The organism is Halopiger goleimassiliensis (assembly GCF_000455345.1).
GTDB classification, from domain to species: Archaea; Halobacteriota; Halobacteria; order Halobacteriales; family Natrialbaceae; genus Halopiger_A; species Halopiger_A goleimassiliensis.
Window position 1 is genome coordinate 1437996 of record NZ_HG315690.1, and the last position, 55933, is coordinate 1493928.

Below are 55933 nucleotides of genomic sequence, written 5' to 3' on the forward strand. Positions count from 1 at the left end.
GGCTCGCCGTCCTCGACGACCAGGAGCGGCCGCCGGGCGCGGCCGGCGTCGGCGTTGATGATCACTTCGCGGGTGCGCTCTTTGACCGAGACGTTGACCATCTCGCTCACGTCGCCGATTCGTCGCGCTTCCCGGATCTGTTCGGCCAGTTCGTGCGGGTCGGGGTGGGTCCCGACCAGCGACCCGTTGACGTATACTTTGGCGTCTCGCTGTTGGCTGCTCATGGATTAGTCGTCCGCTGGAGTCGATCGCTCGATGCCCTCGAGGCCCGGAATGCCCTCGACGCCCATCGATGCCAGTTCGCGTTTGAGTGCCTGTTCGTCCTCGATGTTCTGGGAGAGTTCCATCGCCTGCGCGAAGTTCTTCACCAGCCCACAGTTGGGTCCCTCCGGCGTCTCGGAGGGACAGATGCGCCCCCACTGGGTCGCGTGGAGGTCCCGCGCCTCGAAGTGGGGCTGGCTGCGCGAGAGCGGACTGCGGAGACGACGGAGGTGCGAAAGCACGCCCATGAAGTCGGTCCGGTCCACGAGTTGGGAGACGCCCGAGCGGCCGCCCACCCAGTTGCCCGTCGCGATCGGGTGCTCTAAGCGCTCGGTCAGGACGTCCGACCGGACGACCGTCGAGACCGAGAGGTTACGATTCCGCATGTTGGCGCGCTCGAGCTGGTACTTGACGTCCCGCGCGAGCTTGTTCAGCGCGGTCCGGAACAGGTCCTTCATCAGGTCGCCCGACACCTTGAGGCGCTTGTTGGCGTAGTGGTCCTTGTCGTCGGCCTCGCGCCGCCCCAGCGCGAGTTCGAAACAGGCCTCGGCCATCCGACAGAGGTAGTGAGCCTTGTTGATACGGACGTCCTCCTCGGGAACCCCGTCCTCGTGGAGGTGCGGCAGGAGGTACCGGTCGATCACGTAGTTCGCACGCTTGAGCTGGTAGTTCTTGCCCTGGCCGGAGGCGACGCGCTTCCCGAGGGCCTCGATGGCCTCTTCCTCGGTCTGGACCTCTGCCTCCTCTAAGTTCTCGAGCATGTACTTGACGACCTCGGGATCGTTCGAGACCTTGTGGACGATCTCCTCGTCGCTCTCCAAGCCCAGTGCACGCACGAGCGTCACGAAGTTGATCGATCCGGAGACGGAGGGGAACGACACCTCGAGCAGACCGTCGCGGGTCCGTTCACAGAGCACCAAGGCCCGGTAGCCACGGCGCTGCGAGAAGGTCTTGGCGACCTGGATCTCGTCGCCGTACTTGGTGTCGTACTCGGCGAGGATCTTGTTGGGCGCGAGGTCCTCACTGGTCATCAGCACCCGCTCGGAGCCGTTGACGATGAAGTAGCCGCCGGGGTCGGCGGGGTCCTCGCCGATCTCGATGAGTTCCTCGTCGGAGAAGCCCGCGATGTTACACTTCTCCGATCCCACCATGATCGGCATCCGACCGATCTTCGTTTCCGTCGAGTCGACGACCCGCTCGTCGCCCTCCTCGCCCTTGACGATGCTCATCTCCATGAACACCGGCGCTGAGTAGGTAATGTTCCGGAGGCGGGCCTCCTGCGGGTAGAGCAGTTCCTCGGAGCCGTCGGCCTCGCGGACCCGCGGCGTCACGACGCGCACGTCGCCCAGTTCGACGTGTACGGGTTCTTCGCCTTCCTTGTCGCCGATGTCCGTGTCGATCGTCTCCTTCTCGTCGACGACCTCCTGCATCCCCCGGTTGAGGAAGGCGTTAAAGGAGCGGTAGTGGTGTTCGGCGAGCCGTTCCCTCGAGAAGTATTCGCGCGAAATTTCCCGTCGTTCGTCTCGGTCGAGTTCCATTGCCATTTATTCCACCACGAGTCGGTATACGATCGCCTCGTCGGTCGTTCGCGAGTCTCGAACGATCTTCACCACGTCGCCGACCTCCGCCTCGTCCGGCAACGCGGGATCGGTACGTTTGATCTTCGGCAAGTCTGTGCGGTCGATGTCGTACTCCGCGAGCACCTCCTCGAGTTCGTCTTCCTCGAGCAGGGTGTGCTCCGGAACGAGTTCGTGTTTGCTTACGTCTACCATGTGTCGGTTGGGGTGTGCGTGTGGGCTATCGGGAGAGAAGTGGCTGTCACGAGATACTACAGATAGCTATCGCGGGCACGCAGTTAAGCGTTTCTAACTGACCTCGAGAAGCGTGGCTAACCGGCCGGGCGGACCTGACCGGGTGAGCCGATCACGTGTGTGAGTATCCGACTATCGGTTAAATTCCTTGCGGGACCTGTCACTTTCTGTCACTGTTCGCAGGAGCCGCTGGCACGTGAGGCGAGCGAGACGACCACTCGAGAGCTGTATCGACAGTTTCGGGTGAGGAAGGAGGAACCGTTCGAGTCGCCCGTCGTGCCGAGATTCACCGTACCACACGGTAGTCGATTGGAAAGCCTTAATACTCTCACCGGGAAACGATGAGTTGCAAGCCCGGGTGGTGTAGTGGCCCATCATACAACCCTGTCACGGTTGTGACGCGGGTTCAAATCCCGCCTCGGGCGCTTTCTCCGACTCTCAGCCCGCAAGTGAAGGCATCGTTCTCCCACGATCGCTACAACCCACATGACCAGAGACGGCTATTGACAGGATTTAGATTAGTCTCGGTCGATATCGTAGCAGTAATTGGTCCTATTGATGAGGAATACCAAACAATTCCGATGAGTGTGGAACAAAACCCTTAATACTCTCACCGGGAAATGACGAGTTGCGAGCCCGGGTGGTGTAGTGGCCCATCATACAACCCTGTCACGGTTGTGACGCGGGTTCAAATCCCGCCTCGGGCGCTTTCTGTCGACGTCAATTCGTGAGCGAGAAGCGTAGCGACGAGCGAACGACGACGCCGACGAAACGCTAACGAAGGGATTTGAATTACGGAACGAGCGAACGAAGTGAGCGACGTTCAGGTGGTTCAAATCCCGCCTCAGGCGCTTTCCTCGACCCTTACTGGATAAACAGCATCGAAGCCGTATCACGGGACCGAAGACTGGACTACGTTTCGTGTTGAACTACCGGCTTGCTCTCGAGCGAGACTGGCCGGTTGGTCCCGACGTTTTTACATAATTACCGGGGTAACGCGGCCATGCAAAATTCGAAAGCGATCGGTGACGAGACCGAAGCGAAGGCGATCGCAACGCTCGTCGAGGCCGGGTACACCGTGTCGGTCCCCTTTGGTGACAACGACAAGTACGACCTCGTGGTCGACGACGGAACGCTCTATCGCATCCAATGTAAGACGGCATGGCCGAACAAAGCGGAGACAATCCGATTCAATACTCACTCGCAGACGACGCGAAACGGCTCGTACTACGAGCAAACGTATCAAGGAACGATCGATGCGTTTTTCGTTCGTGATCCAGCGACGGAGACCTTCTACTGGATCGATGCTGCGGACGCGACGGAACAAAAGATGGAGCTACGATTCGACGGGGAAATCGATCACCATTCGATAAACTGGGCTCGCGATTACGAATTCACTGGCGAGATTCCATGAGTGAGCCGGTGCCGAAATTCGGTCGACGCCGACCGATCGGCTAACGCGATCAACGCTAATTATTTAGTACTCGTCTCTCATTGCCAAGCAACTGATCCGGGCAGCTAATCCATGTCACAGTCGATTTCAGTTCTCGTGGTCGACAACGAAACCGGATTCGCCGAACTCGTGGCGGAGATGCTCGAGCGCGAACGCGACGACGTCGTCGCCGAGGCGGCGACGAGTGGAGCAGAAGCCCTCGAGGTGCTCGAGCGGCGGCCGATCGAGTGCATCGTCAGCGATTACGAGATGCCCGAGATGTCGGGGCTGGAGCTGCTCGAGCGGGTTCGCGAGCGCGACCCGGAACTCCCGTTCATCCTGTTTACGGGACGGGGGTCCGAGGAGGTTGCGAGCGAGGCGATCGCGGCGGGAGTGACGGGCTACCTCCAGAAGACGCCCGGCAGCGAGCAGTACACGCTGCTGGCGAACCAGATCACGAACGCCGTCGCCCAGTACCGGACGAAGATCGAACTCCGCGAGAGCGAGCGACGCTACGAACGAACCGTCGCGACGTTACACGAGGCGACGCGTGGGCTGATGCGGGCCGAGACCAAAAGCGAGATCTACCGGCGGGCGGTCGAGACGGCCGGCGAGATCCTCGAGGCGTCGTTCGTCGTGGCGTACGCGTTCGATCCGGAGGCGGGCGTCCTGGAACACGTCGCGTCGACGGCTCACGATCCCGTCGATCCGGATGGGACGATCGAGCGCGGCGAGGGACCGATCTGGGACGTCTTCTCCGCGGGTGAGAGCGCCACGATCGACGACGGAACCGGGATCACGGGCGCACGGACGATGGGTCCGAGCGAGGCGCTCGTTCCGCTAGGTGCCCACGGAATCGTCGTCGCCGGTGCCGCCGATGCCGACGGGTTCGACGAGACCATGACGGAGCTGTTTCACGTGCTCGCGGCGAACACGGAGGCCGCGCTCGACCGGGCCGAACGCGAGCAACTGCTCCGGGAACACGACCGGACGTTGACGCGGAAAAACGAGGAACTGACCCGACTCAATCACATCAACGCGGTCGTCCGCGAGATCAACCACGGCATCACGCAGGCCTCGACCCGGGCGGAGATCGAGACGACGGTCTGTGAGCGCCTCGCCGACACCGATCGGTACCGGCTGGCGTGGATCGCCGAGGCGACGACCGAGCCGCTCGAGCCCCGGGTGTGGGCCGGCGTGGACGCGACCTACGTCGATCGGATCCGGGACGACGACCGGCCGCCGGAGGCGGGCGTGATCGAGCGAGCCCGCTCCCAGGGGTCGGTCCAGGTCGTCGAGAACGTCCTCGAGGCCGACGGCTGGGATCGACGACGGACCGAGGCGTTGACCTACGGTTACCAGGCCGTAGTGGGGGTGCCGCTGTCGACCGCCGACCGCCAGTACGGCGTCTTGCTCGTCCACGTCGACACCGTCGACGCGATCGGCGACGGCGAACGCGAAGTGTTCGCCGAACTCGGCGAGACGATCGGTCACGCGATCCGATCGGTCGAACGGACGCGATCGATGCTCAGCGACAGCCGCCTCGAACTGGAACTCGTCTGTCGGGACGAGCGGCTGGTGTTCAACTGGCTCGGCGAACGGATCGACGGGCCGGTAACCGTCGACGGCGTCCTCGACCGGCCGGAGGAGACCGTCGCGTTCGTCAGCGCACCCCTCGAGACGGATCTCGAAGCGGTCGCCGACGACCGTGCGGCGATCCAGTCCGCGACGGTACTCTCGGAAGGCGAGGACGAGCGCCTGTTCGAACTGACGATCACTGCCCTGCCGTTGCTCGACGCGTTGCGGACCCACGACGTCCAGTTACGATCGGCGACCAGCGACGGCGGCGAGACGACCCTCGTCCTCGAGGTGCCACAGGCGACCGACGCCCGCTCGCTCGTCGAATCCATCCGCGAGGAGTACCCGGACACCGACCTGGTAGCCCGGCGGGAGACGACCAGCACGCTATCGGCTGGGCAGTTGGATACCTATCTCGAGGAGGAACTCACCGAACGACAGCTCGAGGCGCTGCAGGCCGCCCACTACAGCGGGTTCTTCGAGTGGCCCCGCGAGAGCACCGGCGAAGACCTCTCGGAGGCGCTCGACGTCTCGCCGCCGACGTATCACTACCACCTCCGGGCCGCCGAACGGAAACTCGTCGATCTGGTGTTCGACGAGTGCTAACTGATTAGTACGTTCTCGAGAAAGACACTAAACACCTAGAGATTATTTTTAACCCCCGTCACGGCATAGGGTACGATGGCGATCCGCGGTAGACTGTCGCCACCCCCCAATCCCCCACCCCCTTTCGCGGACCCAACTCCCCCGAGAGGCTTCGTTCCGCGCCGCTGCCGATCGAGAACCGATAGCGGCGCGTGGTTCAACCCGAGTGGCGGCCGACGGCGTCGTCCCACTCGATCCAGTCCTGCTCCCAGCCCCGTCGGGACTGTGCCCGTCGCCGGGCGAACTCGCGGTCCTCGCGGTTCGTCCGGTTGCGTTCGACCGTCCCCGACTGTTCACCGTCGACGAGCAGGGGGTCGAAGGTCACGGCACCGAACGTCTCGCGCTCGTCGTCCGCCGTCACGGCCTCGAGTTCCTGCACCTGCGTGCCGCGGGGGTAGACCAGTCGACCGTCGTCGGCCAGTTGCTCGCGCAGCGCCCGCGGCGGATCGACCGCGGCGGCCTCGAGCAGAATTCGATCGAAGGGAGCGTACTCCGGGAGGCCGTCCGCGCCGTCCCGGCAGTCGACGAGGACGCCGTCGTAGCCGGCCTCGGCGAGGTTGCCGCGGGCCTCGAAGACCAGCGGGCGAGCGATGTCGATCGCGTGGACGTTGGTCTCGCCGACGAGTTCGGCGACGACGGCGGCCGTGTAGCCGACGCCGACGCCGACGATCAGGACGGTATCGTCGGGGTCCGGCGCGAGGGCCTCGAGCAGTCGGGCGACCGTGGTGGGGGCGAGCGCACGCGTGCCGAGCACCTCGTGTTCGCGGTCGGCGTAGGCCGTCCGGTCGTCGGGGAGGAACGCGTGACGTGGGACGTCGCGCATGGCGACGGCGACGGCCTCGTTCTCGAGGACTTCTTTCGGGGGTGCCTCGAGGCCGTCGACCATGTCCTCTCGCAGTACCGCGGGGTCCATAGTCGGGCTATCCCGCGGGCGAATAAGAACCCCGCGCTTGCTCTGGAGGGGGCAGATCGAAGGGTGAGGTCGGGTTCACGTCCGGTCTCAGCCGCGCATCTGGACGAATCGCACGCCGCCGTGTTCCACCCGCTCGAGGCTGCCGCCCTGGCGTTTCGTCGCCTCGACGAGCGTCTGGTGCCCGCTACCGATCGGTGCCAGGATGCACCCGCCGGGCCGAACCTGTTCGACGACCGGGTCCGGAAGCTCCGTCGCGGCGCAGGTGAAGTAGGCGGCGTCGTAGGGGGCGTGTTCGGGCCACCCCTCCCGGCCGTCCCCGATTCGGACCGAGACGTCGCCGTAACCGAGGTCGGCGAGTGTCTCGCGGGCTCGACGGGCCAGATCCGCGCCGTACTCGACGCTGTAGACGTGTTCTGGCGCGACGATCTCGGCTGTCACCGCGGCGTGGTAGCCACAGCCAGTACCGACCTCGAGCACCTCGTCGCCGGGGGCGAGATCCAGGTGGTCGGCCATGATCGCGACCATGTGCGGCGCGCTGATCGTCTGGCCGTCCCCGATCGGCAGCGGGCGGTCGGCGTAGGCGTCGCCGCGGCGGTTCTCGGGGACGAACGCGTGGCGCGGGACCGCCCGCAGGGCCTCGAGGACGCGCTCGTCGTCGACGTGTCTGGACACGGTGTCGACCATCCGCTCGCGGGCGGCCTCGAGGTCGTCGGGGTCGCCGCCGAACCGGTCGAACATATCCGGGGCTACGACCTCGGGACCAATAGGCTGTGGGGCGCTCGTCGCTACTGATAGGTGTTTTTCGCTCGGTTGCAGCGGCGAGAGCACCACGAAAGCCCCTGAGCCTCTTTCATTCCCACCCGTGTCGCCTGATCGGCCGGGCTACCGTTGGGTGGGAATGAAAGGGGCTGGAACGTTGAGCGAACGCGAAGCGTTCGCGATGCTCGGGAGAGCTTGCTCTCCCGTTGCTCGAGGAAGCACGACGACGCAAGCACCGGAGGGAGCGAGGAACGAGCGACCGAGGAGCACAGCGAGGCGCACGACTCGAGCGGCTCAGGGGCTTTCGTGGTGGTAGTCGCGAAAAAGCGTTCGAGGACAGCACTACCGTTCGAACCGACTACCAGGCGGACCAGGCGCTGGTGGTCTGGTCGTAGGCGTAGACGCGTTTGGCGTCCTTCGCGAGGACGGTGTCGCCCTCCATCTCGTAGCGGTCGCGCTCGTAGCCCGTCGCGTCGTCGCGGACGACGAAGGCGTCGATCTCGATCTCGTCGTCGCCGAACTCCTCGACCGCGCCGACCTCGAACTCGTAGTCGCCGGGGACGTAGACCGTGATCGAGCGGCTGTCGTCGCGCCGGCCGTCCTGTGGGTGGACGGTGACGTTGACCGCGACGTTATCGACCTCGCGGGTCCAGACGGTCTCGATCTCGTCGGCCGGGGCTTCCTCCACGCGGCGGTGGCCCTCGAGTTCGACGCTCGTGACCCGAACCGTCGAGAGCACCTCCTCGGTCTCGAGGATGAACTCGTCGCCGACCTCGACGGTCTCGTCTTCGGGCGTGGTGACGTTCGCAGTAAAGGACTCGCCCTCCTGGGAGACGACGACGTCGAGGGTGACTTCGCGCGTGCGTTCGGGCGTGACCTTGTGGACCTGGCCACAGTCGCTACAGCGGACGGTGAACGTGCCACCGCCCTCGGAGACGGTCAGTACCTCGTGGACCGTCTCGAGCTCGGGCGAGCACGAGGGACAGGGCGTCGGCACCCGATCCGGGGTGTCCTGGGTATCAGTCATACACCCCCGTAGAGGCCACGTACTGAAAAGGCGATTGGACCGCGGATTCGTCGCAACCGGCCGATTCGCGCCGACGGGTTATCGTCGGTCGAGTTCCCGCTCGCGATCCCCGGTCGTCCGGTCCGGCGACTGGCGCTCCTCGTCCGGCGAAGGGTCAGACCGACGGTCGACGTACGTCCGCGCGTCGGTCAGCGATTCGGTCTCGAGCAGGCGCTCGAGGCGGCGTTCGAACTCCGCGTCCGAGAGTTCGCCGCGGGCGTACCGCGCTCGAAGTTCCTCGAGCGCCTCCTCGGCGTCGCTCGGCTCGCGGTTCCGGGTTCGCTCCCCTCCCGTGCGGTCCTGGTAGAGTTCGATCCCGGTGAGCGCTACCGGCAACACGCAGGCGAAGCCGACGATAAAGACGACCCAGAAGTAGGAGTAGCCGGCGGCCATCAGCCCGAACGCGGTTAGCAGCGTCACGCTCGTGATCAGCAGGGCCACGAACTCCTCGAGTGGCGAATCGTCGCCGTCGTCGGTCGATCCCTCTCCATCGATCCCCATACCGACTGTCAACCGACGGACCGGATTAATAGTTGTTCCTCGACGATGGCTGGAAGCAGGAGAACGAACGCGGCACGGTCTCGCGGTCAAAACAGCGCACTGCCGACCCACGCGAGTCCGAGGGCGAAACCGATCGCAGCCAGGGCCTGCCGCGCGAGCATCTGGACGACGAACCGCCAGGAGACCTCGCGAGCGACCGTGATAGCCGTGACGAGACACGGCAGGAGTACGCCCGCGAGGTAGACGGCGACCAGTACTTCGAGCGGCGAGAGCGCGTCGATCCCCGCCGAGTCGGCAGTCAGCAGGGCGATCCCGTCCTTGCGAATCGACGCCAGGACGACCGGGAGGGCGGCCTCGGCCGGCAACGAGAAGACGGCCATCGTCGGCTCGAGGACGCCGCCCAGGCGCTCGAGCGCGCCGACGTACTCGAGCAGTGCGCCGACGACGCAGATGCCCGCGAAGACCGGTAGAGCGGTCGTGAGGAAGCTCTCGAGCGATCCCCGCGCCTCTCGCCAGACCGCGCGGGGACGAGGCCACTCGAGGAACGTGCGGCGATCGACGGCGAGCGTGGCGGTGCGGGCCTCGGGCGGGGCGATCAGGCGGACGTAGACGAGCGTCGAGGCGACCAGGACGGCGATGTAGGGGCCGACGAGCCACGGCATCCCGACGGCGGCGAAAACCGCGAGCGTCGCGGGGAACTGGTACGAGCAGGCCGCTCCGAAGGAGATGGCCGAGATGGTCGTACACCGGGTGCAGTCCGAGCAGCTACGGGTGCTCGTCACTGCGGGGACGTTACAGCCAAAGCCCATCACGACCCGGACGAGGTCCCGACCGGTGAGGCCGACGCGTCGCATCAGGGGGTGGAGTGCGGTCGTTACCCGCGTCACGAGGCCGCTCGCCTTGTACGCGCCCATGAACGCGGCGAAGACGAGCATCGTCGGCAGCGCCCAGACGAACAGGAACGGCCCCATCGCGAGCAGGCCGTAGTCGCCCCCGAGAACGGCCGCCAGCGGCCCCGGCAGGCCCGCGGCCCACGAGACTGCCGGCTCGAGCGCCGCCCCGACGAGCGGATCGAGTTCGCCCGCGACCGCGTTCGCGAACCAGACGGCGACGATGGCGGGCGCGTGCAACACGAGCGCGCTCACGAGCGGGCCGGCGTAGGGGCGTTCGAGGATCGTCTCCGGAGGCTCGATCTCCCAGCCGACCCGCGTCGCCGTTCCGCCCGGGAATTCGCCGCTCTCGCCGATGGCGTCCCGGACGGCACGGGCGTCGACGGGGAGGGACTGGCCGCCGGCGGATGGGTCCGCGGGAGCGGCCGATCCGCCGCCGGACGTGGGCGTCCCGCCGTCGGCCGCGACGGGCGTCAGGGTTCGCGCGTCGACCGGTACCACGGGGACGCCGAGATCCGCCTCGAGGGCGGCCAGCGCCTCGTGAGCGTGGGACGTCTCCTCGACCTTGTCCCAGTAGGTGACGACCACCGCGCCGGTCCGACCCTGGACAAGCGGGAGCAGATCCGCGAGGTCGCGGTCGATATCAGTCGCCGGCACGACCAGCACGACCTCGTCGGTCACCTCGAGTGCAGACAGCGCCTCGCGGGTCGTCTCCGTGTCGACCTCGAGTGTGATACCGGGCGTGTCGACTACCTCGAGGTCGTCGTCCCGGTAGACCTCGCTCGAGACGGTCGAACCGCCGACGTTCTCGTCGGTGGGCGCGGTTCCGGTGAGGCCGGCCGCGAGCGCCGACTTGCCGACGCTCTCCTTCCCGATCAGAACGACGCGGTTGCGATCGGGCATTCAGCGGCCGTCCTCTGCGTCTGGGCCGCGGCGTTCGAACGCGATACGACGATCACCGGACGGTGTTCGGTACCGGGTCGAGGCTCGAACCATCGTCACGGGATATCGAGCCGCGCTGTTAATAACTTCTCCGACTTAGATAATAACCTCTATTACTATGTCCCGTGTGTTGTTAACCGAATGTCCGACGACTCGATCCCCGTGACGGTGCTGTCCGGAACGCTTGGTACCGGCAAGACCACCCTGCTGAACCACGTGTTGCGCACGACCGACCGCGATCTCGCCGTACTCGTCAACGACATGGGTGAGGTCAACGTCGACGCCGACCGCGTCGCGGAGTCCTCCGACATCGCCGACGCTGACGAGGAACTGATCGAGCTCTCGAACGGCTGTATCTGCTGTGAGTTGCGGGGTGACTTGCTCGACGCGATCGGCGAACTCACCGCCTCCGAGCGAGAGTTCGACGCCGTCGTCGTCGAGTCCACCGGCGTCGCCGAACCGCTGCCGGTCGCACAGACCCTGACGCTTGGCTTCGATCAGTCCGACCTCGATCCCACGGAGTTCTACGAGGAGACCGGTATCGAACCGCTCGAGGGCTGTCACCTCGATACGACCGTCACCGTCGTCGACGCCCACCAGTTCGACGCGGCGATGGAATCCGACGAAATTCTCGACGACGACGGCACGAAAAAGCACCTCGGCGACCTGCTGGTCGAACAGGTCGAGTTCTGTGACGTCCTCGTCCTGAACAAGTGCGACCTGGTCGACGAGGACACGCTCGAGGAGATCGAGGCGACCCTCGAGGTGCTCCAGCCTCGGGCGGACATCGTTCGAACCGAACACGGCCGGGTCGACCCCGACGAGGTCGTCGAGACCGACCGGTTCGACTTCGACGAAGCGAGCCAGTCGGCCGGCTGGATCCAGGAGCTCGAAGAGCCCCACCAGTCCGCCGAGGAGGAACACGGCGTCACCTCGTTCGTCTTCGAGGCCCGGCGGCCGTTCCACCCCGAGCGCCTCGCGGACCGCTTCGACGAGTTCCCCGACGAGGTCGTCCGCTCGAAGGGCCACTTCTGGATCGCGAGCCGCGAGGGCGAGGCACTCACGTTCAACGTCGCAGGGCAGTCCGTCCGGGTCGGTCCGGGCGGGACGTGGCTCGACGCCGCCCCGCCCGAGGAGCGCGAACGGGCGCTCGCGGAGAACCCGGAACTCGAGGACGTCTGGCACGATCGCTGGGGCGACCGCAGTATCCGACTCGTGCTGATCGGCGTCGAGATGGACCACGAGTCGCTGCGGGCCGACCTCGCCGACTGTCTGGTGACCGACGACGAACTCGAGGACGACTGGTCGACCTACGAGGACCGATTCCCGACGTTCGACCCACCCGGAAGCGACGAACCGACGGCCGGCGAGCAGGACGAGACGGGCGCTGACGGACCGGTCGACGCACCCGACGACCAGGAGGAAATCGGGCTCGCCGACTGAGGTGACCGACGACGTGAGCGACACCCACGGCGAACCGCGGGAACGCGATGCCGACGGTGAGCCACCGCTGCCGGACGTCTCGCCCTGTTACGAGGCGTACCTCGAGCGCCACGACCATCGGCCCGACGCCTGTACGATCTACTGTTCGATTTCGAACGCCACGGCGCGCGACCAGTGGATCAAGGCGTGGGGCGACGGGTTCGTGTCGCGCGAGGAGCTGCGCTAGGGGTGGCCCCCTCCACGCACTTCCGAACCGCAGTCAGGACGAACGTCACCGACGGCCAGCGACGCGATCGACCGACTGATCGACGGGGACGAGCGCACGAACCTCGCCGTCATCGTCCGTACGAACGCCTCCGCGGGGAGTTCCTCGACGGTCCCACCACCTCGACGAACGGTGACGAGATCGCCGCTCGTTCCGCGAACGAGTGATGCGCTCCCGGGAACGAACCCGACCGATGCTGCGACATCAGCAGTCGCAGTAGTCCGGTTCGCAGCAGTCGAGGTCCTCGAGGACCATCTCCTTCTCCCGGTACTCCTCGAGCGGGTCGGTATCGACCCCGAGTCGGTCGCCGATGGTCTCGGCGACGACGGCGAAGCGCTGGCGGAACTTGTAGATGAAGCAGAACTGCTGTCCGTCGTGAGTCACGGCCGGGCCGGCCAGGAAGAGGCCGGGCGTCGTCGCCGATTCGTCGCGATCGGTGAGCGAGGGGCCGTCGTCGTCGACGTCGAACAGGTCGTCGACCGCCGTCAGACTCCCCTCGAAGCCCGTCGCGAGGACCGGCGGCGTTCGCGATCGAATCTCGTCGCCGTCGTTCGTCACGACGACGTACTCGGCGTCGACTGCTTCGCCCGCACCGCTCTCGTCGTCCGAGTCCCGGGCGACGGCCGCTCGAGATTGAAGCCGTTCGATACGATCGACGCGGATCCCGGCGACGAGGTCGATCGGATACTCGGCCGCGAGGGCGGCCTCGAGCCGTTCGGTCGTCCGCGGCGAGAGCACCTCGCTGGGGTCGGGGCTGCGGTACTGCCAGGTGCCTTCCTCGTCGAGTACCGTCACGGAGAGTCCGGCTTCGGCCAGTCCGAGCGCGGCGTCGATTCCGCTCTCGGCACCCCCGACGACGATCACGTCGTCGCCCACCGGCTCGTCCGCCGACTGCTCGACGTTCGCCGCCGGTTCTTCCCGGTTGAGCCCGTGGAACGCCGACGCTTCGTCCGTCGCCGAAAAGGCGTCCCCGCCGTCGGCCGCCGTCTCGGGAGCCGGGTCGAGGACGGCGTCCGCCCCAGCGCCGTCGAACGCATCGATCGACGCATTGGCGGCGACTCGCCGAGCGTGGTCGCTCCAGGAATCGATCGTCGAGACGTGGACGGCGCGTTCCGCGCCAGCGATCGCGCCCGTGGCGGGGTACTGGTATTCGCCGGCCGCCCAGACGACGAACCGGGCACGGATCGAACCGTCGTTCGTCTCGAGGGTGAACCCCGACGAACCCCCGGCTGCGTCGCGATCGTCCCCGGGAACGACGCGCTCGACGTCGACGCCGGTCCGAACGGGGACCTCGTGGAACTCGGCGACGGCCTCGAGGTAGTCGGCGTACTCCTCGCCGGTCGGGTGTTCGCAATCGAGGGCGAGCGCGGGCGCGGTGTCGGGCGTGATCGCGTTCAGGTCGCGAACGCCGAAGGCGTTCGCCGGGAACGACGGCGTCAACAGTCGCATCTCGGCCGGCCACGCGCGGAACGACGCCCCGATACAGTCGCGCTCGAGGACGACGTAGTCGACCTCGAGGCGCTCGAGCGCCACGGCGACGCCGATTCCTGCCGGGCCAGCACCGACGATGGCGACCTCGTGATCGAACGGAGTGTGCATACACGGTTACAGGCGACCCTGCAGACTTAATAACTTTGGTGTACAAGTTATCAATATTTGTTACCAGATAGTGTCTAGTTGTTGGTGTCGGTTCGTACACAGACGGATTCGCGGAAAGCAGGACTTTTCACCGCCCGTGATCTGAGGGTCGTACTGATGTACCGACGTACGCTCGAGCGGAGGTGGCCCCGATGACGACCGACGTGACCGAAATTACGGTGATCGGAGAGGACGACACCGGACTGGTCGCTCGCGTGACCAGCCTCCTGTTCGAGCGCGGAATCAACATCGAAGACCTCGATCAGGCGGTCCGAGACGGCGTCTTCCGGATGTACCTCGCGGTCGACACCTCGGAGATGGTCTGCACCGAGGAGACGCTCCGCGAGGACCTCCACGAACTGGGCGACGACCTCGACCTCGACGTCCAGGTCCGGTTCCCCGCCGACCGGGAGACCCAGCAGATCGCCGTCCTCGTCACGAAGGAGAGCCACTGCCTCGAGGCGCTGTTCGAGGCCTGGGCCAACGACGAACTCGGCGCGGACATCGGCGTCGTGATCGGCAACCACGACGACCTCCAGCCGCTGGCCGAACACTACGGCGTGCCGTTCCACGACATCGGCGACGAGAAGGGCCAGCAGAACGAGGACGAACTGCTCGACCTCCTCGCGGAGTACGACGTCGACCTCATCGTGCTGGCTCGCTACATGCGGATCCTCAGCCCCAACGTCGTCTTCCGCTACGAGGACCGGATCATCAACGTCCACCCCTCGTTGCTGCCCGCGTTCCCCGGCGCAGAGGCCTACCGCCAGGCCTTAGACGAGGGCGTCCGCATCGCCGGGGTCACCGCCCACTACGTGACGACCGACCTCGACCAGGGGCCGATCATCACCCAGCGGGCGTTCGACGTCCCCGACGACGCCGACGTAGAGGAGATGAAACGTCGCGGCCAGCCGCTGGAGGCCGACGCCCTGCTCGAGGCGGTCCGCCTGCACCTCAACGGCGACGTCTCCGTCCACCGCGGCCGGACGTCGGTCCGAGAGAACGGCAACCAGTACCAGCTCGGGCTCCCCGAGGACGTCGACGATCTGACGCCGGACCGGCCCGTCGACGGCATCGGCACAGCAGTCGCAGAGGATCAGTAGCCGTTTTTCGTCGTTTCACAGCTCATACGCGCTGGTATCGACCGACAGAGTGTCGAGAATCTCCGCATTCGACCGAGAAATCCACACTGGATACCCGTCCGTCGGAGACGGCGATGCGATCACGTAACACGGAAAGTTTTTCACAAAATCAAACTTTCGTCTACCACACACCCACCACAGAGTTCGAAACGAACACTAGCAATTGGATTGGTGTCCGATCGTTTCCTGTTAGTCTCGAGTTCGGAACATTCATAACTGGTTGGTTCGAACGTGAGAGTATGACACCCGACGTGGGATCGGTTCACCGTTCCGCGGACGACCGCGAAGTAGTCGCAGCCATCGACGAAATCGACGGGCGGCGACAGCTCGTCATCGCCGATCTCACACGGGACGAGGAGTGGCTCTCGATGGGCGAGTCGGACGCCGTCTCGCTCGAGGACTGCCGCTGATCCGTCTCGAGGGCACGCCCGGTCGGCCGTGCACGTTTCGCGTACCGACCGGGTGACCCAGGCGAACGGCCCGCTTCGTTCGAGCGATCAGGACTCCCAGGCCTCGAGACAGTCGTCGTCACAGAAGTGGTAGTACACTGCCGTCCCGTCTTCGACCGAAGTGACGACGCGGCGGTTCGGTTCGTCGGCGACAGACTCGTCGCAGTGTCGACACCGTGGAGTCGCGTCGTCCGTCGTCTCAGTCATGTGCCGAACGAACGAACGAGAGCCACTTGAACGAACCTGTTGCGGCGGTATCGACCACCCCAGAGACCTCCCTGCAGGCGTCGGATCGGTCGACGCCGTGTCCCCGACGTGGCCCCGCGATCGTCACGCTGACCGGGTCGCCCGTCGCCGCTAGACGTTTTCGCGATCGACCGTCACGTCCTCGAACAGCGGCTGGAGATCGCCCGAGAGCTGGGATTTGAGGTTCTCGAGTTCGCCATCCGTCAGCGCGGCGGCGACGGCGTCCGTCACCGCGTCGGCGTACCGCTCGGCGTCGTCGGGTTCGGCGTCGGTCCCCTGCAGGTGCTCGGCGACGCGGTCGACGAACGCCTCGCGATCGTAGCCGGCCCCGTCGTGGTCGGCGTCCTGGACGATGCCCGCGAGATCGGTGGGCAACTGTGTCGCGACGTCCTCGGCCTCGCCACCGGTCAGCGTCTCCCCGAGCGTCTCGAGGACGGCCTCGGTGACGACCTGCGTGCGATCCATCGTGTCGAGGTGGCCGGCCTGCTGGACGAGTCCGTAGAATTCGTTCTCCTGCATGGCCGACGGTTCGGCGGTGTTCCGTATCGGGGTTGGGCACTCATCTGCAAGGAGTCGCCGTTGAGCCGATACGAAAGGATCATCTATCGAACGATACGTACAGGCGATGCAGTTACCGGTTCGTACCTGGCCAACCGTGTGCGGTGGCGCGCGCTGTCGAGCGGCCGCCCGAACGGGAGGGCGCTCGACCGACACCGTGCGAGGTCTTCGTGAGCTGCGCGGGACCGCCAGGTCCCGCGAACTGATCGCGCGGCGCAGCCGCGCGACACGATGCGAACGAAGGCTTGTCAGAGCGTGCTCTGACAGTGGATGAGCGACCGGAGGGAGCGTTAGCGCGGAACCGACGGTTCCGCGAACCATGCGAATAGTGCGGGACCGCTGGTCCCGCATACCGTGCGAGCGGGCCAGTGGCCCGCGAGCAGACGGCGGCGTTGCCGCCGTGAGCAGAAATCGGCTGGGGAGAGCGAGGTGCGAACGAACGTGAGCACCTCGGAACAGCGAACGGCGAACGGAGTGAGCCGTGAGCGGCGTGGCCACTCCCCGTGTCCACGGTAGCATGACGCTTCGGTTTACCGAGTCCTCCAACGAACACTCCGATCAATATACAGCTCTACCGATCGGTGAAACCGATTCTATGACACGCCGATCAACGTAATCTCCTGGGCTCGAGCCGATCAGCTACATGCGACGACCGGCCCCGGATCGCCGGCTCGACCGGTGTCCGACGGCACAGGACGACCACACCTCACTACTGCGATCAGGTAAACAGCGTCTCGAGGTCGTCGGGCACTGCGAGCGCAGCCCCCGCTGTTCCGACCGCGGGATCGACTCCTGGAGGACCTCGGCGACGGCTTCCGCCTGCGACTGGATCTCCTCGTCGTCTGCGCCTTCCGCTTCGAGGCGACCGTCGACGCGCTCGAGGAACTCCTCGCGCGAGAGTGACTCGGACTCCGCATCCTCGTCCGGCGAGAGGGCGTCCGCGTACGTCGACGGCAGGTGCGTCGCGACGGCCTCGGCCTGGCCCGCAGAGAGCGCCTCGCCGAGGGCCTCGAGGGTCGCTTCGGTGATCGGTTCGGCGTCGTCGACCGGACCCGATCGAGTCACGCGGTCGTGAAACTCGGACTGGTCCACTGTGACTCACCCGGACGGTACGACGGCCGGCACGGGCCTCTCGCTGGTGCCGACGACTGCAAGCGGCGACGCTCGGGACGGTCCCGCGGCTCTTCGAGAACCGGAGAGCAGCCGGAAAATCGGCGACGGCGGTCGGGTCGCGTTCAGTCGGCCTCGTTGGCCTCCGCCTCGAGGGCCGAGCCACCGGGGGTCGCGTGGAGTCGTTCGGTCCACGTCTCGGAGACGACGGGCGCGAGCGCCAGGAAGACGACGAACGCGACGAACAGCACCAGGAAGGCGCAGGCGACGACGGCGATGGCACCCGTTAGGTCGGTCGGCACGATACTTGCTAGAGCGACGCTGGCGAGGGACATGTCTCGACCGTATATCACAAGCACCTGCATATGAGGGTTACTTTTTCAGTCGAGAGGGGCAACGGTAACGCCCCCATCCAGCGTGTGTATGGGTATCTTGGTTCGTGGAGAACGGTGGCAGTGCAGGAGCAACGACAGACGTTACAGCCGCTGGACGGCACCGATCGCGCTCGAGAGCGGCGGCGCGTCGAACCACTCCCGGCCGGTGTAGGCGTTGGTGCCGGCACAGTACATGTCCCGGGCCGTCTCGAGGACCGACTCCTCGAGGGGATCGGGCTGGCGGTCGCACAGCGACTTCCAGTCGGCGATCCCCTCCCGTTTCGCCTCGGCTTTCGCCTGTTCGACGGCCTGGACCCACTCGGGCTGGGTGCGCTTGTGGTACTGGCGCAGCACCTCCTTCGAGAGCTGCGTGCCCTCGTAGCTGAAGCGGTTCTCGTCGAAGGTGCCGACGACGTCGGCCACGCGGATCTCGCCCCCGTAGTAGAGACACTCGATCTTGCCGTCCTGGTGGTCCAGGCCGGCCGACTCGGCCCGCTCGGTCACCAGCCGGTTGACCTCGCGGGCGATCGACTCGAGGTCCTCGATGGCGGCCGCGCCGGCGATGGCGTCTGCCTCCTCGCGCTCGAGGTAGCGGTCGCTCTCCTCGTACTTCGTCGAGAACTCGACGATGGGCTCCTCGAGGTCGACGGCTTCGTCGGGCCACGAGTCGAATCCGAGGCCGTGGTCGGCAGGATCGGTCCGCCGGCGGAGGCTCGAGCCGATCGGAACACGGTTGCGGAAGACGATCTCCAGCGGGATCAGGTAGTTCTCGCCGGCCGCATCGTGGTAGCGGTCGTAGTCGTACTCCCGGCCGTCGTTCGGCAGGTCGGGAACCTGCGTCAGGTCGATGGCCATCTCCCGCGGCGGCGCTGTGGCGTCCGCGAGCGGGACGACCTCGTCGTCGACGACGACCCCGCGGTAGTGCGTGGGGACGCCCTCGTCCTCGAGCAACTCGAAGTTGTACGCCCCCATCGTACAGAGGCTCGCACCCTTTCGGGGGATCTCGTCGGGCATCTTCCCCCAGTCGAACACGGAGTAATCGTCGGTGAAGACGAACGTGCCCCGGCCGAGCGAGTCGTCGGTTGCTGGCTCTTCGATCCGAAACTCCTTGACGCTGGTCACGCTTGCCTCCCCGCGCGAGCGGGCTGCCGGTCGCCGTCCATACGTGAGGTGCCGCGGTGATGACCCAAGAAGGTTTCAGTATCGGTCGCCGGACCCCGGTCGGCTCGAGCAGAGCAAAGGAGCGACGCACGGCCGCGGCCTCGAGACGGTCGATTCGGGCACCGTCGACCGTCGATCGAACCGGGTCGCCGTGTGCGATACAGCCTCACGGGGGCCATAACGGCTTTCAACAACCGAACAAATGTTGTCGAAAATGCCAGAAAGAGAGGGGACCGCCTCCGATTCCGACGCCGAGGCAGTCGACGACCTCGAGTCGGAATCACGGGACGGACTCGTCAGTCGGATACTTCCGAATCGAATACGACGGAGCTACGTCGGAAAGTTCGCGCTCGTCATCGCCATCGTTCTGGTCGTCACTCTCGGCGTCGCGGGCGCTTCCTACCTCGACATATCGAACCAGATCAGGGAGGATACGCGCAGCGAGATGGCCCTGACGGCGGAGATCGAATCCGAGGAACTCGGCGACTGGCTGTCGTCACACGCCCAGGAGGCGGAGATGCTTGCGTCGGACGATGCGATCGATTACACCGAGCGATCGGACCGCTCCATCAGAGGGGGGATGAACAGCAGGAAGTACACGATGCCCCAGGAGGTACGGACGATCCACTACGTCGATTACGAGTCCGAGACGATCGAGGTGAGCATCGACACCGGGATGGGCGGAACCGACCTGTCGACCTACGACGTCGATCTGTACGCCGAGGGTGACGGATCGGTATCCGACTACAGCGACGTCGGCGACGTCTCGGCGGCGTACACGACCCCGTTCGAGTACGAGGACGAATACGTGATGGCGTTTCTCAGTCCCATCGAGGAAACGTCCAACGCGATCATGACCGTCGTCTCGGTCGAAGAACGCGGTGGAGAGTTCAGGAATCCCATCGACGACAGCTACACGTCGATCGTCGACGGGAACGACGGGACGGTCCTGCTGGCCGACGACCAGGATCGCGTCTTCGAATCGTACGAGGCCGGCGACAACGACTCGGTGCGAAAGGAGGCGCGCCACCGAACGACCACCACCGAACTCGACGAGACGGACGAGGTGGTCGCGGCCACGCCGGTTCCGAACACCAACTGGTTCCTCACGACGCACGCGCCACAGTCGAACGCGTACGGGCTCGTCAGTGACGTCCAACGATCGCTCGGAGCGGTCATCGCCATCGCGCTCGTCGGCTTCCTCGTCATCGGGGCGACGATCGGTCGCTCGACGGCGACGGCACTCGACGACCTCGCGGACGACGCCGCAGCCCTCTCGCGGGGCGACACCGACATCGAACTGGCCGACGACGGCCGGATCGACGAGGTCGGCCGAGTTCGGGGTTCGTTCGGCTCCATCCGCGGCTATCTCCAGACCGCAGCCGATCAGGCCGACGCGATCGCGCGCCAGGAGTTCGACGACCCCGCCCTCGAGGAGGACGTGCCGGGCCAACTGGGCGACTCGCTCGAGACGATGCGGACGGACCTCGAGACCTACATCGAGGACCTCGAGGCGTCGAAGGCCGAGGCCGAGGCTGCCACGGAAGACGCCGCCGAGGCCCGCGAGGAGGCCGAGGAACTGGCCGACAGGCTCGAGCGGACGGCCGCCGAGTTCGGCGAGGTCATGAACCGGGCCGCCGACGGCGATTTCACCCAGCGACTCGACGAGGACGTCGACAACGAGGCGCTGGCCGAGATCGCGACGGCGTTCAACGGGATGCTCGAGGACCTCGAGCGAACGATCGTCGACGCCCAGGCGCTCGCCGGGGACGTCGATCGGGTCAGTACCGAGGTGACGGATCAGGTCCGGGAGATCGAAACCGCGAGCAACGACGTGAGCCGTTCCGCCGAGGAGATCGCGACCGCAGCGGCCGAACAGAGCGACCGGTTCCAGGAGGTCAACGGCGAGATGAACGACCTCTCGGCGACCATCGAGGAGATCGCCTCGACGGCAGACGACGTCGCGACCGTCTCCGAGACCGCCGCCGACCGGGCCGACGATGCGGGCGAGGCGACCACCGAGATCCGGGGCGAGATGGAGCGCCTCGAACAGCGTGCCGAGGAGATCACCGACCAGGTCGAGCGCCTCGACGCGGAGATGGGCGAGATTCGCGAGATCGTCGACCTGATCGACGACATCGCCGAACAGACGAACCTGCTGGCGCTGAACGCCTCGATCGAAGCGGCGGGTGCCGGCGAGAGCGGCGACGGGTTCGCCGTCGTCGCGAACGAGGTCAAGAGCCTCGCCGAGGAGACCGGCGAGGCGACCCAGGAGGTCGACGACCTGATCAGCAACGTCGAGGCCTCCGTCGACGAGACGGTCGCGGAGATCGAGCGCATGCGCGAGCAGGTCGACGAGGGGGCGGAGGTCGTCGAGAGCGGCATCGAGGCCATCGACGAGATCACCGAACAGGTCGATCGCGTGAACGACGGGATCCAGTCGATCAACGAGGCGACGGACGAGCAGGCCCGCGCGAGCGAGCGGGTCGTCACCATGGTCGACGAGGCCACCGAGAGCAGCGAGGAGACCAAAGACGAAACCGAGACCGTCGCCGCGGCGGCCGAGGAGCAGGCGGCGACGGTCGCCGACGTCGCCGCCGGCGCACAGTCGCTGACCGAGATGGCCGACGACCTCAGGACCTCGCTCGACGCCTTCGAGGTCGACGCCGACGAGGTCGATGGCGCGAATAGCCCCGCCGTCGCGACGGATACCAAACCGGCAGGAAACGACGAGGACGCCGACGACATCGTCCTCAAACACGACGAGGACGACCTCGAGACGGCCGACGACTGAGGGTCGTCCCCCGCGGCCGGCCGATCGAGCGGAGCGGACCACTACCCTTTTCTCGCTGTACCGGCATCGTTGCGACGATGGACCGAGCGGTGAGCGAGGCCGACCTCGCGTTCGATCACGTCCCCGAGACCGACCAGTCGTTCGAGAACGCGCTGGCGAAGGCCCGCGACGGCGACCGACTGACCGTCGACGACGCCATCGAGTTACTCACGACGGGGACCGATCGCGAGGGAATCGACCGGCGACGCAAAGAGCGTGTCCTCGAGGCGGCCGACCGCCGCCGCGCCGCGGTCGTCGGCGAGGAGGTCACCTTCGTCGCGAACCTCAACAACAACGTCACGACCGCCTGCAACGTCGGCTGTCTGTTCTGTAACTTCAAGGACGCCGCCCACACCTTCGAGGAAGCGAGCGAGGTCGAAACCGCGGGCTTCACCAAGACGCCCGAGCAGTCCCGCGAGATCGTCGCCGACGCCGTTTCCCGCGGCATCTACGAGGTCACCTCCGTCTCCGGCCTCCACCCCGCGTTCGCGCTGGACGACGAACACCGCGAGATCCTCGAGGCCCATCCCGAGCCGAAGGCGGTCAACTACAAACCGCCCGAACGCTACGAGACCAGCCCCGGCACCTACGTCGACCAGATCGCGGCGATGAGCGTCGACGGCGTCCACGTCCACTCGATGACGCCCGAGGAAGCCTACCACGCACGCCGCGGCACCGACTGGTCCTACGAGGAGGTGTTCCGGCGGCTGAAAGACGCCGGTCTCGACACCGTCCCCGGCACCGCGGCCGAAATCCTCGTCGAGGAAGTCCGCGAGGTAATCTGCCCCGGCAAGATCGGCACCGAGGAGTGGCTCGAGGCGATGGAAGCCGCCGCCGACGTCGGGCTGGGGACGACGGCGACGATCATGTACGGTCACGTCGAGAACGAGGCCCACCGGGCGCTGCACCTGAAACGGGTCCGGGATCTGCAGGATCGGACCGGCAACGTCACCGAGTTCGTCCCGCTCTCGTTCGTCCACCAGAACACGCCGCTTTACGAACACGACGTCGTCTCGAGCGGGCCGAGTACCGACGAGGACGAACTGATGATCGCCGTCTCGCGGCTCTTCCTCGACAACGTCGACCACGTCCAATCGTCCTGGGTCAAGTACGGCGACGAGCAGGGCCTGAAGATGCTCACCTGCGGTGCCGACGACTACATGGGAACGATCCTCTCCGAGGAGATCACCAAACGCGCCGGCGGCGGCTACGGCGAGTTCCGCTCGTTCGCCGACTACGTCGAGATGATCACCTCGATCGGCCGCGTGCCGGTCGAGCGCTCGACCGACTACGAGACCCGGCGGGTGATCGACCCCGACGATCCGCCCTTCGGCCCCGAACTCGGCCCGAAGGCCGACGGCACGCCCCTGCTCACCGACGACGAGCGCGCCGACCGGGCGCTGCCGGCCGACGACTGAGAGGACCTGTTTCTCCCGCCTTTCGCACCGCTCACTCGAGCCCTCCACTCACTCACAGCCGTAGTCCGTCATCGACCCGAGGTCAGTCTCGCGACGGAGGCGCAAACGGCGAACGCAGTTAGCGACCCGACGGGAGTCGAACGATCGCACCGCTCGAGAGAGGAGCAACGAAAAAGACCGCAGTCGAACGGCTCGGCGCTTAGATGTAGTCGATGTGCTCGGGCAGTTCGAGCTTCATGCCCTTGCGCTCGCGGATCTCCATGATCTTCTCGCGCTGGAGCGAGTCGGACATGACCTCGAAGCCGGCGTTCTCGGTGTTCCAGGAGGCGCGACCTTCGGTCGCGGAGCGGATGTCCGAAGCGAAGCCGATCATCTCGTCGACGGGCGCGATGCCCTCGACGACCATGAGGTCGCCTTCCTGGTACATGTCGTCGACGCGGCCACGGCGGCCCTGGATCTCGCCGGAGGCGGCACCCATGTGATCGTTGGGCACGTCGATGCGGACGTCCTGCATCGGCTCGAGCAGCTTGATCTGCCCGTCGATCAGGGCGTTGTGGACCGCTTCGCGGACCGCCGGGATGACCTGGGCCGGACCGCGGTGGATGGTGTCCTCGTGGAGGCGGGCGTCGTGCAGGCGGATGAGCGTCCCCTGGACCGGCTCGTTCGCGAGCGGGCCGTTGTCCAGGGCCTCCTGGAGCCCCTCGACGACGAGTTCCATCGTCTCGTTCAGGTGCTGGATACCCTTCGTGTCGTCGATCAGGACGTTCGTCCCGTGGATGGTCTCGACGTTCTGGGACGTCTCCTTCTCCATGCCGGCTTCCTGCAGGGCCTCGCGGCGTTCCTGTTCGGGCATGTCCATCGACGCCTCGCCGAGCCTGATCGTCTCGACGAGTTCGTCGTCCATCGGCTCGATGGAGATGTAGAAGCGGTTGTGGCGGTTCGGCGAGATGCCCTCGACCTCGTCGCTTTCCTCCTGGGGCTGCTCGCGGTAGACGACGATCGGCTCACCGGTGTTCACGGGGATGCCCTGGTTCTTCTCGATACGCTGGGTGATGACCTCGAGGTGGAGTTCGCCCTGCCCCGAAATGAGGTGCTCGCCGGTGTCCTCGTTGATGTCGATCTGGATCGTCGGGTCCTCCTTGGACTGCTGGCGAAGCGTCTCGATGAGCTTCGGCAGGTCGTCCATGTTCTGGGCCTCGACGGACTTCGTGATGACGGGCTCGGAGATGTGCTCGATCGACTCGAACGGCGTCATCTCGACGCTCGAGACGGTCGAACCGGCGATGGCGTCCTTGAGACCCGTGACGGCGGCGATGTTCCCCGCGGGTACCTCTTCGACTTCCTCGCGTTCACCGCCCATGTAGATGCCGACGCTCTGGATGCGGTTCTTGCCCGCGGTGCCGGAGACGTACAGCTCCTGGCCCTTCTCGAGCGAACCCGAGAAGACGCGCCCGGAGGCGACTTCGCCGGCGTGGGGGTCCATCGCGATGTCGGTGACCATGAAGACGACCTCGCCGTCCTCGTCGACCAGCCGCATGCCTTCGGCGAGTTCGGTGTCGTCGTCGCCGCGCCAGATGCGCGGGATACGTCGGGGCTGGGCGTCGACGGGGTTCGGGAAGTGCTCACAGACCATGTCGAGGACGACGTCCGCGAGCGGCGTCTTCTCGTGGAGCTCCTGGCGCTTGTCGTTGCGCTCGAGTTCCATGATGTCGCCGAAGTCCATCCCGGTGCGCTGCATCGAGGGCATGGAGACGCCCCACTTGTACAGCGCGGAGCCGAACGCGACGGTACCGTCCTCGACGGAGACCGTCCAGTCGTCGACGTCGTCCATCTCCTCGGTCATGCCGCGGATGAGTTCGTTGACGTCGCGGATGACCGAGACGAGTCGCTGCTGCATCTCCTCGGGACCTTCCTGCAGTTCGGAGATGAGGCGGTCGACCTTGTTGATGAACAGGGTCGGCTTGACGCCCTCGCGCAGCGCCTGGCGCAGGACGGTCTCGGTCTGGGGCATCGCGCCCTCGACGGCGTCGACGACCACCAGAGCACCGTCGACGGCACGCATCGCGCGGGTCACGTCGCCACCGAAGTCGACGTGGCCCGGCGTGTCGATGAGGTTGATGAGGTGGTTCTCACCCTCGTACTCGTGGGTCATCGAGACGTTTGCCGCGTCGATGGTAATCCCACGTTCCTGCTCGTCTTCCTCCGTGTCCATCGCGAGCTGCTCGCCGGCGGTCTCGTCGGAGATCATGCCGGCACCCGCGAGGAGGTTGTCAGAAAGCGTCGTTTTCCCGTGGTCGACGTGAGCGGCGATGGCGATGTTCCGGATGTTCTCCGGTTCGTCCATCAGCCGTTCACACTCTTGGACGATCTTCTTGCGTCGGCCCATATACCCCCCATTACCGGTAGCGGGGTCAAAAGGGTAGTGTTTCGTCGTCGGGAGGATTCGCCTCGTAGGCCGGTTGTCGGGCGTGAATCACCAGTTTGCGTGAGTGAATACCACGCAACGAGCCCGGCCGGCGGCCCGCCGACTCGAGGACGAGTGCAGTTCGACCATCTCACCTGCCGAGACGGAATCGACCCCGTCCGCCCTCACTCGCCGAGCACCGAGTCGAAGAACTTCCGCTCGGCGGTCCGGAGGTGCTGGTTGAACGTCGCGGGGGCGATACCGAGGCGATCGGCGATCTCCTCGCCCGTGCTCCCGCGGGGCCAGTCGAAGTAGCCCGCGTAGTAGGCCGTCTCGAGCGCGGCTCGCTGTTTCTCCGTGAGTTCCTCCTCGAGGACCGACTGCGACCCCGCGTCGGGCCGGCGGCTCCGTTCGGTCGTCCGCTGGGCGAGGTAGGTGACGTCGTCGCGGTCCTCGTTGATGAGTTCGATCATCTGACGGGTGTCCCGCCCCCGCGGAAGTTCGACGACGAACCGAAACTCCCCGTTGGCGATCGTCGCGGACTCGACGCGGCCGCCGTGGGTGGCGATCGTCTCGAACAGCGAGACGGCCGCGGGGGCGACCAGTTCGAACTCGAACTCGTCGCGCCTGGCCGCGAGCACGCGCACGTCGGTGATGCCGTCCATCTCCTCGATCGTCTCGCGGAACGTCTCCTCCGAGACGTCGTGGGCCGATCCGTACGCCAGCAGCGTCTCGTCGCCCCGGACCAGTTGTTCGATCTCGATCCGACACTCCTCGGTCGTCGACAGCGCGGTCAACTCCTCGGCCATCTCCTCGACGCGGAACTCGAGTTCGACGACGGCGTCGCTGACGAGGGCGTCCCGGCGTTCGATCGCCGTGATCGCGTGGGCGACGACGTCGCCGATACGCGAGAGGACGGGGATGACCGGATCGGTGAACGCACGGGGCATCGAGGAGTAGACGTTGAGGACGCCGTAGACGAGGTCCTCGTGGATAACCGGGATCGCGGCCGAGGAGCGATAGCCGCGTTCGCTGGCCTGTTCGCGCCAGGGTTCGAAATCCGGGTCGGTGTGGATGTCGTTCATGACCTGGACCTCCCCGGTCCGGATCGCCGTTCCCGCCGGCCCCTGGCCCGTCGGATCGTCCTCGTCGACCGTCACGTCGATCTCCTCCAAATAGTCCTCGCCGACGCCGGCGGCGACCTTGGGGATGACCTGGTCGCTCCCGGGGTTGACCTCCCCCAGCCAGGCGAAGCGGTAGGCGTCGGACTCGACGAGGCGATCGCAGACCCGCTGTTCGAGTTCGCCCCGCGTCTCGGTCGTGATCACCGCGTGGGTGATGTCGTGGCCGATCCGGTTGAGCCGGTTGAACGCCTCGAGTTGCTCGCGCTGGCGGCGTCGCACCCGCTCCTGGCGGGCGCGTTCGATCGCGTGATGGATCGTCCGGACGAGCAACTCGCTGGTGACCTCGTCCTTGACGAGGAAGTCCTGTGCGCCACGCTGGATGGCCTGGACGCCAACCCCCTGATCGCGCAAGCCGGTCAACACGACGATCGGCGTCTCACGGTGGTCGTCGTGGACGGTCTCGAGCGTCTCCAACCCCGTACTGTCGGGCAGGTTCAGGTCGAGCAACACCACGTCGACGACGTCAGCCTCGAGGGTCTCTAGCCCCTCCTCGAGACGGGTCTCGTGGATGATCTCCGTCGAGCCACCGGTCGATCCCTCCCCGCCGACGCGCTGGGCGAGTTCCTCCGTGTCGCGCAGCATCTCCTCGATCAGGCGGGCGTCGCCGGGGTTGTCCTCGATCAGGAGGACCTCCAGTCCGTCGTCCGGTTCGGCGGCGTCGGCCGTCGTCCGGGTGTCCGTCTCTGATTCGCTCATCGACGCTCACCCTCCGGCGGCAGCCGGACGACGGAGAACCAGAACTTCTCGAACGCCCTGACCGTCTCGATGAACTCGTCCGGATCGACCGGCTTCGTGAGGTAGGCGTTCGCGTGGAGTTCGTACGACCGGACGATGTCCTCCTCGGCTTCCGAACTCGTCAGGACGATCACCGGAATCGATCGCAACTCCTCGTCGGCTTTGAGCCGCTCGAGGACCTCCTCCCCGTCGGTTCTGGGAAGATTGAGGTCCAGTAAAACGAGATCCGGCCGCGGGGCGTCCTCGTAGGGCTCACGCTGGTGGAGGAAATCGAGGGCGGCGTCGCCGTCGGAGACGACGTGGAGGTCGTTCTCGATGCGACCTTGCTCGAACGCCTCCTCGGTCAGACGGACGTCGCCGGGGTTGTCCTCGACGAGCAGGATCTGTGCCGGCTCGAGGTCAGTCATCGCAGTCACGCTCGGTTTCAGGACCGTCCCGTCGGTTCCGTCGGTCACCTCGCGGTCCCAGTGGCGGTCGAGCGGCTGGACGTCCGCCACTTCGGCCGGATCGATCCCTCGCGGACGGGCTGCGTCGGACCACTGCTATCCGTCGTTCACCGCGGCGACGGATATACGTGGGGGGTTGCCATCGCCGTCCACGGGCGTAGTCGCGTGGAGGAAGCCGCGAGACAGTCGGTCGCGGCCGTCCGCCCCTCGAGAAACGGGACGGGGCCGCCGTCCTCGAACTGCGCCGCTCGAGGGACGGACCGACCCCCGATCGGCCGGGCGGAACGGGGAGAACCACCGTCGAAGCGTCGGTGACGATCATGCTAATTGCAGGGACAAGACGATTGCCAGCTAAAAAGGTAGTGTTCGAAACTGCCGTCGGACGGACTTTCAGGCGCTGTAGACGGTCTGTTACTCCGCGAAGGCCGACAGCCGGACCGTCCGGCCGTCCCGCAGGTAGCGTCGGATCCGCGTTCGATCCCACCCCAGCGGGGAGACGACGTCCTCGCAGGCTCGCACCAGTTGCGTCGCGTAGAAGTCGGGGTCGTACGTCGTCGGCTCCTCGAGCGCCAGTCGAACGCGCTCGGGGCCGCGGGCGTCGTCGGCGGCGACCACGTACGCGACCGACTGGCCGGGAGAGCGGTCGATGCCGTGGCGTTCGTAGCGCTCGAGGGCGGCGACGGTCCGGGTGCGCTGGCTGTAGGCCTCGCGGGCCTTCGAGACGCGTTTCGTGACCACCAGGTCCGCGGGATCGACCGCGCCGCGACGGAGCGCGGCGAGTCGCCGACCGAGGACGTCGCAGACGGCTTCGGGATCGCGCTCGCGGTCGAGCGTCTCCACGAAGGCCCGCTGGCTCTCGGCGACGTAGGCGGACGTGCTGCGCTGGCGGAGCGCGATCCCCCGATACTTGTACTCGCCGTCGGCGCGCTTGCCGAAGTACTTCGTGAGCGCGCCGGCCGACCCCGACCCGCTCGAGGCGACCGACGCTCGCGAGTTGCCGGACGCCCCCGACGTGCTCGTCCCGCTCGAAGCGCTCGTTCCAGCCGAGTCTCGCCCGTGCGCGTCGCCGGTCGGAATCGACTCGCGCAACGGTACGAAACAGCACCACTCGTAGCTGCCGTTGTGCTCGAGCGAGATGCCGACCGCCGCCGATATCTCGTCGATCACCGCCTCCAGAGGCTCCGACTGTACGCCCTCTCGAGGGGTCACCCAGAAGCTGTCGACGATGCCGTGGACGATCCGCCAGCCCGCCTCCTCGAGCCTCCCTTTCGCCTCGACGGCGATCTCGCGGGCGTAGGCGTTGATCGCCTCGTGGCACTCGATCCGGCCGTACTTGGCGTTGCGGTAGCCCTGGTAGCCGAAACAGGAGACGAGCACCCACTTGATCGCGCCCGACTCGGCCCGGAGGCGGGCGGCCTCCGCCTCCGGCGGATCGTCGGCCAGCCGTCGCTTGCGCTCGGCCCGATCCTCGAGCAGCGGCTCGAGCACGCGCGGGAGGAAGGCCTCGTCCTCGCAGATCCGGTAGCCGAGCGTCGGCACCTCGTGAAACCCGGTGTCGCTATCGTCTCGAGCGCTCGGACAGCGACAGCCGACCGTCTCGGGGCTGACGTTGTGCTCGCAGATGATCCGCGGGTACAGCGACGCGAAGTCGATCTCGTGGACCGCCTCGTGGAAGCCGACGTCGGGGGCGAACGTGAACCCGCCACGGTCGGCCGCGTGGAGCGTTCGGACGTCCGTAAACCGCTCGGGCTCCCACTTGTTCCACGGCGCGAGGACGCCCCACTCCCGGCGCGCCAGCCGGATCTGGCGCGAGGTGAGCAGCGTGCCGATGCTCCCCCAGGCCGCCTCCTGCAGCGGGCGGCCCGTCATCGAGACCATGTACTCGATCCCCGCGAGGCCGGCCTGGTTCCAGAGGAAGCTGTTCGAGACGTCGATTATCGCCCGCCCCGGGACGCGATACCGGGCCGGCGAGTGGCCCACCCGGCCGTAGCTCTCGTAGGTGTTCTCGCCCGCGATCCGCGCCAGTCCGGGCCGGCGACCCAGGCCGAACCCCTCGAGGCCGCACGCCTCGGCCCGGCGCTCGAGGGTCGGCAGCAGGTCGGCGTCGTTCACCACCAGGACGTCCGGATCGCGACGGTCGAGCGTGCGCTCGAGTGCGTGGAGTACCGCCCCGGAGTCGCTCGCGCGGTCGCAACCGACGCGTTCGGCGAGGGGGTCGCCGTCGACCCGAAGCGCCGTCACGTCCCCGTTCGACAGCGCCGGCTCCGGGAGCTCGAGTTCCAGCGTCCGGAGATCGCGGGCCGGCGTCGGATCGAGGCCGCGGTCGAGGCAGTAGCGGAATCCCGGCTCGAGGTCGACGTCGAACAGCCGGACGGTGCCGGGAGCGTACGCGTCGCGCTCGTGGACGCCCCGGATCTCGCGGGCCAGCGTCCGCACCTCGCCGACGCGCTCGCAGTCGACGCGCAGTACGCGGCTCCGCTCGCCGACGTGGGCCTCGTGGAGGTCCGTCGCCCACCGCTCGCGGCGGGTGCGGACGACCTTGGGATCGCGCTCGAGGCGCGCCCGGAGGTCCGCGAGCGGTTTCTCCGGTCCGGCGACGAACAACGAGGGCGTGTACTCCTCCACGACCGTCGGCTCGGCCCCGTCGTCGGTCAGGTGCCACTCCCGGACGCAGCCGTCCTCGAACTCGAAAGTGTACGGGCTCACGGCTCCCCCTCCGTCGCATCCGCCGTCCCGTCGTCGGCGGCCGCCTCGAGCGCGTCCACTCGCTCGCGGAGGCGGCGCAGTTCGACCTCGTGGGCGAGCAACAGCGAGAGCAGGAAGGCCCGCTCGGGGTCGGGCGGGTTGGCGTAGCCGGCCGCGTCCGCGAACGACCGCCCGCGGTCGAATAGCCGGTCGAAGTCGGCCTGGTACTCCCGGCGCAGCGCCCGTCGCATCGGCCCCCACTCCTCCTCGAGCGCCCGGACGGCGTCGCGATAGGTGGGATTCGTCCGGCCCATCAGACGGTCACCTCGAGCAGGTCCTCGTCGTGGGCCGCGACGACGGGATCGATCGCGTCGACGGTGCCGCAGACGTCGGCCCAGTAGGGGATCGTCGTCTGCCAGTAGCGGCCGTGCCAGTAGCCGGCCGTCACCGCCTCGCCGTCCTGGCGCTCGAGGCGGCGACCCTCTCGCGTCCGGACGCAGGCGAGTTCGTCGTCGGCGACCGCCGCGAGGTACTCGGCGTCGTCCGCGTCGGCGGTCGTCACGAGGACCGGCACCTCGAGCGCCCGCCCGAGTTCCGCCAGCGTCTCGCGGGTCGCGGCGAGCAGGTCCTCGCGCTCCCACTCGGGGAGGTCCGCGTCGTGGTACAGGCTGGTCGCGTTCGGCGCGACGATCACGCTCGTCCGGGGACCGGCCCGCCGGACGACCTCGCGGACCAGCGAGTGGTGCTGATAGGCCGTAAACGCCCGCGCGATCTGCAACCCCTCGAGGACGCGTGGACTCGACGCACAGTCGTACAGCGCGTGGGTCGCGGCGGCGTTTCGCGCGTCGATCCAGTAGGCGGTCCCCCCGGAGTCGGCCGCGAGTCGATCACAGACCAGCCGGTGAACGATCGTCGATCGCGGCGACGGCACCTCGAGCAGCGTCAGGCCGGGTTCGAGGTCGATGCCGTGGTCGTGCATACGCGAACGGTGGCTCGAGCGCCCCATAAGCGACGGCGCGCGGCTTCCGATCGTTCCGATTTCCCCGTTACGGTCCGAACGGCCGTCGTACGACCCGGTTCGCTCGCTTCCTCCGTTTCCGAAAGCGGTTCCGAAAGCGCGAGCGCTCGAGCCGAGCGGAGCCACCGAACGCCAGTTCGATCGACGTACAAACGGTGTCAGCGGGTCCCAGAGAGGCGGTCCGAAGGAGCAACTCGCCGGGAGCGACGGATCGGTTCGGAAGAGCGGCCTCACATATTAGAGAAGGGGATACGGGAGCCACACCCTTCGTTTCGAGTCCGTTATGCGATCACCAACGAAACCCGACGAGTCGAACGCGCGACCGACCGATCCCCCGGCTATCGAGGCGTCGGACGTCCACGTCACGTACGAGGACGGGACCGAAGCGGTCCGTGGCCTGTCGCTTCGCGTCGAGGCGGGCGAGTTCTTCGGATTCCTGGGGCCAAACGGTGCGGGGAAGACGACGACGATACGGACGCTCGTCACGCTGCTGTATCCGACTGCGGGAAGCGTGTCGATCAACGGGTTCGACGTCCGAACCGACCCTCAGGCGGTCCGCGAGTCGATCGGATATATGGCCCAGGAGACGAGCATCGACGAGGAACTGACCGCCCGCGAGAACCTCCGATTCGCCGGCCGAGCCTACGGCGTTCCGAAAGCAAAACGAGCGGACCGCATCGCGGAGCTACTCGAGGTCGTCGGCCTCGAGGAGGTCGCCGACGACAAGGTCGACACGTTTTCCGGAGGCATGAAAAAGCGCCTGGACGCCGCGACGTCGCTGCTACACCGTCCACCACTGGTGTTTCTCGACGAACCAACGACGGGTCTCGATCCCGAAGCACGGACGCGACTGTGGGACTACTTCGAGCGACTCAACGAGCAGGGGACCACCGTCTTCCTCACCACGCAGTACCTCGAGGAAGCGGACCGGCTCTGCGATCGGCTCGCAGTGATCCAGGACGGACGGATCATCACGTCCGATACGCCGGACGCACTCAAGTCCCGAGTCGGCGGTGAGGTGTTGGAACTCGAGCTAGCAGACGACGACGCCGGTCGGATCGAGCGTGCGAAACGGATCGTCCGTGAAACGGATGCGATCGACGCGACGAGGGTAACGACGACCGAAGACGGCATCGAAGTCGCCTCCGAAAACGCACGGGAGGGAGCCCACGAACTGCTCGTCGCGTTGTACGAGGCCGATCTGCGGGTGGCCGCATTCGACGTTCGATCGCCGACGCTGGACGACGTGTTCCTCTCGCTCGTCGGTGCCGACCGGGACCACGATCGTTCCGGCGCGGCGAACCGAGACCAGCAACCGCCTGCTGAAGTCGACGTGGAGGGACAGCGATGAGTTCCGAACCGACGGGCAAGACGGCAACCGGCGAGGAGAGAACGGCGTCGGGAAACGGGTTCGGTATCGATACCTGGATCTCCCTCAAGCGGTGGCTCGTCAAAACGTCGCGAAGCCCCTTCGTGACGTTCTCGTCGCTCGTGCAGCCGATCATCTTTTTCGTCCTGATCGCGGCAGTGCTCGGCGCTGTCGCCGACGGTGTGTTGGCAGAGGCCTACAGCGGCGACGTACACTACGTTACGTTTCTCACGCCGGCGATCGTCATTCAATCCGCACTCGCCGCCGCGGCGGTTTCGGGCATCGGACTGGTCAAGGACATGGAAACGGGGATGTTCGACACGATCCTCGTCTCGCCGATCGATCGACGCGCGATGTTGCTCGGAAAAGTGCTCTCCGAGGTGTGTCGCGTCGTCGTTCAGACGCTGATAATCGTCGTGCTCGGCTATCTCATGCTCCGGTACGCCGCCGGGGACTCGAGTAGTGTGTATCTCCGAACCGGCGTCTCCGGCATCGTCGGCATCGCCGCCGTCGCCGTCCTCTTCAGTCTCATCTTTATGGCCTTCTCGAACGTCGTCGCACTCGTCACGCGGGACGAAGAGGCGACGATTCTGATCGCGAACCTCCTTACGTTTCCCCTCCTGTTTATCTCGAGCGCGTTCCTTCCGCTGGACGTGCTTCCCGGCTGGATTCAGCGAGTTGCGGTCGTCAATCCGGTGACCTACGGCGTCGACGGGATCAGGGCCGTCATGCTCGACGCCGACGTGATGACGGTATTCGACGTCACCGCCTTCACCGGGCTGTGGAACACCGTCGTTCCCGCAGTGGCAGTTCTCGCACTGTTCACGATCGTTCTGGGGACCGTGGCCACACACCTGCTTACCAGCGCCTGGAAAGCCGAGGTTCAGTAGCCCCTCGGCTCCGCTCCAGGACCGTCACGTGTCGGTTGCGGGAGTCGCCTCCGTTCGCGATCGAACCCCTCCCGCGGTCGGTAGAACCGCGGTCTCGGCGAGGTGTGCGTGTGCCCGACGGAGTCGCTCGGAAAGCGACGGTGCGGTGATCCCGAGTTCAGATGCGACGTCCTCGAGCGACGCCGTTCGCGGAATTTCGAAGTAGCCCATCTCGTACGCGGTTCGAACCGCTTCCTGCTGGCGGTCGGTCAGTCCCTCGGCCGGCGTCTCGACTTCCTCCTCGTGGGTGAGTCGCCGGAGCGTAAACCCAGCGTTGGCCTGCCAGAAGCGTCGGAACTCGTTCAGCGTATCCAGCTCCGCGAACCAGCCGGTTTGAATCCACCCGTCGGGAGTGACGCGAATCCGATCGATGATCGATTCGGTGGCGTTGAGACCCCGGAGTTCGTCGAGGTCGTCGACGTGATCACCGAGTTGCTCCGCCATTCCGACGGCTGGTCGGATCTTGTATCGCCGCGTACCGTCCGTCAGACCGGTCGACACGTAGTCCGCGACGAACGTCGCCGACTCGAAAGCCCGCTCGATCGCCGCCGTCGATTCGTCGGCCACGGAGACGATAAACGGCGGATGACCGCCCTGTTTCGGGCCGATCTCGACCTCGATCGTGGCCCCTGGTACCTCGCTCGCGACCGCGACGAGCGGCAACTGCTCGCACGCGATTTCGTATTCGGCGACGTATCCCATGAACCACTCAACGGGACGACACCAATTATAGCGCACGAAACGGTTGCGGCCGGGCGTCGTCGCACTCGGTATCAGACCGGTTCGCCGAAGGCGTACATCGTCTCGTGGGCCGTCACCTCGAGGTCGACGAAGTCGCCCGGCTCTAAGCCGTAGTCGCTGGCGTTTTGCACGATGAGCTGGCGGTAGGCGGAGTCGCGACACTTCACGGAGTCGGCGGTCCCCGCCTCGACGACGAGGCAGTCCTCGCGCCGCTGGCCGACCATGTCGGCGTAGGCCTCGCCGACGATCTCGCGCTTGGCCGCGCTCATCTCCTTCGAGCGTTCCTTCTTGACGGTACCGCCCAGCCCCTTCATGTCGGCGGCGTCCGTCCCGGGGCGCTTCGAGAAGCGGGTGACGTTGATCTTCTCGGGCCGGGTTTCCCGGAGCAGGGCCATCGACTGCTCGTGGTCGTGCTCCGTTTCCGTGGGGAAGCCGACGATGAAGTCCGTCGAGAGCGTCCAGTAGTCGAGCCGCTCGTCGAAGGTCTCGACGACCTCGAGGTACTCCTCGACCTGGTGCTGGCGGCGCATGTCCCCGAGCACGTCGTTCGAGCCGGACTGGACGGGCGCGTGCAGGAAGTCGTACAGCTTCTCGTGTTCCGCGAAGACGTCGGCCAGTTCCTCGCGGATGCCGTGGACACCCTTGGGGTTGGCCATGCCGACCCGGACGCGGAACTCGCCGTCGATCTCGCAGATGCGCTCGAGCAGCCGGTGCAGTTTTCGCTCCCCGTCGTCCCAGCCGTAGACGCCGGTGTCCTGGCCCGTGATGCGCAGTTCTTTCGCGCCGGCGTGGATCAGCGCGCGGGCCTTCTCGACGTTCTCCTCGATCGGCGGGGAGTCGATCTTCCCCGTCGCGTGCTTCGTGATGCAGTACGAGCAGTCGGACATACAGCCCCGGGCGATGGGGAGAATGCCGACGACGCCGTCGAGGACGGGTTCGGCGTCGGGCGTAGTTGTCGGACACTCGCCGTTGGTCACGGCTTCGGGAACCTCGTCCCAGTGCAACACCTCGCCGTCGACGTCGGCCTGACGGAACTCCTCGCCCTGGGCCAGCGCCATACAGCCCGTGATGTAGAGGTCTGCGGTCTCGTCGGCGAGTTCCTCGGCCCGGCGGAGCATGTTGCGCTCGGTCTTTTCGACGACGGTACAGGTGTTGAGGATGGCCACGTCGGCCTCGTCGGGGCCGTCGACGCGGTGGTGGCCCGCGTCGCGGAGCCGTCGCTCGATCTCACGGCTCTCGCCGCGGTTCGAGGTGCAGCCGTAGGTCTCGATGTGGTACCGGGCCATCCGTGCTATCTCCCAGTCGGGGGTCCGCGGGCAAAAGCCCGACGGATCCGGCACGGGACGGCACGTCCGACCGAGAACGCCGAAGTAGCCAATCCGGCCGCGTTGCTCCGGCCGCTCGAGCCGCCTCGATACCCGCTCCGCCACGGAAAATTTTTGATCGCTGAGACGAAACCGAGATGTAACGCCCTCCACATGAGTCTCCGACTGCGTATCTGTGCGGTTCTCGGGGTGTTCCTCGCGGTGAACGCCCTGTTCGTGATCGTCCTGCTGTGGGCCTACGGGGTTCTGTTGCCGGGGATCGCCGCCGGGCTGGTGCTGCTCACCCAGCACGGGACGGCCGGCGCCGATCTCCTCCGGTTGCCCGTCTCGTGGTCGACCGTCGGCGTGTTGATCGCCGGTTTCCTCGTCGCCCAGACCTACTACGGCTACCAGCGGGTCCTCTCGGGGACCGCCCCCGGCGACGGAACGGAACACGAGGTCGCCCGCGTCGTCCGCCGGCTGGCGATGACCGCCGACGTGCCGGAACCGGACGTGCGGGTCGTCGACGACGACGAGCCGAGCTGTTACACCGTCGGCCGACTCACCGACGCGACCATCGTCGTCACCACGGGCCTGGTCGATCGCCTCGACGCCGACGAACTCGAGGCCGTCCTGGCCCACGAGCTCGCCCACGTCAAAAACCGGGACGTGACGCTGATGACGATCACGACGCTGTTCGTCGAGATCGCCGACCGGGCCTACCACACCGCGTTGCTGGCGCGTCGCGCGGTCTTCGATCGCGACCAGCTTTCGGACCAGGGACGGCTGGCCGTCGACTGGTTCCTCCCGCTGGTCGCGCTGACCTACGTCTTCGTCGCGCCGCTGCTGTGGCTGTTCCCGACGATCGCCGACTGGGCGACGCGGACGCTCTCCCACGCCCGCGAGTACGCCGCCGACGCCGCGGCCGCCCGGATCACCGGCAAGCCGCTCGCGCTCGCGACCGCGCTGACGACCCTCTCGGAATCGACGGCGACGCCCGAGACCGACCTCCGCGTGGGCAAGATGCGCGCGCTGTGTGTCGTACCGGCCGATCCCGTCACCGGCCGTGACACGACCTCGGTCCCTGCACCCGCGGAGCCGTCGGACGCCGAGCGCCGGCGCGACCAGATCGCGGGCTGGCTTGAAGGTCGCAGTCCGTCGGCAACCGACGACGGGTCGGGGACCCACCCACCGGTCGAACGGCGCGTCCGCCGGCTGCAGGAGATCGCCGCCGAACTGGAGGGATCGACGTGAAGGGAACGCGACGGCTGCTGTTCGTCGTCGGCTGTCTCGTCTGTCTGCTCGTCGTCGCGACGGCCCTGCCCGCGGCCGATCCGCGGGTGCCCGCGCCGGGCGGCACCGACGGGCCGACCGCCGGCCAGTGGGAGTCGATCGACGGGGCGTTCGACTTCACGACCGACCTCGACGAGGAGGGCGAGCCGCAAAACGACGACGAGAACGACGGCGACGACGGCGGAACGGTGAATCCCGACATCGAGATCACCGGCGCGCTCGAGCCGGGCAACGAGGTGAGGATCGAGATCGAGGATGCCGGCGGAATCCACCCGTTCAACGACAACGAGGAAAGCGTCGCGATCAACGGCGAGCGACGCGGAGAGACCGAGGAGGGAACGCTGGACGTTACCGTCCCCTACGCGGCGGAGATGAACGTCTCCGTCGTCGACGACGACCGGAGCCGGACGTTCGACGTGGAGACGAACGCGACGATCGACCCGCTCGAGGGGGCCGCGCCGACCAACGACCTCGAGCTCTCGGCGTCCGTCGGTTCGACGGCGCTTCCCAACGCTACCGTCTTCCTCGAGGACGAGCCGGTCGCCGAGACCGACGCGAAAGGGAATGCGACGGTGACGCTGCCCGACGAGGCGGGACCGGTCGAACTCGCCGTCGAACGCGAGCCGGTGTCGGGGACCCACACCGTCGACGTCCCCGAACCCGAGGTCGGCTTCACCTCGCCGCTTTTGTTCCCCGGCTTTCCCGCCGCCGTTCAGGTGTCGGCGGACGGAACCGGCGTCGAGGGGGCCACGGTCAGCGTCGACGGCGACACCGCGACGACCGGCGACGACGGCCGGACGCGGCTCTGGTTGCCGATCGCCGAGGAAGCGACCGTCACCGCGACTGCCGGCGAGGAGACCGCGACGGCGACCGTCGGCAACCTCTACCTCCGGCTCGGCGCGATGGCCGTCATCGTCCCCGGTTTCGTCATCGGCGGGATCAAGACTTACGCCCGGCTGGTCGCCATCCAGGAGCGCCGCGGCGGGACGACGCCCGACGGCCTGTTCGTCGCATTTGCCGACTCGCTTGCGGGGTTCTCGAGCGTGCTCGCGGGGCTTCCCGGCGCGCTCGCCTCGGCGTCCATCGGGCTGTCGGGAGTGTTCGACGCGATTCGGAGGATCCGGCTCCCGCGACCGACGCTCTCGCCGTCGGGAGGCGGCTGGAGCCTGCCGTCGTTCGGCGCGGCGTTCTCGTCGTTCGGGAAGGCGTTCGGCTCGCTGTCGGTGTTTACGTCCCTCGGGCACATCGGCCGCGGCTCGAGCGGCGGAGACGACGACTCGCGTTTCGGTGGCCAGCGCGATAACGACCGCCATGACGGGCCGAACGACGGCAACGAACCGCCGGCGCTGGCCGCCGAACCGTTGACCCCACGAGGGCCGCGGGCCGAGATCCGCGTCGCGTGGCACGCGTTCCTCGATCGGCTCGACCTCGAGGACCGCGAGACGCTGACGCCGGGACAGGCCTCCCGGCTGGCGCGCGTGGTAGGCTATCCGACCGACCGCGTCGCCACCCTGGTCGCGATCGTCCGCGACGTCGAGTACGGCGGCCGGGAGGCGTCGTCCGAGCGCGCGGCGACGGCCCGCGAGATCGCCGCCGAACTGATCGACCACGAGCCGGACGAGGAGGGATCGACGTGAGCCGATCGTCGTCTATCGGACGGTTCGCACTCGAGCGCGAGCGGATCGCGACCGTCGTGCTCGTCGGCGCGACGCTGGTCGCAGTCGTGGTCGTCCTGCTCGGGGGCTTCCTTCCCACCGGCGAGGTGGCGGACGGCCTCCTGTACCTGCTCGCGGTGCTGTTTCCGGCGATCGGTGGTGGGCTCGTCGTCGCCGCGTGCTGGTGGGCGCTGGTGGCCCGGAACGGCGGCGCTCCGTCGCTGGTCGAGGGGCCGCCGCCCGAGACGGGGACGACCCGAACCTACCGCCGCGTCGGCCGCGAGAGCGACTGGGCGCTCGACTCGACCGCCGAGGAGTGGTATCGCTGCCTGGACGACTCCTCTACCGAATCGATCCGCGAGCGGCTCACCGACGGCGCGGTGCGGCTGCTGCAGGCGCGACGCGGCCTCGAGCGCACGCGCGCCCAGAAGACGGTCGAGAACGGCACGTGGACCGACGACCCGGTGGCCGCGGCGTTTCTCGCCGACGGGACCCGACAGCCGACGGCCGAGCGCCTGCGGGCCGCGGTCGATCCGGGGGCGGCGAGTCAACGGCGCATCCGGCGGACGCTCGCCGCCATCGAGGCGATCGGCCACGGATCGAGACGCGGCCGACTGGACGGAACGCTCGCCGACGATCCGACGGAACGATCCCCTACAGAGGCCGACGAAACGACGGTGGCGTCGAGCGACCCGGCGTCCGACGCGGGCGGAGAATCGACGGAGCCGTCCGACGTGACGGACGACGCCGACGAGAACGCGCTCGCGACGGAGGTGGACGCATGACCGGTCGCGACGTCCACCGCGTCGACGACGGCTCGTGGGCGCTCGTCGCTGCGGTGACGCTGGCCGGTCTCGGTATCGGCCTCGGCAATCAGGTGCTGGTCGTGGCCGCGACGCTCCCGCTGTGGTACGTCGCAGCGGCCGTCTTCGGCACCGCCCGGTCGGCGACGGTACGCCTCGAGCGGGCGCTCGAACTGGACCGACCCGCCCGGTCCGACGACGAAGACCGCCTCTCGGGCAACCCCGGCGATACCGTGACCGTCCGGACGACGGTGCAGAACGCCGGCTCGGAGGCGATCACCGACCTGCGCGTCGTCGACGGCGTCCCCGAGAAACTCCGGGTCGTCTCCGGCACGCCGCGGACCTGCGTCTCGCTCGAGCCCCTGGAGACGGCGACGATGGAGTACGAGGTGCGCCTCCAGCGCGGGGAGTACGTTTTCGACGACGCCCGGGTTCGGACGTGGGACCTGACCGGCACCGTCACGGAGACCTGGACGGCCGAGGTGGTCGGGATGGACGGCATCCAGTGTTCCCCGCCCGTCGAGGAAGTGCCGCTGGGCGAGGCGACCAACGACTACGCGGGCGAGGTGCCGACCGACGAGGGCGGCAGCGGCGTCGAGTTCTACTCCGTCCGGGACTACGAACCGGGGGATCCGGTCGGTGCGATCGACTGGCGACGCTACGCCAACACGCGGGACCTCGCGACCGTCGAGTACCGGGCCGAACGGGCGACCCGGGTCGTCTGCCTGGTCGACGCCCGCTCGAGCCAGTTCCGCGCGGCGACGACCGAATCCCTGCCGGCGGCCGAGCGGTCGGCCGACGCGGCCGAACGGACGGTCGACGCCCTCCTCGAGGCCGGCCACCCGACCGGCGTCGTCGCGCTGCAACGAAACCGGATCGACAGCGTCCCGCCGGGAACCGATCCGACGACGCGCGTACGGATCGAGGAACTCCTGCGGACGGCCCGTGGTTCCAATCGGACGGCGAAATCCTGGGTTCGGTCCCGGTCGTCGGGTACCGACCTCGCCGCGGAGGTCGCCGCGACGTTGCCCGGCGAGGCCCAGGTGTACCTGTTCTCGTCGTTCGTCGACGAGACGCCGGTCGACCTCGTCGAGGGACTGTCCACCCGGGGCTACGAGGTGCGCGTCGTCTCGCCGGACGTCACCGACGCCGAGGACCTGGCGACCCGACTCGAGGCGCTCGATCGGCAGACGCGACTCGCCAACACGCGGGCGACGGGTGCCCGCGTGGTCGACTGGGACCTCGACCGGCCGCTCGGACTCGTGTTGCACGAGGCTATCGAGGAGGTGAGCCACCGATGAGCGACTCTGACGAGCGGCTCCCGTCGACGATCGCGTGGGGGCTCGTCGCCGCCGCGCTCGTCGGGACGGTCGCCCTGTCGGTCGTCGACCTCGCCACCGTGCTCGGCGCGTGCTGCGGGCTGGTGCTCGCGGGTACGGTGCCGGGCTTCGAAGGAACGAAACGGCGCGTAGCGGGCACGGCGGCGCTCGTTCCGATCGTCGTCGTCGCCACGTTCGCGGTCGTCGGCACGACGGGATCGGTGTTCTCCGGGACGCTGGCGATCGCCGGCATCGTCGCCGGCGTCGCGACCGGAAGCGTCCACGCGGGACGCGTGACGCGGACGGCGATCTCGCGCGCCGGCACCGCGACGCTGTTCGCGGGGCTCACCGCCGGCGTGGTCGCGTTCGGCTCGGTGATCGTCGTCGAACTCGGCGGCCTGGGACCGACGGTCAGACAGTCGCTGTGGCTCTCGGGGTACGGCGTCCTCGGACTCCTGCTCCCGATCGGGAGCGTCGCGGCCGCCTGGATCTTCGCGCTGGTCTGTCTCCCGTCCGGGGCGATCGTCCCGCCGACGCGACGCGAGGCCTACCGCCGGACGCGAAACGGACTGATCTGGGGGCTCGTCATCGGCGTCGTGGTAATCGCCCTCGGACTCTGGGCGGTGGCCGTCCTCTCGTGGTTCCTGTCGCCGCTCGAGGGGATCGTCTCGGCGGTCGTCGAGAGCCCGTGGCTGCGTGCCCTGTCCGTCGTCCTGGCGGCGCTGGGGCTCGTCACCGCCATTGCCGGCCTGATCGTCCGCTACACCTGGTTCGAAACGGAGGGCCGCGAGAATCCGGCCGTCGCGATCCTCGCGGGCGCTGTCGTCGGAACGGTCGTCCCGTTCCCGATCGCGCTCCTTGTGAGCGGGGAACCGCTCGGGACTATCAACGCGCTGTACGGCGTCGTGAGCGTCGTCCTCGTCGGCGGCTGGCTGCTCACGGCGCTGACCGAACGGGGGGTCGGCGTCGAGATGTCGACCGCGTCCGCCATTGCTCTCGCGCTCGGCGTCGGCGGCGTCGTCGCCGCCACGAACGTCGAGGGACCCGTCAGCCTCGAGACGGCCCCCACCGCGATCGCCGCGCTCGTGACTATCGCGGCCGGACTGTTCGCCTTCGACGTCGGTCGCTACGGCCGCCGGCTGACGACCGAGATCGGCACCGAAGGCGCGGCCAGCGAGCCACAGTTCGTCCGCCTCGGCTGGAGCGCGATGGTCGCCGGCGTCGGCGTCCCCGTGGCGATCGGCGGCCTCGCCCTCGCGACGGCTCTCGCGCCGACACTGTCGGTACCGGCGACGGCGGCCGTCGTCGCCGCGCTCGTCGCCATCGTGACTGGGGCGAAACTGCTGATCGACTGACGGAGCCACCGTACACGGCCCGGTTCGTTCGGTACAGGTCGAGAAATCACCGTTCCAATCTAGCGTCGCGGCGCGTGCGCTCGACCGGCCGAACGCCCGTGAGGCCGGTCGAACATATCGCGCGAGGGATGAGGACCGCAGCGACCGACGCGGCGCTCAGCGTCGCGAGGGAGCGAGGACCACAATCGGCTGGGGAGGGTGTGGCCGCTCCTCGAGTCCACGATAGCAGGACGGCGTTCGCTCCTCGGACCACACACCGAAGCGCATCAACCACGCCTCGAATCCCATGCTCAGCTAAAATCTCGACGTCTCGGTCGGCTCAATACGACGTGTCGAGGACGCTACGATAGAACCTACGACGCGGTCTCGGGGTCCATCGCCGGCACCTCGACGTCCTCGAGCACCGACTCGACGACCGTGCGGCGGTCGACCCCCTCGATGCTCGCCTCGGGAGTCAACACGAGGCGGTGAGCGAGCGCGGCAGGCGCGATGGCCTTCACGTCGTCGGGAACGACGTAGTCCCGCCCCTCGAGGACGGCCCAGGCACGACTGGCCTCGAACAGGCGCTGGACGCCGCGGGGCGAGACGCCGACGTCGACGCGGCCGTCGGTCCGGGTCGTCCGGCAGAGGTCGCCGATGTAGTCCCGAACGGGTCCCTCGACGGTGACGTCCTCGGGGACGGCCTGCAACTCGCGGACGGCTTCGCGGTCGACGACCGGTTCGACCGTCGGGGCGGGCCTGTCGCGGTCGGCCCGGCGGTCGATCAACTCGCGGGTCCCCTCGGGATCGGGGTAGCCCAGCGAGGTCTTGACCATGAAGCGATCCCGCTGGGCCTCGGGGAGTTCGAACGTTCCCTCCTGCTCGACCGGGTTCTGGGTGGCGATGACGAGGAAGGGATCGGGGAGGTCGTGAGTCTCGCCGTCGACCGTCACCTGACCCTCCTCCATCGCCTCGAGCAGCGCCGACTGCGTCTTCGGGGGCGCGCGGTTGATCTCGTCCGCGAGGACGACGTTCGCGAAGATCGGGCCGGGCGTGAAGTGGAACTCGCCGGTCTCCTCCTCGAAGACGTACGAGCCGGTGACGTCGGAGGGCATCAGATCCGGCGTAAACTGGATCCGGGAGAACTCGAGACCGAGCGCGGTCGCCAGCGACCGCGCGGTCAGCGTCTTGCCGGTGCCGGGAACGTCCTCGAGCAGGACGTGACCGCGGGCCAGCAGGCCGGCGACGATCTCCTCGAGGACGGTCTCGTCGGCGACGACGGCGGAGAGCACTTCGTCGACGACGGCCTCGGCCGTCGCCTGGGCGTCGGGGACTGACATACGCCCTACCCGTCGCACCGTTGACTTATACGTTTTGTCCGTCTCGAGCGTGACCTCGAGCGGTCGCGGGCGACGCACGTCGCTATGCTGGCTGTGACAGAGGTAAACGCGCGAGTTCGCGCCCCGTTACCGATCGGGAGTGACCGATACGCGAAACGCCGTCGGAGTGTACCCCTGCCACTCCCGACTGCCCGCGAATACAGGCCTCGAGCGCAAGCCGATCGTCCCGTTAGGATCGCCACCATGAGCGTTCTCGGCAAACTGACCGGTAGCGGCGAGTCGACGACCGAACGGAAACCACTCGAGCGACAGACCATCGTCATCACGGGCGCGTCGTCGGGGATCGGCCTGACGACCGCGCGGATGGCCGCCGACCGGGGCGCAAACGTCGTGCTCGCGGCCCGCAGCGAGGACGCCCTCGAGGAGGCCGTCGAGGGCATCGAGGCCGACGGCGGCGAGGCCGAATACGTCGTCGCCGACGTGCGCGACCGCGAGGACGTCCGCGAGATCGCCCGCGTCGCCGAAGAGACCTACGGCGGCTTCGACACCTGGGTCAACGGCGCGGCGGTCTCGATCTACGGGCGACTCGAGGAGATCCCCGTCGAGGAGATGCGCGAGCAGTTCGACACCAACGTCTGGGGGGTCGTCTACGGCTCGCTCGAGGCCGCCGAGCGCCTGCGCGAGTCGGGCGGGACGATCGTCAACATCGGGAGCATCGTCTCCGAGCGGACGATCCTCCTCCAGGGGAGCTACTCGGCGTCGAAACACGCCGTGAAGGCCTTTACCGACGCGTTGCGGATGGAACTCGAGGAGGATGGCGCGCCGGTCGACGTGACGCTGATCAAGCCGAGCGCGATCGACACGCCCTACCCCGAGCACGCGAAGAACTACATGGACGAGGCGGCGACGCTGCCGGACCCCGTCTACGCGCCGGAGACGGTCGCCCGGGCGATCTGCCACGCCGCCGAACACCCGCAGCGAGAGGTGACCGTCGGCGGGGGCGGAAAGGGGATGGTCGTCTTCGGCCGCCTCGCCTCCCGGATCATGGACGTGCTGATGGAGACGCTGTTTTCCGACCTGCAGCGGAAAGACCAGCCGCCACGGCCCGAGTCGGAGACCGCCCTCGAGGAGCCGGGAGATGACCTCGCGGAACGGGGCGGCTACGAGGGGCACGTCGCCGAGTCCAGTCTCTACACGCGACTCGTCCAGCGCGGGCGCGAACACCGGTCGACGCTGGTCGGGCTGGGGCTGCTGGCCGCCGCGGTGTACGCGGGCTACCGGGCAGTTCAGTCAGAGGGGTGAGCAGCCGGCACCGAACGGTCGTCACTAGATGACGTCAACTGGATACCACAGGTCGTTGCTGTAACTGCTGACGAAGTCTCGACGACCGAGAAACAGTTAATGGACGGCGAAAAGAAGTCCAAACGTGTGACAGACGACTTCGCATACCCTTCCGTCGAACTCGTCCTCGATCTCCACGAGCAGATCGTTGCGGAAGGCGACAACACCGAACCAGGCATTCGGTCAGCAGATGCGATTGCGTCCGTACTACAGTACATTTCAGAAGGTTACTTCGGAGAAGTCCCCGAGACGATCCACGAAAAAGCGATCCATCTGATGCGGCTACTCGTTGCGGAACATCCGTTCGTCGATGGAAACAAGCGAACGGCGCTTCGAACGGTAGTCGTCTTTTATATGATGAACGGGTTCACTTTCGACTACGGTGACGAAATTCGAGCCCTCTTGCATCGCTTCGCAACTGACGAAACAACAGTCGACACCGATACTGCAGCTATCTACTTTCGGGCGTGCGCTCGTCGCAACAGATAAAGGGACACATCGAGTATATTCGCTGAATCGATGGCGTCCAGTACCGATACTTCGACGGCGGTCGACGATGAGGTCCGGCAGCTGTACGAACGGTATCAGGAAGCCGAGAGCGACGCCGAACGACGCGAAATCGCTCTCGAGATGGGAAAACTCGACGGACGCCGTCACGCGGAGATTTACGCCGCGCTCGAAGACGAGTGAGCGCTCTCGTTTCTGGGTAAAAACGACGTCAGACGGCAGTCACCGAACGATCGTCACCGGCACGGACGCCCGGCGGGCGACGGTCTCGGCGACGCTGCCCAGCAGGACGCGGGCCGCACCGGAGCGACCGCGGCTGCCGATGACGATCCGGTCGACGCCCTCCTCGTCAGCGAAGCGGACGATCTCTCGCGGGGCGTTGCCAACCGTCGTCTCCGTGTCCAGCGAGACGCCGTACTCCCCCGCGAGTTCTGCGGCGTCCTCGAGCAGCGCGTCGGCGACCTGCTGGCGCGACTCGAGGACCGCGTCGTAGGCGTAGATCCCACCCTCGCTGTAGGGGCCGGCACCGGGATCGACCACGTGCAACGCCGTGATCGACGCGTCGGGGTGTTCGCGAGCGGCGAACTCGAGGGCGGCGCGGGCCTGCTCGGAGTCGTCCATCGGGACGAGAACGTGCATACCGGCTCTTCGACTGGTACCGTCATAAGCGCGGGGAGAATTCCCGCCGTGGCGAATCCCCCGACCACCGTCGGCCGCCGGCACCTCAGGTGCCCTCCGCGCCGTTCGCGAGTCGCTCGTAGTGTTCGTCGGCGACGTCGACCACCGCGAGGAGGGCACCGAGCACCACGGGGCCGTAGAACAGCCCCATCACGCCGAAGGCGTAGATGCCGCCGAGGACGCCGAGGATGATGACCGCCGGACTCAACTGGGCGTAGCGGTCGACGACGATCGGCCGGAGGTAGTCGTCGGAGACGCTGACGATGACGAGGCAGTAGACCGCCAGCGCGACCGCGAGGATCGGTTCGCCCGTCACGAACAGGTAACCGACCGCCGGCCCCCACACCAGGAACGCGCCGATCAGTGGCACGAGCGCGAAGATGATCATCACGAACGTCCAGAACGTGGCGTTCGGGATGCCGGTCGCGAACAGCCCCAGGCCGGCGATGATCCCCTGGACGATCGCGATCAGCACGTGGCCGGCCAGGACGGCCCACATGACGTTCTCGAGTTGGGTGTAGAGGTCGTCCTGGACGTCGTCGGGCAGCGGCGTCCGCTGGCGGAGCCAGGCGACCAGCGAGTCGCCGTTCTTGAGCAGGTAGTACAGCAAGAACAGCGCCAGCCCCAGTCCGATCATCGTGTGGGTGAGTACGTCGAACCAGGTCCTGGTCTGCTCCACCAGGATCGACCCGATCTGCTCGGTCGAGTCCGACAGCGTCCCCGCGACGTCGACTTCGATCCCGAGTTGCTCCTGCAGGTAGCCCTCGATCTCGTCGATCCCGAGGTTCGCCGGATCGACGTTCTGGAGGATCGACGCCGCCTCCCCTGCGACGACTACCGCGACGATCGCGAACGGGAGCAGGAGACCCACGACCGCGAGGAGGACGAGCAGGAACGCGGCGATGCCCGGCGAAACGGTCCCCTCGAGTCGTCGCTGGAGCGGATACAGCACGAACGCGACGAGGATCGCTCCCAGAATGAAGCCGAGAAACGGCGTCACGAGCTGCCAGGAGAGGTAGGCCAGGATCGCCACGAGCGCGAGCAACGTCCCGGTGCTTCGGTTCACACGCGTTCGTCCACAGTGGCCGCGATAAAGGTGGGCCTGACATGTCCCGGGTCCTGACGGTCCCTCGAGCCGGTAGTCGTCCCTGCTCCGGCCGGACGCGAGGCTCGGGCGTCGACGTGACCGATCGTCTCTCGAGCGGCCGGACATATTCCGGCCGACGACTGTCGGGTTCAGCCGTCACAGGAGTTGAAGGGACTGGTAGGCGAAGGTCGTGCTAGATGTCCACGCAGCTCGATCCCTGCTCGCTCTCGGCCGAACTCTGTTACACGGTCAAGACGGGCGGCGACGCCGACCGGTTGCGGACGCGGCTCGCGACGCTCGAGCGATCGCGGCTGGATCGGGCGCTGTCGACGCGACCCCGGAAACTCGCCTTCTGGCTCAACTGCTACAACGCCTACGGGCAACTGCTGTTCGAGGAACACGAGGAGTCGCTGCTCGAGGCCGGTCCGCTCGCCCGCTGGGCGTTTTTCGCTCGCGATCGAATCCCGGTCGGGGGCGTCTGGCTGAGTCTCAACGACGTCGAACACGGGCTTCTCCGGTCGTCGAAACACCGCTGGGGGATGGGCTACCTGCCACGACCGTTTCCCTCGTCGTTCGAGCGGCAGTTCCGGCTCCCGGAGTGCGATCCACGGATCCACTTCGCGCTCTCCCGCGGCGGCGAGAACTGTCCGCCGATCACGGTCTACTCCCCCGCCAGCGTCGACGACGAACTCGAGGTCGCTGTCGAGTGGTTCCTGGAGGAGAACGTCGACTACGACGCGGAGTCCGACGTCGCCACGATTCCGCGGCTGTTCTGGCGCTACCGGGGCGACTTCGGCGACGTGCGGGGCATCATCGACTTCCTGCAGCGGTACAACGCGATCCCGGCCGACGCCCGCCCGACGCTGACCTACGAGGCACTCGACCGCGCCCCGGAGTTCGACGCCGACCTCGAGTTCGACGATCTGCGACCCTGATCACCGCGTCGAGGACACACATCGCGGAGGGGCGGCGGGTCAGTTCCCGTCGCTGCGTTCCTCGACTCGTGCCGTCGGAGCGGCCCGCATCACGCCCCTGGCGGCGCGTTTGGCGTTGCGCTTCGAGGTGTATCCCTCGCCGCTGTCGGCGACGATGTTCCCGTTCCAGTGGACCAGTCGCCAGCGCCACTCGCCCGCCCGGTCCTCGTAGACTTCGAATCGACTCGTCCGTTCCGCCCGGTCGCCATCAGCGGCGTCGTCACCTGTCGCCCCGCCTCCACCCTCGTCCTCGTCCCTTCCCCGGGCGACAGCCTCCGGCGGCGCGGCCGCCGCAACCGCCTCGGACGGTCGCTCCTCGTCCTGCAGGCCGTCGTGGGGAGCGATCACCGTCACGTCCTCGTCCGCCACGGGTTCGGTCGCCCCATCCGCGGTATCGTCCGCGTCGGCCGTGGAATCGTCCGCATCCGCTGATTCCGCGTCGCCCGCCGTCGCATCGACGGTCACGCTCGAACCGTCGGCGTCGTCCCACTCGAGTTCGAGTTCGAGTTCGCTCACCGGCGGATCGGCGTCGGGGTCGTGTTCGATCTCGAGGCCCGCCGTGACGCGGGCGGGAACCCTGATCGTCGCACTCCCGTCCGCTCCGTGGACGTGCAGCGGTTCCTCACGCTCGAGCGCGCCAGCGAGCCGTCTACAGAGGGTAGCGGCCGCCGCGCGGTCGGCTGTCCACTCGAGTTCGAAGTCGGTCGGTGCGTCGGCCATACGGACTCGTTCACCGGGGAGCGGGATATAGGATGGCCCCCGGTAACCGATCCCCGGCCCCACGCGCGGCGCTGGTCGGAGTACTTTTGTCGGTTCGCCGTCTTCGGTCGCCCGTGACTCCAGGCCAGCACGGCGGCACCGACGACGGCGTCCTCGAGCGGGACGACCACACCTGCCGTCGGTGTGGGACGACCGCCGACGAGGACCCCCGCGGACTGCGGCGGTATCCGGTCGGCGAACCCGCACTCGACGGCCCCGTCCACGAAAGCGCGCTCGTGACCGTCTGCTCGGGCTGTTACGATGCACTCTGTGAGCCCCCAAGCGGCGAGGGCGTGACCGACGCGGCGACGCTGTTCGACCACGTGAAGACGACGACCGAGCGCGAAGGCGTCACCGTCTCGGCGGTCGCGGCGTTCGCGTCGCTCGTCACGGGCGTTCCGGACGCGATCGAATCGGCCGACGACCCCGATACGGACTCGATCGGCGAGATCGGTGCCGAGTATCGCCAGGCCCGCCGCGAAGTACTGTTGGCGATCGACTCCGTCGACGCGAGCCTCGAGCCGCTCCACGACGTCGACCACGACGCCCTGGAGCCGTCGGTCGCGGACGCGCTCGGCGAGTTCACCGGGACGACGACGAAACTCCAGTCGGAACTGCGCGGCATCGTCGCCCTCGGCGAGACCGTCGTCGCTGGCCTCGATCGCTGTCCCGGCTGTTTCGATCCGCTGGTTCCGGGCAACGACCGCTGTGCGGTCTGCGGGCTCGAGCCACGCGACACGAGCGACTGGGAAGACGCCGACGGAACCGTCGCGTTCGAGTCGCTGTACGACGCGATCAACGAGACCCTTCAGACGGCCTCGAACACGACCGAGGCCCTGACAGAGCGGACGACGGCCGTCGCCGAGCAGTTGCGGGACGCGTAGCGACTCGGTACCCGTTCCACGGCGGGCGCGCTTCTACGACGCGGTGAACCAAGGACGAAACCGAGGTGCCGATCGGGGAGCCCCGGGAACCCGCAAGCCAGCGCTACGGCAACTGGTGCTGCGAGAACTGGGGCGAGATGTGGAGAACTATCGAACGACCGTCCCGCCCAGTCTCTGTTCTCCGAAGGGTTTTGTCGTCAAAGAGATGAAAGAACTCGTATGGACTGGCAGGATATCAACCGGGAGGAAATCGAACGTCGGCGCGACCGCTTGTTGGATTCCTTCGGTGAGGCTCCAGTACACGAACGGCACGATAGGCCGGAGCCCGAACAGTTCGAGGAATGGATGCAGATGTCTAAAGACGGCTATATCGGTAGTGCCTACGCGCTCATCAAGCGTTCGCCAGACGACGTGCCTCCCCTTACGGAATCGCTGGCCGTTGAAGGCGAGGAGCGAGAGCGCGTGTTGCTAATCTTGGGACGTGGAGAATCCGAATGGGGCGTTCCTGGCGGTGGACGAGAAGCTGACGAGCTGATGGAACAGACCGTCCACCGGGAAGTAACCGAGGAGGTCGGGCTGAGTATCTCCCTGCGGGGTATCAATCACATGCGTCACGAAATTGCCACCTGTAACGGGTACGACGAGCGGCTCCACGTTCTCCGCGTGTTCTTTCGCGCCGACTACGAGGATGGCTCGATTACAATTCACCCCGGCGAACTCAACGGTGCGGCGTGGTTCGCTACTCCACCGACGTCCGAACGGTTGCTCCCGGCCACGCAGCGATTACTCGAGGGGTGGGGCAACGAATGAAGAGCGACGAGTAGTAGACCGTCCGCTGTATCTAACTTCTGCGTAGACAACTACCCCGGCTTCGCCCGAACGGTGACCGCCAACCGGCTGACACGCATCGCCGGACGGCGCGTCGGAACCGCGCGCGTCGCCCGATTAGAGGTTCGTCGCCGCCTCGAGCGTGATGTCGATGGCGCGGCCGACGTTGTTCTTGGCCTTGTCGGGGAGTTCGTCGTCCTCGGTGTCGGTACCCTTCTGGGTGCCCTCCACGAGGTTGCCGTCGACGGTACAGATCGCGCCGGCGCGCAGCCCCTTCCGGCGGGCCAGCGTGAACAGCGCGGCGGCCTCCATCTCGACGCAGAGCAGGCCGGCGTCCTCCCAGTCGGCGACGTGTTCGTCCGTCTCGGCGTAGAAGGCGTCGTCGGAGACGATCGGCCCGACGTGGACGTCCTCGCCGTTCTCCTCGGCGGCGTCGACCAGCGCCGAGAGCGCCTCGTAGTCCGGAACCGCGGGGTACTCGGCGTCCTCGTAGCGCTTGGTCGTCCCCTCGTTTTTCGCCGCGCCCGTCGCGACGACCATGTCGCCGATCTCGATGTCCGACTGGAGCGCGCCCGTGGTGCCGACGCGCAGGAACGTCTCGACGCCGACGTTCGCGAGTTCCTCGAGCGCGATCGCCGCGGAGGGACAGCCGATCCCCGTCGAGCAGATCGTTAGCTCGCGGCCCTCGTAGGTGGCGTTGACGACCTTGTACTCCCGGTTCTCGGCGATCGTCTCGCTATCGTCGCAGTGGTCGGCGATCCGATCGACGCGGCCGGGATCGCCCGGCACGAGCGCGAGATCCGTCAGGTCCCCCTCTTCGACCAGCAGGTGTGGTTGCGTACCCATACCCGCGGATTTCGCCGGTGGCGAGAAAAAAGGTTCGAGAGCCGATCGGGAGTCGGGGTTGCGCGTCGCGTCACCGGTGGTCGTCCCGTTGTATGGCGACCCGTCTCGCGGTTCCGACGGGAGCGGCACACGCAACCGACTCAGTTCGTCGGCATCACCTCGATCCGATCCGGACCGACGGCGACCAGCGCGTCCTCGACGACGAACTCGAGACGTGCTGCCGGTCGGTCGCTCCCCGCATCGGTGAACAACGCATCCAGCGCTTCCGGATCGACGTAGTCGTACAGACGGACGTTCGACGCGGTGACGTCCTCGTCGTAGTATCGTGCGAGTGCTGTCGCCACAGCGATGCTCGGCGGTTCCCCCTCGGTTCGGTCGTATCGAACGCGCTGACCGGACTCGCGTTCGGACGACTCGCGGATCCTTCCTTCCGTCATGTCTCTCCGTCACGTCTCCGTGACTGTTCACTCGGATGACCAACGGCCCGCCGTTTATAGTTACCGTCAGACGACACCTGATGAGAACCGAGCAAGCCGACGCCGTCGGTTGATTTTCACGATCGTTCCTCCGGGACGTGGCCGACGGAACGTCAGTACTGCGATCGGAGGAACTCCGCGACCGTCTCCCGAGTCGGCGCGCTCCGGGCACCCTCCCGACTCGCCGTCAGGGCACCGCAGGCGTTGGCGTACTCGAGCGCCCGTTCGACGTCGTCCTCGCGCAGGACGACCGCGATGAAGCCGGCCGCGAAGGCGTCGCCCGCACCGGCCGTGTCGACGGGGTCGACGTCGAAACCGGGATGGGTGTACGAGCCGGTCGGCGTGTGGACCGTCGCGCCGTCGCCGCCCTGCTTGACGACGACGATCCGATCGTAGACGTCCGAGCCGACGTACTCGTCCTCGAGCAGGGCGGCGACCTCCCGATCGTTGGCGAAGACGACGTCGCTTTCCTCGAGCGCGCGGCTGTAGTCGCGGTCGGCGAGGCGGCGGCCGGGGTCGAAGCTGACGGTCCCGCCGGCCTCGCTCGCGAGGGTGGCGATCCGTGCGGCGGTGTCGGGTCGCTGGCTCGTCAGGTGGACGTGGTCGGCCGCGCGAACGCGCTCGGGGTCGACGTCGTCCGGTTCGACGGCCTCGTTGCTGCCGTCGTTACCCAGCACGGCGACTTCGCCGTCGTCGTCGACGATGAGGTACTTGACCGCCGTCTCCGCCCCCTCGATAACGCGGAGGCCGCCGAGCGAGACGCCGGCCGCCTCGAGTTCACGGCGGGCGAGTAGGCCGTTGTCGTCGTCGCCGACGCTGCCGATCAACCCGGTGTCGACCTCGAGGCCGGCCAGTGCGGCGGCGACGTTGGCCGCGCTGCCGCCGCCGGATTGTCGCTGGGAACGGATCGACGCCTCGCCGTCGGGTTCGGGCAGGCGGTCGACGCGAAGCGTCACGTCCCAGTTGACGTGGCCGGCAGTGAGCACCCTGACCATGCGCGGACTCGAACAGAGGGGAGCGGACGGGAAAAGTCTAGCCGACCATAAACAGCAGGACGTTGTGAACCCCCGGACCGAGACCGACCGCCGCGATGAACGCGAGCAGGAGTCTGGCCTGGCGCGGGGCCTCCTCGACGAACTCCCGGAACAGCCCGAGAACGACCATCGCGAGGCCGACCTTCACGAGAACGAACAGCCAGCCGGCCCCGATGTACTCGGCGGTCGGCAGGTCCGCCGCGGTGTCGAGGACGATCTGCGAGAGCGGGACCTCCTCGCCGGCCCGCATGACGTCGTAGCCGACGGCCGTCGAGACCCCGTCGAGTGCGTGTCCGAAGACGACGATCGCACCGGTGACGCCCGTCGTCGCCGCGACCTCCGTGAACGAGAGCCCGAGTGCGAGCCAGGCCAGCGCGGTGACGACGCCGGCGACGACGACCGAGATGACCGGCCAGAACGGCTGGAAGGTCCCCCCGTTCAAGCCGGTGACGGTCGCGAACCCGGCGAAAACCACGAAGAAGCCGCTACCCGCGATCAACGGCACCCGTTCGTTAGTCGGTTGGAGGCCTGCCGCGTGCAGGAAGATCCCCACGATCCACGCCAGCCCCATAATCACCGCCGTGACGAGATAGACGCTCGGCGTCGCGAACAGGATCTCGATCGAGTCCGGAAACGCCCCCAGTCGGTGGAGGACGTGTAACGTCGACCCGAACAGCATCCACGGCGCGAACGCCAGGATCGTCCGATCCGATACCGGTGGATCCAGCGACCACAGGAACGCGACGACCCCGGCCAGGATCACCACCGTCGGACCGAGCAGGTACCACGGCGGGAGGACGAACCCCTCTGGAAGCACCATGGTTCCCAGTGGGTCACACCAGTGACTAACACTTTCCGGTTCTCAGCAGTTCTCGTCGGCGAACCGATTCGACGCGCTCGAGTGCGATACGAACCGAAACCCCATCCTGCTGCCGACGGTGTGGGCTGGACGGTCAGGTCCGGCAGCGATCAGGCGTCGTCACCGACGCCGTCGGTATCCGTGGCATCGTCAGCGTCCCCGGTGCCGTCGGCGACCGTGGTGTTCTCCTCGTTGCCCGTCGCGTCCGCGTTCACCGTGTCGTCCCCTTCCTCGGCGTCCGCCCCCTCGTCCCCGTCCGTCGCGTCCGCGTCGTCGGTGGCATCCTCGAGCGCGCGGTCGACGCCGGCGATAATGGTTCGGGCCGAGACGGCGCTGTCCCGCGACCACCGGACCGCGGCGTCCTCGTCCAGCAACGCGAGCGACGGGCCCTGGTCGACGTCGTAGTAGTCGAACAGCGCGTTCTCCTCGTCGAGACCGACGGTCCACGCGCCGTCGTGTTCCGCCCACCACGCCGCGAGTTCGTCGGTCGTCGGGACGGTCCCCCTCGTCCCGGAGACGACCGAGACCACCTCGAGATCCCCGTCAGGACCGAAGTCGTACCGGTCCCGTAACTCGGCCCGGGCCTCGTCGATGTCCCCGAGGTGGGCTTCGCTCGTTGGACACTGCGTCGCGGAGAAGTTGACGAGAATCCACCGGTCGGACGCCGGGACGGTCATCGTCCCCGCCTCGCTGCCGGGCGCATCGACAGTCGTCACCTCGAACGGCGGTTCCGAAGGAACGGTCGGACCCTCGCCGGCCGTCTCCTCCGCATCCTCCCCGGTGTCGTCCGTTCCGCCGTCGAGACAGCCGGCGAGTGCGGCCGTGCTCGTGGCGACCACGGTGGCGGCGAACCGACGGCGACTCAGCGGCCGCGAGAGTCCTCGAGCGCCGTCGTCGGCCCCTCGAGTCACACCACTCTCGCCGTCCCGATCGCCCGACAAGTTCATACCCCCCTATTTCGTCTCGAGTGACATGTATGTGTCCGTCGCGGCGGATCGCACGACCGGCACGTTCGCCGCCGCAGTCGATCGGCGGACGAGCAAACGGTAGCTACTTGCCGACGGCTGCGATAGCGTCACACATGACGACGGAGTGGAAACTGTTCGCGGACCTCGCCGAGCGCGCCGGCGACAAACGCGTCACCGTCGAAGCCGCCGCCGGCGACACTGTGGGCGACGCCCTCGAGCAACTCGTCGACGATCGACCCGACCTCGCCGGGCGCGTGTTGACCGACGACGGGGAGTTGCGGTCACAGATCAACGTCCTGCGCAACGGGACGAACGTCCTCGTCGAGGAGGAGGGCCTCGAGACGGAACTCGAGGAGGGCGACGAACTCGCGCTGTTCCCGCCGGTCAGCGGCGGCTGATCCGGCTCACCGCCCGGTGAGATCGATCTCGAGGACGAAATCCGGTTCGTCGGAGAGTTCCGCGCCCGCGTAGGCGGCGTCGGTCACGTACCGCGGCGTCTCCGGGATCACGACCCGCGTGCGGTCGGCCTCGAGCGCGGCGGCGTCCCGGGCGACGTCGGCGAACAGCGCGCGGGCGGCGTCGACGTCGTCCCAGGCACCGAGACCGTACTCGGCCCACGTCTCTTCCTCGCCGTCGTCGTTCGTTCGCTCGGTGGTCCGAAGACGGTAGCCCGTGCCGGCGAGCCCGCCGTCACTTTC

Annotated in this window: 54 protein-coding genes and 2 tRNA genes (2 of these 56 only partly in view); 24 read left to right on the forward strand and 32 right to left on the reverse strand. The window is 67.2% G+C overall.

The window, feature by feature from the left end; genetic code table 11:
* The 3 genes in view from rpoB to TX79_RS07045 are tightly spaced (at most 3 nt apart) and all read right to left on the reverse strand, a layout consistent with a single transcriptional unit that may run on beyond the window.
* Positions 1-224, reverse strand: the start of a protein-coding gene (gene rpoB, locus TX79_RS07035; protein WP_049926711.1) for a DNA-directed RNA polymerase subunit B. 1606 nt of this gene lie to the left of the window's left edge; only the first 224 of its 1830 coding nucleotides appear in the window; the start codon lies at positions 222-224; the stop codon falls past the left edge of the window.
* Positions 225-227: 3 nt separating this feature from the next.
* Positions 228-1805, reverse strand: a complete 1578-nt coding sequence (locus TX79_RS07040) for a DNA-directed RNA polymerase subunit B'' (protein ID WP_049926714.1) — start codon at positions 1803-1805, stop codon at positions 228-230.
* The gene (locus TX79_RS07045; protein WP_049926716.1) at positions 1806-2033 is read right to left on the reverse strand and encodes a DNA-directed RNA polymerase subunit H; all 228 of its coding nucleotides are present in this window, start codon (positions 2031-2033) and stop codon (positions 1806-1808) included. It abuts the gene before it with no gap.
* Between the two features lie 391 nt (positions 2034-2424).
* Here TX79_RS07045 and TX79_RS07050 point away from each other — a divergent pair.
* The 4 genes from TX79_RS07050 (at position 2425) to TX79_RS07065 (ending at position 5688) form a co-directional block, all read left to right on the forward strand.
* Positions 2425-2497: transfer RNA gene (locus tag TX79_RS07050), tRNA-Asp, on the forward strand.
* A gap of 209 nt (positions 2498-2706) precedes the next feature.
* A tRNA-Asp gene (locus TX79_RS07055) sits at positions 2707-2779 on the forward strand.
* A gap of 296 nt (positions 2780-3075) precedes the next feature.
* Positions 3076-3486 (forward strand): group I intron-associated PD-(D/E)XK endonuclease, encoded by a 411-nt coding sequence (locus TX79_RS07060; protein WP_049926718.1) that lies wholly within the window; start codon positions 3076-3078, stop codon positions 3484-3486.
* 111 nt (positions 3487-3597) lie between these two features.
* The gene (locus tag TX79_RS07065) at positions 3598-5688 is read left to right on the forward strand and encodes a bacterio-opsin activator domain-containing protein (RefSeq protein WP_049926719.1); all 2091 of its coding nucleotides are present in this window, start codon (positions 3598-3600) and stop codon (positions 5686-5688) included.
* Positions 5689-5884: 196 nt separating this feature from the next.
* On the opposite strand, the gene TX79_RS07070 is transcribed toward TX79_RS07065, so the two are convergent.
* From TX79_RS07070 to TX79_RS07090, 5 genes are all read right to left on the reverse strand, one after another.
* On the reverse strand, positions 5885-6640 hold the full coding sequence (locus tag TX79_RS07070) for a protein-L-isoaspartate O-methyltransferase family protein (protein ID WP_049926721.1): 756 nt from the start codon (positions 6638-6640) through the stop codon (positions 5885-5887).
* 87 nt (positions 6641-6727) lie between these two features.
* Positions 6728-7378 (reverse strand): protein-L-isoaspartate(D-aspartate) O-methyltransferase, encoded by a 651-nt coding sequence (locus TX79_RS07075; RefSeq protein ID WP_049926723.1) that lies wholly within the window; start codon positions 7376-7378, stop codon positions 6728-6730.
* Between the two features lie 379 nt (positions 7379-7757).
* The gene (locus tag TX79_RS07080; RefSeq protein ID WP_049926724.1) at positions 7758-8426 is read right to left on the reverse strand and encodes an HVO_0476 family zinc finger protein; all 669 of its coding nucleotides are present in this window, start codon (positions 8424-8426) and stop codon (positions 7758-7760) included.
* A 78-nt stretch (positions 8427-8504) separates the two neighbouring features.
* Positions 8505-8966, reverse strand: a complete 462-nt coding sequence (locus tag TX79_RS07085; RefSeq protein ID WP_081655505.1) for an SHOCT domain-containing protein — start codon at positions 8964-8966, stop codon at positions 8505-8507.
* Between the two features lie 86 nt (positions 8967-9052).
* Positions 9053-10759 carry a nucleoside recognition domain-containing protein gene (locus TX79_RS07090; RefSeq protein WP_049926727.1) on the reverse strand — a complete coding sequence of 569 codons (1707 nt, stop codon included), beginning with the start codon at positions 10757-10759 and terminating at the stop codon, positions 9053-9055.
* Positions 10760-10939: 180 nt separating this feature from the next.
* Between TX79_RS07090 and TX79_RS07095 the strand changes: the two genes are divergently transcribed.
* Positions 10940-12241, forward strand: coding sequence for a GTP-binding protein (locus TX79_RS07095; RefSeq protein ID WP_049926729.1), 1302 nt, complete (start codon positions 10940-10942; stop codon positions 12239-12241).
* A 1-nt stretch (position 12242) separates the two neighbouring features.
* Positions 12243-12467, forward strand: a complete 225-nt coding sequence (locus tag TX79_RS07100; RefSeq protein WP_230198550.1) for a DUF7511 domain-containing protein — start codon at positions 12243-12245, stop codon at positions 12465-12467.
* A 243-nt stretch (positions 12468-12710) separates the two neighbouring features.
* Here TX79_RS07100 and TX79_RS07110 read toward each other — a convergent pair whose 3' ends face one another.
* Positions 12711-14105, reverse strand: coding sequence for an NAD(P)/FAD-dependent oxidoreductase (locus TX79_RS07110; protein WP_049926733.1), 1395 nt, complete (start codon positions 14103-14105; stop codon positions 12711-12713).
* A 191-nt stretch (positions 14106-14296) separates the two neighbouring features.
* On the opposite strand from TX79_RS07110, the gene TX79_RS07115 reads away from it, so the two are divergent.
* Both TX79_RS07115 and TX79_RS19610 read left to right on the forward strand, forming a co-directional pair.
* Positions 14297-15247 carry a formyltetrahydrofolate deformylase gene (locus TX79_RS07115; protein WP_049926735.1) on the forward strand — a complete coding sequence of 317 codons (951 nt, stop codon included), beginning with the start codon at positions 14297-14299 and terminating at the stop codon, positions 15245-15247.
* A gap of 278 nt (positions 15248-15525) precedes the next feature.
* A complete protein-coding gene (locus TX79_RS19610; RefSeq protein ID WP_195892470.1) occupies positions 15526-15696 on the forward strand; it encodes a DUF7556 family protein in 171 nt (56 codons plus the stop codon).
* A gap of 87 nt (positions 15697-15783) precedes the next feature.
* Here TX79_RS19610 and TX79_RS19615 read toward each other — a convergent pair whose 3' ends face one another.
* The 5 genes from TX79_RS19615 to TX79_RS07135 form a co-directional block, all read right to left on the reverse strand.
* Positions 15784-15942: a DUF7576 family protein gene (locus TX79_RS19615; RefSeq protein WP_195892471.1), complete on the reverse strand. Its 159-nt coding sequence runs from the start codon at positions 15940-15942 to the stop codon at positions 15784-15786.
* 150 nt (positions 15943-16092) lie between these two features.
* A complete protein-coding gene (locus tag TX79_RS07120) occupies positions 16093-16500 on the reverse strand; it encodes a DUF2267 domain-containing protein (protein ID WP_049926737.1) in 408 nt (135 codons plus the stop codon).
* A 678-nt stretch (positions 16501-17178) separates the two neighbouring features.
* Entirely contained in the window at positions 17179-17631 is a 453-nt protein-coding gene (locus tag TX79_RS07125; protein WP_049926739.1) for a DUF2267 domain-containing protein, read from the reverse strand.
* A 143-nt stretch (positions 17632-17774) separates the two neighbouring features.
* Positions 17775-17984: a hypothetical protein gene (locus TX79_RS07130; protein WP_081655506.1), complete on the reverse strand. Its 210-nt coding sequence runs from the start codon at positions 17982-17984 to the stop codon at positions 17775-17777.
* Positions 17985-18125: 141 nt separating this feature from the next.
* Complete coding sequence (locus TX79_RS07135) at positions 18126-19145, reverse strand: phosphoribosylaminoimidazolesuccinocarboxamide synthase (protein WP_049926742.1); 1020 nt, start codon at positions 19143-19145, stop codon at positions 18126-18128.
* Between the two features lie 253 nt (positions 19146-19398).
* Between TX79_RS07135 and TX79_RS07140 the strand changes: the two genes are divergently transcribed.
* Positions 19399-21978 (forward strand): methyl-accepting chemotaxis protein, encoded by a 2580-nt coding sequence (locus TX79_RS07140; protein WP_154660472.1) that lies wholly within the window; start codon positions 19399-19401, stop codon positions 21976-21978.
* Positions 21979-22055: 77 nt separating this feature from the next.
* On the forward strand, positions 22056-23435 hold the full coding sequence (cofH, locus tag TX79_RS07145) for a 7,8-didemethyl-8-hydroxy-5-deazariboflavin synthase subunit CofH (RefSeq protein ID WP_049926745.1): 1380 nt from the start codon (positions 22056-22058) through the stop codon (positions 23433-23435).
* Positions 23436-23634: 199 nt separating this feature from the next.
* Here the strand turns inward: cofH and TX79_RS07150 are convergent, their stop codons facing one another.
* The 6 genes from TX79_RS07150 to TX79_RS07175 form a co-directional block, all read right to left on the reverse strand.
* Complete coding sequence (locus tag TX79_RS07150; RefSeq protein ID WP_049926747.1) at positions 23635-25821, reverse strand: elongation factor EF-2; 2187 nt, start codon at positions 25819-25821, stop codon at positions 23635-23637.
* A 203-nt stretch (positions 25822-26024) separates the two neighbouring features.
* On the reverse strand, positions 26025-27719 hold the full coding sequence (locus TX79_RS07155) for a bacterio-opsin activator domain-containing protein (RefSeq protein ID WP_049926749.1): 1695 nt from the start codon (positions 27717-27719) through the stop codon (positions 26025-26027).
* Positions 27716-28165, reverse strand: coding sequence for a response regulator (locus tag TX79_RS07160; protein WP_049928314.1), 450 nt, complete (start codon positions 28163-28165; stop codon positions 27716-27718). The genes TX79_RS07155 and TX79_RS07160 overlap by 4 nt, the downstream gene beginning before the upstream one ends.
* Before the next feature lie 450 nt (positions 28166-28615).
* Positions 28616-30910, reverse strand: coding sequence for a DNA polymerase domain-containing protein (locus TX79_RS07165; protein ID WP_049926751.1), 2295 nt, complete (start codon positions 30908-30910; stop codon positions 28616-28618).
* Positions 30907-31203 carry a hypothetical protein gene (locus tag TX79_RS07170; RefSeq protein ID WP_049926753.1) on the reverse strand — a complete coding sequence of 99 codons (297 nt, stop codon included), beginning with the start codon at positions 31201-31203 and terminating at the stop codon, positions 30907-30909. Before TX79_RS07170 ends, TX79_RS07165 begins: the two co-directional genes overlap by 4 nt.
* Positions 31203-31868 carry a hypothetical protein gene (locus TX79_RS07175; RefSeq protein WP_049926754.1) on the reverse strand — a complete coding sequence of 222 codons (666 nt, stop codon included), beginning with the start codon at positions 31866-31868 and terminating at the stop codon, positions 31203-31205. Before TX79_RS07175 ends, TX79_RS07170 begins: the two co-directional genes overlap by 1 nt.
* A gap of 322 nt (positions 31869-32190) precedes the next feature.
* Here TX79_RS07175 and TX79_RS07180 point away from each other — a divergent pair, with 322 nt between their 5' ends.
* The gene (locus tag TX79_RS07180; protein WP_049926756.1) at positions 32191-33258 is read left to right on the forward strand and encodes an ABC transporter ATP-binding protein; all 1068 of its coding nucleotides are present in this window, start codon (positions 32191-32193) and stop codon (positions 33256-33258) included.
* A complete protein-coding gene (locus TX79_RS07185) occupies positions 33255-34166 on the forward strand; it encodes an ABC transporter permease (protein ID WP_049926758.1) in 912 nt (303 codons plus the stop codon). The genes TX79_RS07180 and TX79_RS07185 overlap by 4 nt, the downstream gene beginning before the upstream one ends.
* 24 nt (positions 34167-34190) lie before the next feature.
* Here the strand turns inward: TX79_RS07185 and TX79_RS07190 are convergent, their stop codons facing one another.
* Together TX79_RS07190 and TX79_RS07195 are read right to left on the reverse strand one after the other, a co-directional pair.
* The gene (locus TX79_RS07190) at positions 34191-34907 is read right to left on the reverse strand and encodes a helix-turn-helix domain-containing protein (RefSeq protein WP_049926760.1); all 717 of its coding nucleotides are present in this window, start codon (positions 34905-34907) and stop codon (positions 34191-34193) included.
* Between the two features lie 71 nt (positions 34908-34978).
* Positions 34979-36232 carry a tRNA (N(6)-L-threonylcarbamoyladenosine(37)-C(2))-methylthiotransferase gene (locus TX79_RS07195; protein ID WP_049926762.1) on the reverse strand — a complete coding sequence of 418 codons (1254 nt, stop codon included), beginning with the start codon at positions 36230-36232 and terminating at the stop codon, positions 34979-34981.
* Positions 36233-36424: 192 nt separating this feature from the next.
* Here TX79_RS07195 and TX79_RS07200 point away from each other — a divergent pair, with 192 nt between their 5' ends.
* From TX79_RS07200 to TX79_RS07220, 5 genes are read left to right on the forward strand one after another with little or no spacing between them, the layout of a single operon-like run.
* Positions 36425-37504, forward strand: coding sequence for a M48 family metalloprotease (locus tag TX79_RS07200; RefSeq protein WP_049926764.1), 1080 nt, complete (start codon positions 36425-36427; stop codon positions 37502-37504).
* The gene (locus TX79_RS07205) at positions 37501-39180 is read left to right on the forward strand and encodes a DUF4129 domain-containing protein (protein ID WP_049926766.1); all 1680 of its coding nucleotides are present in this window, start codon (positions 37501-37503) and stop codon (positions 39178-39180) included. The genes TX79_RS07200 and TX79_RS07205 overlap by 4 nt, the downstream gene beginning before the upstream one ends.
* Positions 39177-39983 (forward strand): DUF7269 family protein, encoded by an 807-nt coding sequence (locus TX79_RS07210; protein WP_195892472.1) that lies wholly within the window; start codon positions 39177-39179, stop codon positions 39981-39983. The genes TX79_RS07205 and TX79_RS07210 overlap by 4 nt, the downstream gene beginning before the upstream one ends.
* A complete protein-coding gene (locus tag TX79_RS07215) occupies positions 39980-41302 on the forward strand; it encodes a DUF58 domain-containing protein (protein WP_049926769.1) in 1323 nt (440 codons plus the stop codon). The genes TX79_RS07210 and TX79_RS07215 overlap by 4 nt, the downstream gene beginning before the upstream one ends.
* Positions 41299-42675: a hypothetical protein gene (locus TX79_RS07220; protein WP_049926771.1), complete on the forward strand. Its 1377-nt coding sequence runs from the start codon at positions 41299-41301 to the stop codon at positions 42673-42675. The genes TX79_RS07215 and TX79_RS07220 overlap by 4 nt, the downstream gene beginning before the upstream one ends.
* A 353-nt stretch (positions 42676-43028) precedes the next feature.
* Here the strand turns inward: TX79_RS07220 and TX79_RS07225 are convergent, their stop codons facing one another.
* Positions 43029-43994 (reverse strand): AAA family ATPase, encoded by a 966-nt coding sequence (locus tag TX79_RS07225; protein ID WP_049926772.1) that lies wholly within the window; start codon positions 43992-43994, stop codon positions 43029-43031.
* Between the two features lie 243 nt (positions 43995-44237).
* Here TX79_RS07225 and TX79_RS07230 point away from each other — a divergent pair, with 243 nt between their 5' ends.
* The 3 genes from TX79_RS07230 to TX79_RS19620 all read left to right on the forward strand — a co-directional run bounded on the left by TX79_RS07230 (position 44238) and on the right by TX79_RS19620 (position 46025).
* On the forward strand, positions 44238-45296 hold the full coding sequence (locus tag TX79_RS07230) for an SDR family oxidoreductase (protein WP_049926774.1): 1059 nt from the start codon (positions 44238-44240) through the stop codon (positions 45294-45296).
* Between the two features lie 126 nt (positions 45297-45422).
* Complete coding sequence (locus tag TX79_RS07235) at positions 45423-45824, forward strand: type II toxin-antitoxin system death-on-curing family toxin (protein ID WP_049928315.1); 402 nt, start codon at positions 45423-45425, stop codon at positions 45822-45824.
* Positions 45825-45854: 30 nt separating this feature from the next.
* Complete coding sequence (locus TX79_RS19620; protein ID WP_195892473.1) at positions 45855-46025, forward strand: hypothetical protein; 171 nt, start codon at positions 45855-45857, stop codon at positions 46023-46025.
* A gap of 39 nt (positions 46026-46064) precedes the next feature.
* Here the strand turns inward: TX79_RS19620 and TX79_RS07240 are convergent, their stop codons facing one another.
* Positions 46065-46481: a universal stress protein gene (locus TX79_RS07240; protein ID WP_049926776.1), complete on the reverse strand. Its 417-nt coding sequence runs from the start codon at positions 46479-46481 to the stop codon at positions 46065-46067.
* Between the two features lie 85 nt (positions 46482-46566).
* Positions 46567-47586: an AI-2E family transporter gene (locus tag TX79_RS07245; RefSeq protein WP_049926778.1), complete on the reverse strand. Its 1020-nt coding sequence runs from the start codon at positions 47584-47586 to the stop codon at positions 46567-46569.
* Between the two features lie 218 nt (positions 47587-47804).
* On the opposite strand from TX79_RS07245, the gene TX79_RS07250 reads away from it, so the two are divergent.
* The gene (locus tag TX79_RS07250) at positions 47805-48542 is read left to right on the forward strand and encodes a DUF547 domain-containing protein (protein ID WP_049926780.1); all 738 of its coding nucleotides are present in this window, start codon (positions 47805-47807) and stop codon (positions 48540-48542) included.
* Positions 48543-48581: 39 nt separating this feature from the next.
* Here the strand turns inward: TX79_RS07250 and TX79_RS07255 are convergent, their stop codons facing one another.
* Positions 48582-49301 (reverse strand): amphi-Trp domain-containing protein, encoded by a 720-nt coding sequence (locus tag TX79_RS07255; RefSeq protein WP_049926782.1) that lies wholly within the window; start codon positions 49299-49301, stop codon positions 48582-48584.
* 113 nt (positions 49302-49414) lie between these two features.
* Between TX79_RS07255 and TX79_RS07260 the strand changes: the two genes are divergently transcribed.
* Positions 49415-50224, forward strand: coding sequence for a hypothetical protein (locus TX79_RS07260; RefSeq protein WP_049926784.1), 810 nt, complete (start codon positions 49415-49417; stop codon positions 50222-50224).
* A 219-nt stretch (positions 50225-50443) separates the two neighbouring features.
* The gene (locus tag TX79_RS07265) at positions 50444-51034 is read left to right on the forward strand and encodes an NUDIX hydrolase (protein ID WP_049926786.1); all 591 of its coding nucleotides are present in this window, start codon (positions 50444-50446) and stop codon (positions 51032-51034) included.
* 135 nt (positions 51035-51169) lie between these two features.
* Here TX79_RS07265 and TX79_RS07270 read toward each other — a convergent pair whose 3' ends face one another.
* From TX79_RS07270 to TX79_RS07290, 5 genes are all read right to left on the reverse strand, one after another.
* Positions 51170-51898, reverse strand: coding sequence for a nucleoside phosphorylase (locus TX79_RS07270; protein ID WP_049926788.1), 729 nt, complete (start codon positions 51896-51898; stop codon positions 51170-51172).
* A gap of 140 nt (positions 51899-52038) precedes the next feature.
* Positions 52039-52335, reverse strand: a complete 297-nt coding sequence (locus tag TX79_RS07275) for a HalOD1 output domain-containing protein (protein ID WP_049926790.1) — start codon at positions 52333-52335, stop codon at positions 52039-52041.
* A 152-nt stretch (positions 52336-52487) separates the two neighbouring features.
* Positions 52488-53369 carry a carbohydrate kinase family protein gene (locus TX79_RS07280; RefSeq protein WP_049926792.1) on the reverse strand — a complete coding sequence of 294 codons (882 nt, stop codon included), beginning with the start codon at positions 53367-53369 and terminating at the stop codon, positions 52488-52490.
* A 37-nt stretch (positions 53370-53406) separates the two neighbouring features.
* Positions 53407-54228 carry a DUF63 family protein gene (locus TX79_RS07285; protein WP_049926795.1) on the reverse strand — a complete coding sequence of 274 codons (822 nt, stop codon included), beginning with the start codon at positions 54226-54228 and terminating at the stop codon, positions 53407-53409.
* A 149-nt stretch (positions 54229-54377) separates the two neighbouring features.
* Complete coding sequence (locus TX79_RS07290) at positions 54378-55214, reverse strand: peroxiredoxin family protein (protein WP_049926797.1); 837 nt, start codon at positions 55212-55214, stop codon at positions 54378-54380.
* 134 nt (positions 55215-55348) lie between these two features.
* Here TX79_RS07290 and TX79_RS07295 point away from each other — a divergent pair, with 134 nt between their 5' ends.
* On the forward strand, positions 55349-55633 hold the full coding sequence (locus tag TX79_RS07295; RefSeq protein WP_049926799.1) for a ubiquitin-like small modifier protein 1: 285 nt from the start codon (positions 55349-55351) through the stop codon (positions 55631-55633).
* Between the two features lie 6 nt (positions 55634-55639).
* Here TX79_RS07295 and TX79_RS07300 read toward each other — a convergent pair whose 3' ends face one another.
* Positions 55640-55933, reverse strand: the final stretch of a protein-coding gene (locus TX79_RS07300; protein WP_049926802.1) for a GNAT family N-acetyltransferase. The gene runs 615 nt beyond the window's last position; 294 of the gene's 909 nt are visible here — the last part of the coding sequence; its start codon lies off the right edge, out of view; it ends in the stop codon at positions 55640-55642.

Bases quoted from the DNA above. Each gene is read 5' to 3' on its own strand.
- TX79_RS07040 (WP_049926714.1), bottom strand. From the start codon at position 1,805: ATGGCAATGGAACTCGACCGAGACGAACGACGGGAAATTTCGCGCGAA.
- TX79_RS07045 (WP_049926716.1), bottom strand. From the start codon at position 2,033: ATGGTAGACGTAAGCAAACACGAACTCGTTCCGGAGCACACCCTGCTC.
- TX79_RS07060 (WP_049926718.1), top strand. From the start codon at position 3,076: ATGCAAAATTCGAAAGCGATCGGTGACGAGACCGAAGCGAAGGCGATC.
- TX79_RS07065 (WP_049926719.1), top strand. From the start codon at position 3,598: ATGTCACAGTCGATTTCAGTTCTCGTGGTCGACAACGAAACCGGATTC.
- TX79_RS07070 (WP_049926721.1), bottom strand. From the start codon at position 6,640: ATGGACCCCGCGGTACTGCGAGAGGACATGGTCGACGGCCTCGAGGCA.
- TX79_RS07075 (WP_049926723.1), bottom strand. From the start codon at position 7,378: ATGTTCGACCGGTTCGGCGGCGACCCCGACGACCTCGAGGCCGCCCGC.
- TX79_RS07080 (WP_049926724.1), bottom strand. From the start codon at position 8,426: ATGACTGATACCCAGGACACCCCGGATCGGGTGCCGACGCCCTGTCCC.
- TX79_RS07085 (WP_081655505.1), bottom strand. From the start codon at position 8,966: ATGGGGATCGATGGAGAGGGATCGACCGACGACGGCGACGATTCGCCA.
- TX79_RS07090 (WP_049926727.1), bottom strand. From the start codon at position 10,759: ATGCCCGATCGCAACCGCGTCGTTCTGATCGGGAAGGAGAGCGTCGGC.
- TX79_RS07095 (WP_049926729.1), top strand. From the start codon at position 10,940: ATGTCCGACGACTCGATCCCCGTGACGGTGCTGTCCGGAACGCTTGGT.
- TX79_RS07110 (WP_049926733.1), bottom strand. From the start codon at position 14,105: ATGCACACTCCGTTCGATCACGAGGTCGCCATCGTCGGTGCTGGCCCG.
- TX79_RS07115 (WP_049926735.1), top strand. From the start codon at position 14,297: ATGACGACCGACGTGACCGAAATTACGGTGATCGGAGAGGACGACACC.
- TX79_RS19610 (WP_195892470.1), top strand. From the start codon at position 15,526: ATGACACCCGACGTGGGATCGGTTCACCGTTCCGCGGACGACCGCGAA.
- TX79_RS19615 (WP_195892471.1), bottom strand. From the start codon at position 15,942: ATGACTGAGACGACGGACGACGCGACTCCACGGTGTCGACACTGCGAC.
- TX79_RS07120 (WP_049926737.1), bottom strand. From the start codon at position 16,500: ATGCAGGAGAACGAATTCTACGGACTCGTCCAGCAGGCCGGCCACCTC.
- TX79_RS07130 (WP_081655506.1), bottom strand. From the start codon at position 17,984: ATGTCCCTCGCCAGCGTCGCTCTAGCAAGTATCGTGCCGACCGACCTA.
- TX79_RS07140 (WP_154660472.1), top strand. From the start codon at position 19,399: ATGCCAGAAAGAGAGGGGACCGCCTCCGATTCCGACGCCGAGGCAGTC.
- cofH (WP_049926745.1), top strand. From the start codon at position 22,056: ATGGACCGAGCGGTGAGCGAGGCCGACCTCGCGTTCGATCACGTCCCC.
- TX79_RS07150 (WP_049926747.1), bottom strand. From the start codon at position 25,821: ATGGGCCGACGCAAGAAGATCGTCCAAGAGTGTGAACGGCTGATGGAC.
- TX79_RS07155 (WP_049926749.1), bottom strand. From the start codon at position 27,719: ATGAGCGAATCAGAGACGGACACCCGGACGACGGCCGACGCCGCCGAA.
- TX79_RS07160 (WP_049928314.1), bottom strand. From the start codon at position 28,165: ATGACTGACCTCGAGCCGGCACAGATCCTGCTCGTCGAGGACAACCCC.
- TX79_RS07170 (WP_049926753.1), bottom strand. From the start codon at position 31,203: ATGGGCCGGACGAATCCCACCTATCGCGACGCCGTCCGGGCGCTCGAG.
- TX79_RS07175 (WP_049926754.1), bottom strand. From the start codon at position 31,868: ATGCACGACCACGGCATCGACCTCGAACCCGGCCTGACGCTGCTCGAG.
- TX79_RS07180 (WP_049926756.1), top strand. From the start codon at position 32,191: ATGCGATCACCAACGAAACCCGACGAGTCGAACGCGCGACCGACCGAT.
- TX79_RS07185 (WP_049926758.1), top strand. From the start codon at position 33,255: ATGAGTTCCGAACCGACGGGCAAGACGGCAACCGGCGAGGAGAGAACG.
- TX79_RS07190 (WP_049926760.1), bottom strand. From the start codon at position 34,907: ATGGGATACGTCGCCGAATACGAAATCGCGTGCGAGCAGTTGCCGCTC.
- TX79_RS07195 (WP_049926762.1), bottom strand. From the start codon at position 36,232: ATGGCCCGGTACCACATCGAGACCTACGGCTGCACCTCGAACCGCGGC.
- TX79_RS07200 (WP_049926764.1), top strand. From the start codon at position 36,425: ATGAGTCTCCGACTGCGTATCTGTGCGGTTCTCGGGGTGTTCCTCGCG.
- TX79_RS07215 (WP_049926769.1), top strand. From the start codon at position 39,980: ATGACCGGTCGCGACGTCCACCGCGTCGACGACGGCTCGTGGGCGCTC.
- TX79_RS07220 (WP_049926771.1), top strand. From the start codon at position 41,299: ATGAGCGACTCTGACGAGCGGCTCCCGTCGACGATCGCGTGGGGGCTC.
- TX79_RS07225 (WP_049926772.1), bottom strand. From the start codon at position 43,994: ATGTCAGTCCCCGACGCCCAGGCGACGGCCGAGGCCGTCGTCGACGAA.
- TX79_RS07230 (WP_049926774.1), top strand. From the start codon at position 44,238: ATGAGCGTTCTCGGCAAACTGACCGGTAGCGGCGAGTCGACGACCGAA.
- TX79_RS19620 (WP_195892473.1), top strand. From the start codon at position 45,855: ATGGCGTCCAGTACCGATACTTCGACGGCGGTCGACGATGAGGTCCGG.
- TX79_RS07240 (WP_049926776.1), bottom strand. From the start codon at position 46,481: ATGCACGTTCTCGTCCCGATGGACGACTCCGAGCAGGCCCGCGCCGCC.
- TX79_RS07250 (WP_049926780.1), top strand. From the start codon at position 47,805: ATGTCCACGCAGCTCGATCCCTGCTCGCTCTCGGCCGAACTCTGTTAC.
- TX79_RS07255 (WP_049926782.1), bottom strand. From the start codon at position 49,301: ATGGCCGACGCACCGACCGACTTCGAACTCGAGTGGACAGCCGACCGC.
- TX79_RS07265 (WP_049926786.1), top strand. From the start codon at position 50,444: ATGGACTGGCAGGATATCAACCGGGAGGAAATCGAACGTCGGCGCGAC.
- TX79_RS07270 (WP_049926788.1), bottom strand. From the start codon at position 51,898: ATGGGTACGCAACCACACCTGCTGGTCGAAGAGGGGGACCTGACGGAT.
- TX79_RS07275 (WP_049926790.1), bottom strand. From the start codon at position 52,335: ATGACGGAAGGAAGGATCCGCGAGTCGTCCGAACGCGAGTCCGGTCAG.
- TX79_RS07280 (WP_049926792.1), bottom strand. From the start codon at position 53,369: ATGGTCAGGGTGCTCACTGCCGGCCACGTCAACTGGGACGTGACGCTT.
- TX79_RS07285 (WP_049926795.1), bottom strand. From the start codon at position 54,228: ATGGTGCTTCCAGAGGGGTTCGTCCTCCCGCCGTGGTACCTGCTCGGT.
- TX79_RS07290 (WP_049926797.1), bottom strand. From the start codon at position 55,214: ATGAACTTGTCGGGCGATCGGGACGGCGAGAGTGGTGTGACTCGAGGG.
- TX79_RS07295 (WP_049926799.1), top strand. From the start codon at position 55,349: ATGACGACGGAGTGGAAACTGTTCGCGGACCTCGCCGAGCGCGCCGGC.